The sequence below is a fragment of the Aliarcobacter vitoriensis genome, from assembly GCF_003316695.1.
GTDB lineage: Bacteria > Campylobacterota > Campylobacteria > Campylobacterales > Arcobacteraceae > Aliarcobacter > Aliarcobacter vitoriensis.
In genome coordinates, this window is record NZ_PDKB01000009.1 from 1 (window position 1) to 57,671 (window position 57,671).

63 protein-coding genes (1 of these 63 running past the window's edge) are annotated in these 57,671 nt (G+C 27.4%); 46 read left to right on the forward strand and 17 right to left on the reverse strand.

Translation table 11 applies throughout. The annotated features are described in order from the left end of the window. From CRU91_RS06150 to fmt, 6 genes are all read left to right on the forward strand, one after another. The coding region (locus CRU91_RS06150; protein WP_113894348.1) for a TonB-dependent siderophore receptor at window positions 1-2,171 on the forward strand (2,171 nt) is incomplete at its 5' end. A gap of 407 nt (window positions 2,172-2,578) precedes the next feature. Continuing rightward, window positions 2,579-2,896 carry a 50S ribosomal protein L21 gene (gene rplU, locus CRU91_RS06155; protein WP_026804784.1) on the forward strand — a complete coding sequence of 106 codons (318 nt, stop codon included), beginning with the start codon at window positions 2,579-2,581 and terminating at the stop codon, window positions 2,894-2,896. A gap of 26 nt (window positions 2,897-2,922) precedes the next feature. Next, a complete protein-coding gene (rpmA, locus tag CRU91_RS06160; protein ID WP_026804783.1) occupies window positions 2,923-3,180 on the forward strand; it encodes a 50S ribosomal protein L27 in 258 nt (85 codons plus the stop codon). Between the two features lie 127 nt (window positions 3,181-3,307). Next, window positions 3,308-4,393 carry a GTPase ObgE gene (gene obgE / locus CRU91_RS06165; RefSeq protein WP_113894349.1) on the forward strand — a complete coding sequence of 362 codons (1,086 nt, stop codon included), beginning with the start codon at window positions 3,308-3,310 and terminating at the stop codon, window positions 4,391-4,393. Window positions 4,394-4,395: 2 nt separating this feature from the next. Next, entirely contained in the window at window positions 4,396-5,160 is a 765-nt protein-coding gene (proB, locus tag CRU91_RS06170) for a glutamate 5-kinase (RefSeq protein ID WP_113894350.1), read from the forward strand. 9 nt (window positions 5,161-5,169) lie between these two features. After that, window positions 5,170-6,087, forward strand: coding sequence for a methionyl-tRNA formyltransferase (fmt, locus tag CRU91_RS06175; RefSeq protein WP_222718411.1), 918 nt, complete (start codon window positions 5,170-5,172; stop codon window positions 6,085-6,087). Between the two features lie 3 nt (window positions 6,088-6,090). Here fmt and CRU91_RS06180 read toward each other — a convergent pair whose 3' ends face one another. From CRU91_RS06180 to CRU91_RS06205, 6 genes are all read right to left on the reverse strand, one after another. Further along, window positions 6,091-6,984, reverse strand: a complete 894-nt coding sequence (locus CRU91_RS06180) for an AEC family transporter (protein ID WP_113894351.1) — start codon at window positions 6,982-6,984, stop codon at window positions 6,091-6,093. 74 nt (window positions 6,985-7,058) lie between these two features. Beyond that, window positions 7,059-8,186 (reverse strand): cytochrome-c peroxidase, encoded by a 1,128-nt coding sequence (locus tag CRU91_RS06185; protein ID WP_113894352.1) that lies wholly within the window; start codon window positions 8,184-8,186, stop codon window positions 7,059-7,061. Continuing rightward, window positions 8,134-9,087 carry a sterol desaturase family protein gene (locus CRU91_RS06190; protein ID WP_113894353.1) on the reverse strand — a complete coding sequence of 318 codons (954 nt, stop codon included), beginning with the start codon at window positions 9,085-9,087 and terminating at the stop codon, window positions 8,134-8,136. The genes CRU91_RS06185 and CRU91_RS06190 overlap by 53 nt, the downstream gene beginning before the upstream one ends. Window positions 9,088-9,090: 3 nt before the next feature. Continuing rightward, window positions 9,091-10,041 carry an imelysin family protein gene (locus CRU91_RS06195; RefSeq protein ID WP_113894354.1) on the reverse strand — a complete coding sequence of 317 codons (951 nt, stop codon included), beginning with the start codon at window positions 10,039-10,041 and terminating at the stop codon, window positions 9,091-9,093. Continuing rightward, complete coding sequence (locus CRU91_RS06200; protein ID WP_235826964.1) at window positions 10,041-11,396, reverse strand: di-heme oxidoreductase family protein; 1,356 nt, start codon at window positions 11,394-11,396, stop codon at window positions 10,041-10,043. Before CRU91_RS06200 ends, CRU91_RS06195 begins: the two co-directional genes overlap by 1 nt. Window positions 11,397-11,406: 10 nt before the next feature. After that, window positions 11,407-12,756, reverse strand: coding sequence for an imelysin family protein (locus tag CRU91_RS06205; RefSeq protein WP_113894356.1), 1,350 nt, complete (start codon window positions 12,754-12,756; stop codon window positions 11,407-11,409). A 291-nt stretch (window positions 12,757-13,047) separates the two neighbouring features. Here CRU91_RS06205 and CRU91_RS06210 point away from each other — a divergent pair, with 291 nt between their 5' ends. From CRU91_RS06210 to CRU91_RS06360, 31 genes are all read left to right on the forward strand, one after another. After that, on the forward strand, window positions 13,048-13,359 hold the full coding sequence (locus CRU91_RS06210) for a F0F1 ATP synthase subunit C (RefSeq protein ID WP_113894357.1): 312 nt from the start codon (window positions 13,048-13,050) through the stop codon (window positions 13,357-13,359). Window positions 13,360-13,477: 118 nt separating this feature from the next. After that, window positions 13,478-14,113, forward strand: coding sequence for a biotin--[acetyl-CoA-carboxylase] ligase (locus CRU91_RS06215; RefSeq protein WP_113894358.1), 636 nt, complete (start codon window positions 13,478-13,480; stop codon window positions 14,111-14,113). After that, a complete protein-coding gene (locus tag CRU91_RS06220) occupies window positions 14,110-14,886 on the forward strand; it encodes a ParA family protein (RefSeq protein ID WP_113894359.1) in 777 nt (258 codons plus the stop codon). Before CRU91_RS06215 ends, CRU91_RS06220 begins: the two co-directional genes overlap by 4 nt. Before the next feature lie 20 nt (window positions 14,887-14,906). After that, window positions 14,907-15,761 (forward strand): ParB/RepB/Spo0J family partition protein, encoded by an 855-nt coding sequence (locus CRU91_RS06225; protein ID WP_113894360.1) that lies wholly within the window; start codon window positions 14,907-14,909, stop codon window positions 15,759-15,761. A gap of 106 nt (window positions 15,762-15,867) precedes the next feature. Further along, the gene (locus CRU91_RS06230) at window positions 15,868-16,290 is read left to right on the forward strand and encodes a F0F1 ATP synthase subunit B family protein (RefSeq protein ID WP_113894361.1); all 423 of its coding nucleotides are present in this window, start codon (window positions 15,868-15,870) and stop codon (window positions 16,288-16,290) included. Window positions 16,291-16,301: 11 nt separating this feature from the next. Further along, the gene (locus tag CRU91_RS06235) at window positions 16,302-16,817 is read left to right on the forward strand and encodes a F0F1 ATP synthase subunit B (RefSeq protein ID WP_113894362.1); all 516 of its coding nucleotides are present in this window, start codon (window positions 16,302-16,304) and stop codon (window positions 16,815-16,817) included. Next, window positions 16,817-17,347, forward strand: a complete 531-nt coding sequence (locus CRU91_RS06240) for a F0F1 ATP synthase subunit delta (protein WP_113894363.1) — start codon at window positions 16,817-16,819, stop codon at window positions 17,345-17,347. Before CRU91_RS06235 ends, CRU91_RS06240 begins: the two co-directional genes overlap by 1 nt. Window positions 17,348-17,368: 21 nt before the next feature. Beyond that, entirely contained in the window at window positions 17,369-18,886 is a 1,518-nt protein-coding gene (gene atpA / locus CRU91_RS06245) for a F0F1 ATP synthase subunit alpha (protein ID WP_113894364.1), read from the forward strand. 10 nt (window positions 18,887-18,896) lie between these two features. After that, window positions 18,897-19,781 (forward strand): ATP synthase F1 subunit gamma, encoded by an 885-nt coding sequence (gene atpG / locus CRU91_RS06250; protein ID WP_113894365.1) that lies wholly within the window; start codon window positions 18,897-18,899, stop codon window positions 19,779-19,781. Window positions 19,782-19,801: 20 nt separating this feature from the next. Continuing rightward, on the forward strand, window positions 19,802-21,196 hold the full coding sequence (atpD, locus tag CRU91_RS06255) for a F0F1 ATP synthase subunit beta (protein ID WP_113894366.1): 1,395 nt from the start codon (window positions 19,802-19,804) through the stop codon (window positions 21,194-21,196). A gap of 24 nt (window positions 21,197-21,220) precedes the next feature. Then, window positions 21,221-21,598 carry an ATP synthase F1 subunit epsilon gene (atpC, locus tag CRU91_RS06260; RefSeq protein ID WP_113894367.1) on the forward strand — a complete coding sequence of 126 codons (378 nt, stop codon included), beginning with the start codon at window positions 21,221-21,223 and terminating at the stop codon, window positions 21,596-21,598. A 5-nt stretch (window positions 21,599-21,603) separates the two neighbouring features. Further along, a complete protein-coding gene (locus CRU91_RS06265) occupies window positions 21,604-22,164 on the forward strand; it encodes a MotA/TolQ/ExbB proton channel family protein (protein WP_113894368.1) in 561 nt (186 codons plus the stop codon). A gap of 3 nt (window positions 22,165-22,167) precedes the next feature. After that, complete coding sequence (locus tag CRU91_RS06270; RefSeq protein WP_113894369.1) at window positions 22,168-22,557, forward strand: biopolymer transporter ExbD; 390 nt, start codon at window positions 22,168-22,170, stop codon at window positions 22,555-22,557. Window positions 22,558-22,559: 2 nt separating this feature from the next. After that, complete coding sequence (locus CRU91_RS06275) at window positions 22,560-23,291, forward strand: TonB C-terminal domain-containing protein (protein ID WP_113894370.1); 732 nt, start codon at window positions 22,560-22,562, stop codon at window positions 23,289-23,291. A 4-nt stretch (window positions 23,292-23,295) separates the two neighbouring features. Beyond that, window positions 23,296-24,561 carry a Tol-Pal system protein TolB gene (gene tolB / locus CRU91_RS06280; protein ID WP_113894371.1) on the forward strand — a complete coding sequence of 422 codons (1,266 nt, stop codon included), beginning with the start codon at window positions 23,296-23,298 and terminating at the stop codon, window positions 24,559-24,561. Between the two features lie 136 nt (window positions 24,562-24,697). Further along, window positions 24,698-25,222, forward strand: a complete 525-nt coding sequence (locus tag CRU91_RS06285; protein WP_113894372.1) for an OmpA family protein — start codon at window positions 24,698-24,700, stop codon at window positions 25,220-25,222. A gap of 4 nt (window positions 25,223-25,226) precedes the next feature. Continuing rightward, a complete protein-coding gene (locus CRU91_RS06290) occupies window positions 25,227-26,165 on the forward strand; it encodes a tetratricopeptide repeat protein (RefSeq protein ID WP_113894441.1) in 939 nt (312 codons plus the stop codon). A 12-nt stretch (window positions 26,166-26,177) separates the two neighbouring features. Then, on the forward strand, window positions 26,178-26,762 hold the full coding sequence (locus tag CRU91_RS06295) for an FKBP-type peptidyl-prolyl cis-trans isomerase (protein ID WP_113894373.1): 585 nt from the start codon (window positions 26,178-26,180) through the stop codon (window positions 26,760-26,762). Between the two features lie 127 nt (window positions 26,763-26,889). Beyond that, window positions 26,890-27,819, forward strand: a complete 930-nt coding sequence (gene fabD, locus CRU91_RS06300; RefSeq protein WP_113894374.1) for an ACP S-malonyltransferase — start codon at window positions 26,890-26,892, stop codon at window positions 27,817-27,819. Continuing rightward, complete coding sequence (locus CRU91_RS06305) at window positions 27,812-28,510, forward strand: 5'-methylthioadenosine/adenosylhomocysteine nucleosidase (RefSeq protein ID WP_113894375.1); 699 nt, start codon at window positions 27,812-27,814, stop codon at window positions 28,508-28,510. Before fabD ends, CRU91_RS06305 begins: the two co-directional genes overlap by 8 nt. 67 nt (window positions 28,511-28,577) lie before the next feature. Next, window positions 28,578-29,984 (forward strand): aspartate ammonia-lyase, encoded by a 1,407-nt coding sequence (gene aspA, locus CRU91_RS06310; protein WP_113894376.1) that lies wholly within the window; start codon window positions 28,578-28,580, stop codon window positions 29,982-29,984. Then, a complete protein-coding gene (locus CRU91_RS06315; RefSeq protein ID WP_113894377.1) occupies window positions 29,971-30,471 on the forward strand; it encodes an asparaginase domain-containing protein in 501 nt (166 codons plus the stop codon). Before aspA ends, CRU91_RS06315 begins: the two co-directional genes overlap by 14 nt. Window positions 30,472-30,546: 75 nt before the next feature. After that, window positions 30,547-31,164 carry a DJ-1/PfpI family protein gene (locus tag CRU91_RS06320; RefSeq protein ID WP_113894378.1) on the forward strand — a complete coding sequence of 206 codons (618 nt, stop codon included), beginning with the start codon at window positions 30,547-30,549 and terminating at the stop codon, window positions 31,162-31,164. 169 nt (window positions 31,165-31,333) lie between these two features. After that, window positions 31,334-32,254, forward strand: a complete 921-nt coding sequence (locus CRU91_RS06325) for a manganese-dependent inorganic pyrophosphatase (RefSeq protein WP_113894379.1) — start codon at window positions 31,334-31,336, stop codon at window positions 32,252-32,254. A gap of 53 nt (window positions 32,255-32,307) precedes the next feature. Continuing rightward, entirely contained in the window at window positions 32,308-33,513 is a 1,206-nt protein-coding gene (locus CRU91_RS06330; protein WP_113894380.1) for a mechanosensitive ion channel family protein, read from the forward strand. 46 nt (window positions 33,514-33,559) lie between these two features. After that, window positions 33,560-34,345 (forward strand): helix-turn-helix domain-containing protein, encoded by a 786-nt coding sequence (locus CRU91_RS06335; RefSeq protein WP_113894381.1) that lies wholly within the window; start codon window positions 33,560-33,562, stop codon window positions 34,343-34,345. Window positions 34,346-34,524: 179 nt separating this feature from the next. Next, entirely contained in the window at window positions 34,525-35,835 is a 1,311-nt protein-coding gene (locus CRU91_RS06340) for a 2-isopropylmalate synthase (RefSeq protein ID WP_113894382.1), read from the forward strand. An 89-nt stretch (window positions 35,836-35,924) separates the two neighbouring features. After that, window positions 35,925-36,494 carry a superoxide dismutase gene (locus CRU91_RS06345; RefSeq protein ID WP_113894383.1) on the forward strand — a complete coding sequence of 190 codons (570 nt, stop codon included), beginning with the start codon at window positions 35,925-35,927 and terminating at the stop codon, window positions 36,492-36,494. A 176-nt stretch (window positions 36,495-36,670) separates the two neighbouring features. Beyond that, window positions 36,671-37,138, forward strand: coding sequence for an RNA polymerase sigma factor (locus CRU91_RS06350; protein ID WP_113894384.1), 468 nt, complete (start codon window positions 36,671-36,673; stop codon window positions 37,136-37,138). Further along, window positions 37,138-38,103, forward strand: a complete 966-nt coding sequence (locus tag CRU91_RS06355) for a FecR family protein (protein WP_113894385.1) — start codon at window positions 37,138-37,140, stop codon at window positions 38,101-38,103. The genes CRU91_RS06350 and CRU91_RS06355 overlap by 1 nt, the downstream gene beginning before the upstream one ends. A gap of 161 nt (window positions 38,104-38,264) precedes the next feature. Next, window positions 38,265-40,595, forward strand: a complete 2,331-nt coding sequence (locus tag CRU91_RS06360; protein ID WP_113894386.1) for a TonB-dependent siderophore receptor — start codon at window positions 38,265-38,267, stop codon at window positions 40,593-40,595. A gap of 203 nt (window positions 40,596-40,798) precedes the next feature. Here CRU91_RS06360 and CRU91_RS06365 read toward each other — a convergent pair whose 3' ends face one another. Next, a complete protein-coding gene (locus CRU91_RS06365) occupies window positions 40,799-41,641 on the reverse strand; it encodes a hypothetical protein (RefSeq protein WP_113894387.1) in 843 nt (280 codons plus the stop codon). Between the two features lie 135 nt (window positions 41,642-41,776). Between CRU91_RS06365 and CRU91_RS06370 the strand changes: the two genes are divergently transcribed. Continuing rightward, entirely contained in the window at window positions 41,777-43,147 is a 1,371-nt protein-coding gene (locus tag CRU91_RS06370) for a type II toxin-antitoxin system HipA family toxin (protein WP_113894388.1), read from the forward strand. Window positions 43,148-43,212: 65 nt separating this feature from the next. Here the strand turns inward: CRU91_RS06370 and CRU91_RS06375 are convergent, their stop codons facing one another. The 7 genes from CRU91_RS06375 to CRU91_RS06405 all read right to left on the reverse strand — a co-directional run bounded on the left by CRU91_RS06375 (window position 43,213) and on the right by CRU91_RS06405 (window position 48,152). After that, window positions 43,213-43,512: a type II toxin-antitoxin system RelE/ParE family toxin gene (locus tag CRU91_RS06375; RefSeq protein ID WP_113894389.1), complete on the reverse strand. Its 300-nt coding sequence runs from the start codon at window positions 43,510-43,512 to the stop codon at window positions 43,213-43,215. Continuing rightward, window positions 43,512-43,760: a hypothetical protein gene (locus tag CRU91_RS06380; protein ID WP_113894390.1), complete on the reverse strand. Its 249-nt coding sequence runs from the start codon at window positions 43,758-43,760 to the stop codon at window positions 43,512-43,514. Before CRU91_RS06380 ends, CRU91_RS06375 begins: the two co-directional genes overlap by 1 nt. Before the next feature lie 65 nt (window positions 43,761-43,825). Beyond that, on the reverse strand, window positions 43,826-44,887 hold the full coding sequence (locus CRU91_RS06385) for an agmatinase family protein (RefSeq protein WP_113894391.1): 1,062 nt from the start codon (window positions 44,885-44,887) through the stop codon (window positions 43,826-43,828). A gap of 68 nt (window positions 44,888-44,955) precedes the next feature. Continuing rightward, a complete protein-coding gene (locus CRU91_RS06390; protein ID WP_113894392.1) occupies window positions 44,956-45,636 on the reverse strand; it encodes a phosphate ABC transporter ATP-binding protein in 681 nt (226 codons plus the stop codon). Next, window positions 45,629-46,498 carry a PstA family ABC transporter permease gene (locus CRU91_RS06395; RefSeq protein ID WP_113894393.1) on the reverse strand — a complete coding sequence of 290 codons (870 nt, stop codon included), beginning with the start codon at window positions 46,496-46,498 and terminating at the stop codon, window positions 45,629-45,631. Before CRU91_RS06395 ends, CRU91_RS06390 begins: the two co-directional genes overlap by 8 nt. After that, on the reverse strand, window positions 46,491-47,333 hold the full coding sequence (locus CRU91_RS06400) for a PstC family ABC transporter permease (protein ID WP_113894394.1): 843 nt from the start codon (window positions 47,331-47,333) through the stop codon (window positions 46,491-46,493). Before CRU91_RS06400 ends, CRU91_RS06395 begins: the two co-directional genes overlap by 8 nt. 3 nt (window positions 47,334-47,336) lie before the next feature. Beyond that, window positions 47,337-48,152 carry a phosphate ABC transporter substrate-binding protein gene (locus CRU91_RS06405; protein ID WP_113894395.1) on the reverse strand — a complete coding sequence of 272 codons (816 nt, stop codon included), beginning with the start codon at window positions 48,150-48,152 and terminating at the stop codon, window positions 47,337-47,339. 176 nt (window positions 48,153-48,328) lie between these two features. Here CRU91_RS06405 and CRU91_RS06410 point away from each other — a divergent pair, with 176 nt between their 5' ends. After that, window positions 48,329-49,402 carry a DNA alkylation repair protein gene (locus CRU91_RS06410; RefSeq protein ID WP_113894396.1) on the forward strand — a complete coding sequence of 358 codons (1,074 nt, stop codon included), beginning with the start codon at window positions 48,329-48,331 and terminating at the stop codon, window positions 49,400-49,402. Here the strand turns inward: CRU91_RS06410 and CRU91_RS06415 are convergent, their stop codons facing one another. Next, window positions 49,403-49,990, reverse strand: a complete 588-nt coding sequence (locus CRU91_RS06415; protein ID WP_113894397.1) for a YceI family protein — start codon at window positions 49,988-49,990, stop codon at window positions 49,403-49,405. Window positions 49,991-50,124: 134 nt separating this feature from the next. On the opposite strand from CRU91_RS06415, the gene ybaK reads away from it, so the two are divergent. Both ybaK and CRU91_RS06425 read left to right on the forward strand, forming a co-directional pair. Further along, window positions 50,125-50,592: a Cys-tRNA(Pro) deacylase gene (gene ybaK, locus CRU91_RS06420; RefSeq protein WP_113894398.1), complete on the forward strand. Its 468-nt coding sequence runs from the start codon at window positions 50,125-50,127 to the stop codon at window positions 50,590-50,592. Between the two features lie 18 nt (window positions 50,593-50,610). Beyond that, entirely contained in the window at window positions 50,611-50,808 is a 198-nt protein-coding gene (locus tag CRU91_RS06425) for a hypothetical protein (RefSeq protein ID WP_113894399.1), read from the forward strand. A 23-nt stretch (window positions 50,809-50,831) separates the two neighbouring features. On the opposite strand, the gene CRU91_RS06430 is transcribed toward CRU91_RS06425, so the two are convergent. Next, window positions 50,832-51,728: a DMT family transporter gene (locus CRU91_RS06430; protein WP_113894400.1), complete on the reverse strand. Its 897-nt coding sequence runs from the start codon at window positions 51,726-51,728 to the stop codon at window positions 50,832-50,834. A gap of 55 nt (window positions 51,729-51,783) precedes the next feature. After that, complete coding sequence (locus tag CRU91_RS06435; protein WP_113894401.1) at window positions 51,784-52,218, reverse strand: globin domain-containing protein; 435 nt, start codon at window positions 52,216-52,218, stop codon at window positions 51,784-51,786. Between the two features lie 107 nt (window positions 52,219-52,325). Between CRU91_RS06435 and CRU91_RS06440 the strand changes: the two genes are divergently transcribed. The 5 genes from CRU91_RS06440 to CRU91_RS06460 all read left to right on the forward strand — a co-directional run. Next, window positions 52,326-52,922 (forward strand): paraquat-inducible protein A, encoded by a 597-nt coding sequence (locus CRU91_RS06440; RefSeq protein WP_113894402.1) that lies wholly within the window; start codon window positions 52,326-52,328, stop codon window positions 52,920-52,922. Next, entirely contained in the window at window positions 52,923-53,507 is a 585-nt protein-coding gene (locus tag CRU91_RS06445) for a paraquat-inducible protein A (protein ID WP_113894403.1), read from the forward strand. Then, the gene (locus CRU91_RS06450) at window positions 53,497-56,142 is read left to right on the forward strand and encodes an MlaD family protein (protein WP_113894404.1); all 2,646 of its coding nucleotides are present in this window, start codon (window positions 53,497-53,499) and stop codon (window positions 56,140-56,142) included. The genes CRU91_RS06445 and CRU91_RS06450 overlap by 11 nt, the downstream gene beginning before the upstream one ends. Window positions 56,143-56,236: 94 nt before the next feature. Next, window positions 56,237-57,652 carry a catalase gene (locus CRU91_RS06455; protein ID WP_222718412.1) on the forward strand — a complete coding sequence of 472 codons (1,416 nt, stop codon included), beginning with the start codon at window positions 56,237-56,239 and terminating at the stop codon, window positions 57,650-57,652. Between the two features lie 9 nt (window positions 57,653-57,661). Further along, on the forward strand, window positions 57,662-57,671 hold the beginning of the coding sequence (locus tag CRU91_RS06460; protein ID WP_113894406.1) for an ankyrin repeat domain-containing protein. 482 nt of this gene lie beyond the right edge of the window; only the first 10 of its 492 coding nucleotides appear in the window; the start codon lies at window positions 57,662-57,664; its stop codon lies off the right edge, out of view.

Here is a 57,671-nt window from a genome sequence, read left to right on the forward strand (position 1 = left end):
GGGGGGGTACGGTATTAGATAGTTTAAATAGTGTACTAAATCCAAATGAATTAAAAGCTATTCAAGAAGATGGTGTAATATATATAATAGAAAAACCAAAATATCAAAACTTTGGTAATACTACTGTTTTAGATGAAATTTCTGTCTCTAGTTCTAATTATAAAAATGGAAGTGCTGAATCAGGATACCTTGTAGAAGAAACATCAGCAATTGGTATTTGGAATGAAAGAAAACTACAAGACACTCCATACTCAATGAGTATAATCTCAAAAGACTTAATTGAAAATGTTCAAGCTAAAGATATGAATCAGATTTTTAAGATGAATCCTACTACGCAAGAAACAAAAAATTCACTTGTTGGTTGGGGAGATAATGAATGGGCTACTATGCGTGGTTTTAAAGTTAAGACACCTATTGTAAATGGTATTCCATATTCAAGTAATCATGCTAGTAGTATTATGATGCAAGATATAGAAAGAGTTGAAATCATTAGTGGGGCAACTGGGTTTTTATATGGTGGTGGAAGAGTTGGCGGAGCAGTTAATTATATAACTAAAAAATCAACAACAGAAGACTTAAAAAATATCTCAATAGGTACTTATGGTAATAAATCATACTATGGAACTATAGATTTAGGTGGACAATTTGATGAAGATAATACTTTTGGATATAGAATAAATGCTTTATATCAAAATGGAGAGTTACCTGATACTTCTGAAAAAGAGCAAAAAGCTATAAGTTTAGTATTTGATTGGAAACCAACAGATAATTTCTATACTGATTTAAAATATGCGTATAGAGATGTATTTACTAAAGGTACTGGATTTTATGTTGATTCTAGTTCAGATAGAAAAAGTATTAAAAATAATAAAAAATATAGCCCAGATTGGATAGATGGAGAAACAAAATCAAATAAAATTGAAAATAATATAAATTGGAATATCAATGATATTTTTACTTTAAGAACAAATCTATTTTATGAAAAGATGGAAGCTAGACAAGATTGGGCATTAGTTACATATCAAAATAATATTGTTATATCTAATCCTCGAACTTTTTTTTCTAAACAATCTTGGTACGAAACAAAAAATTATGGTGCAAATATTTACTTAGATGCTAGTTTTGATACTGGAAGTATTAGCCATACATTAACAACTGGATACTCTTTAAGTTCAAGTAAAAATTCTAGACCATCTGATGCTTGGGCTGATTATATACCGAGTAATAATATGAGTCTAAATGACTTCAAAAATTTATCAGAACCTGATGATTCCCTTTGGACTAATCCAACTGTTGGAACACAACCACTTAAACCGTTTTCAAAAGAACAATATAAGAATATTTTAATCGGTGATGATATAGTTTTCAATGAGCAATGGAGTTCATTAGTAGGAGTAAACTATGCAACAGCTATAAATAAAAGCTATACTGCAAATACAAAATATGATGAGTCTGTATTAACTCCTACTTTATCACTTATTTATAAACCATTTGAAAATTTAACAACTTATATAACATATATAGAAAGCTTGGAAGCTGGAGAGATTGTTGGAAGTTGGTATCAAAATGAAGGAGATATTTTAGATCCATATAAAAGTAAACAGTATGAAGTTGGAGCAAAATATAGTATATTAGATGATAAAGCTTTACTTACAGCTTCACTTTTTAGGATAGAAAAAGTAAATAGTTATGAAGATAATACAACACCAAAACGAACTTTAACTCAAGATGGAGAAGCTATTCATCAAGGTTTTGAGCTTGGAATCACTGGAAAAGTAACTGATAATCTGACACTTATTGCTGGTGGAACTTTAATGGATCTAAGTGTAGAAAAACATAGTAATAAAACTATTGAAGGTAAAAAACCAACAGAAGTTGCTACAAAAATGGCAAAAATATTTGCAGAGTATCAAATACCATATATAGATGGTTTAGCAATAAGTGGCGGAGCTTACTATACTGGAAAGAGATATTATGATAGTGCAAATACAGCTATTATGCCATCATATACACTTTATGATGCAGGTTTAAGATATAAAACAAAATTTGGACAATATCCAACAACTTTTAACCTAAATATACAAAATTTAACTGATGAAGCTTATTGGGCAGAGGGAACTATGCTTGGAGATCCAAGAAGTATTGCATTCTCTATGAAAATGGAGTTTTAAGAATATTTAAAAATAAAGAGAGTTTTTTACTCTCTTTGTGCTTTTAAGCATGGGTTTCAAAGTATTTTTATTTAGTTTTTGATTAAAATTTCGATACAAAAAATATACTTTCCTTTTGTACTTTGGAACTCATACTTAAGGGTATAAATAAAATCTTACAAAATATAAATATTTATTTATATAAGCTCAAATTTCTTACTGATATTTACTTCTCTTGTAATATTCACAATTTCAAAAAGGGAACTACTGACATTTTGTTTATTTAATTTTTATATATCTATAGAACTCTTATACCATTTTAAAGAAAGTTTAATAAAATCTTAGATATTATTCCCGTTCGAAAAATAGCAAATAGTATGAAAATTATCCCAACTTTGTGCTTATAGAATAAATTAGAGGAAGAAAAGATGTACGCAATTATCAAATGTGGTGGAAAACAGTATAAAGTATCAGAAGGTGATATCTTAGATATTGATTATACTGGTAAAGCTGCACAAGAAACGTTAGAAATCACTGATGTAATCGCTGTAAATAATGGTGAATTAAAAACTGGTGATGCAGTTGCAAAAGCAAAAGTAGAAGCAGTTGTAGTTTTAGATGGAACAGGTGTAAATAGAGCTAAAAAAGTTGTAATTTACAAAAAAAGAAGAAGAAAAGATTCTAAATTAAAAAGAGGTTTTAGAAAAAGCTTCACAAAAATTAGAATTACAAAAATAGCTGCGTAAGCTAAAATAGATTAAGGAGAAACAAAATGGCTCACAAAAAAGGTCAGGGAAGTACTCAGAATAATAGAGATTCAGCTGGAAGAAGACTTGGTGTTAAAAAATTTGGTGGTGAAGTTGTAAAAGCTGGAAATATCATCATTAGACAAAGAGGAACAAGAGTTCACTTAGGTAGCAATGTTGGTATGGGAAAAGATCATACAATATACTCTTTAATTGATGGTGTAGTTAAATTTGAAATTAAAGATAAAAATAGAAAAAAAGTTTCAGTTTACGCTGCTTCGTAATTCTGAAATTTAATCTGTTTATTAAAGGGTGTATGCTTTTTGCATCACCCTTTTTTTATTTGTAAAATATAATAACTATTGAAAAGTTAAAATATTTTAGTTTTTTAATATTTATTTAGGAAAATGTATGTTTATAGATAGTGCAAAATTTAGTGTAAGTTCTGGAAAAGGTGGGCAAGGATGTGCATCTTTTAGAAGAGAAAAATTTATTGTCCAAGGTGGACCAGATGGTGGAGATGGTGGAAAAGGTGGAGATGTTTACTTTTTGGTAGATAACAATACAGATACTCTATCTTTCTATAAAGGAAGAAGAGTATTTAAATCTGATAAAGGGAAACCAGGACTTGGTAGACAAAAAACTGGAAAATCTGGAGAACCTTTAGTTTTGATAGTACCTCCAGGAACACAGGTAATTGATGATGATACAGATGAGGTATTATTTGATTTACTTGAGAATGGAGAAAAGATTTTATTCTTAGAAGGTGGAAAAGGTGGGCTTGGAAATGTACACTTTAAAAACTCAAGAAATCAACGACCAACATATTTTCAACCAGGACTTCCAGGAATTACAAAAAATATTAGGTTAGAGCTAAAGCTTATTGCTGATGTTGGGCTTGTTGGTTATCCTAATGTTGGAAAATCTACTTTAATATCAGTAACATCAAATGCAACTCCTGAAATAGCAAACTATGAATTTACAACACTTACTCCAAAATTAGGAGTTGTAAGTGTTGGTGATTATAATTCTTTTGTTATGGCAGATATTCCTGGAATTATTGATGGTGCTAGTGATGGTAAAGGACTTGGATTAGAATTTTTAAGACATATAGAAAGAACAAAAACTTTACTTTTTGTAATTGATGTTGCAAATTATAGAACAATGATTGATCAATATAATGTTTTAAAAGAAGAGCTTGTGAAATTTTCTGATGAGTTATCAAAAAGAAATTTTGCAATTGTTTTAAGTAAAATTGATGGGTACTATGGTGAAGATTTAGCTAAAGATGTTGAAGATTTTATGAAAGCTATAAATTTAGAAAAATCTGATAAAAATGAGTTTAAATTTGATGATAATCTACCATATTTTGTACAAGATTTAGTTTATTCAAAATTTGATGATAGTAAACCATATTTTGTATTACCAATTTCATCATTAAACAAAACAAATATAAGCTCACTTAAATATGCACTTTATGGTATGCTAGGAAAATAGAAATGAAGAGATTAGTTATTAAAGTTGGGACTGCTGTTTTAACTCAAGATGGTGAACTAGCTTATGATAGAATGAAAAATCTTGTAAAGTTAATAGCAAAGCTTAAAAACGAAAAAAAATTAGAAGTTATTTTGGTTTCTTCTGGGGCTGTTGGCGCTGGATATACTTCTTTAAAATTAGAAAAAACTATTTTGAATAAGCAAGTACTGGCATCTATTGGGCAACCAAAGTTGATGAAAACTTACCAAGAAATGTTTGAAGAATATGATATTACAATTGCTCAAATGCTTTTTGTTGCAAATGATTTTGATTCAAGAAAAAGTTCAAAAAATTTAAAAATAGTTGCAAGTACACTTTTAGAGAATGATATTTTACCAATAGTAAATGAAAATGATATTTTATCTCCAGAAATTTTAATAGGGGATAATGACCAAATGGCTGCTTATGTAGCATATTATTTTAAAGCTGATATGTTAGCTATTTTAACAGATATTGATGGATATTATGATAAAAATCCAAGAGAATTTAGTGATGCAAAACTTCAAAAAGTGGTTACTGAAATTTCTATAGCTGAATTAGAAAAAACTCCTAGTGCAAACTCAAAATTTGCAACAGGTGGGATTGTTACGAAACTAAAAGCTGCTGATTTTTTAATGCAAAAAAATATTCCTATGTATTTAACTAGTGGTTTTGATTTGACAAATGCTTATGATTTTTTAGTTGATGGAAATCATAAAAGTGGAACAATTTTTAAAAACAAAAATTAAGGATTTTCAGTGAAAAAGATTTTATTTATGGGAACGCCAGAATACGCAACGACAATTTTGAAAGAACTTTTAGATAGTTCTTATGAAGTTGTAGGACTTTTCACTCAACCTGATAAACCAGTAGGTAGAAAACAACTCTTAACACCACCACATATAAAACAATTTTGTATTGAAAATAGTATAAATATTCCTATTTTTCAACCAAATAAATTAAAAGATAATCTTGCAGCTTATATTGCTATAAAGGAGTTAAATCCTGATTTTATAGTAGTTGCTGCATATGGTCAAATATTACCTAAAGAGATTTTAAATTTAGCTCCTTGTATAAATTTACATGCTTCACTTTTACCAAAATATAGAGGTGCAAGTCCTATTCAAGAATCACTTTTAAATGATGATTATTTTACAGGTGTTACCTCTATGCTTATGGAAGAGGGACTTGATAGTGGAGATATCTTAGCTTTACAATATCTAAAAATTACTCCTACTATGGAAGTAACTGAAGCTTTTGATAAATTATCTTTAATAGCAGCAAAACTTACAATTACAACTTTAGATAATTTTGAAAAGATTAAACCAATAAAACAAAATGAAAGTGAAGTGAGTTTTTGTAGAAAAATCAAAAAAGATGATGGCTTAGTTGATTTTAGCGATGCAAAAAAACTATTTTTTAAATATAAAGCTTATTCTTTTTGGCCTGGTATTTTTTTAGAATCTGAATTAAAATTAAAAGATATTGAACTTATTGAAGAAAATTCACAAAATCAATCAGGAAAAATTTTAGAAATTTCAAAAGACTTTATTGTTATAGCTTGTATAAATGGTAGTTTAAAAATAAAAACTTTACAAGCTCCATCAAAAAAAGCTATATGTTCAGCTGATTTTGTAAGAGGACAAAGACTTGAGATTGGAGATATTTTAGCGTAAATTTTACGCTAAATATTGGACAAATAATGTAATTGTAAATAAGCTTACAATTACTCCTAATACTAAAGAATTAATAGCAATTTTTTCATCTAACCCGCCTTTTATAGCTAAAACAGCAGCCATTGTCATAGGTGGCATGGCAACTTCTATTATTGTAACTTTTACCCAAGTATCATCAACTCCATAAAAATATTTAAAAGTAAAAAGTACTATGATAGGTACAAGTACCATTTTTAAAATAACAGCTGTTGTCACAATATGAAATTTTGAAAATATATATTTTAATTCTAATTTCATTCCAATAGCAATCATAGCAATAGGAACTAACGTTGAACCTAAATTTTCTGCTGTATATATTAAAAATTTTGGAACTTCAAAATTTTTTGAAAATATTGTTAAAAAAAACATTATCATTGGTGGAAATAAAAATATTGATTTTGATATATCTATAACAGAGTTTCTTCTTCCACTTCCCCAAGTAATTATAAATACACCGACAGATACTAATAATAAAAATGAACCAAAAATATCATAAATTAATCCATATATTATGAAATCTTGCCCATAAAAAGCATCAATATATGATAAACCAATAAATGAAGTATTCCCAAATGTTGCCATAATCATAAAAGTAGCAAGATGTATTCTATTTAATCTTAAAAGTTTTCCTATTAAATATGAAAGTAAAAGGTTAAATAAGATAATTCCTATAAACATAAAAATCAAAGCTATAATTTTAGAATCTATATTTAACGGGTATATTTTTGAAAATACTATTGCTGGTAATGAAAAATATATAATAAAGTCTACAAGTTGTTTTGAGTTGTCTTGAAAAATTATTTTGAATAAATAGCCTATTAATAGAAATATTGCTATTGGTAAAACAGGATCTAACATACTTTAAGCCTTTTTTTAATAAAGCTAAGATTATAATTAATATAATCTTAGCTAAAGCTTGAAATTAGTTAAATTTATTTTTCATTCTCTTCTAAAAGATGTTCATATTTTTTATCTGTAAGAAGTTTCATAAATGCAACCAAAGCATCAACTTTTCTATCTGTGAGTTTTATTGCTTTTAGTTCGTTTAAAGATATTGTATCTTTCACTTCTGGTTCATCCCAATTTTTACCTGTTTCTTTATTTATAGTTCTATCTTTATTGTTGTATTTATCATAGAACTCAACAACAGTTTTTAAATCTTTAAAAATACCGTTATGCATATATGGAGCAGTTATTGCTACGTTTCTTAATGTTGGAGTTTTATGTTTACCTTTTTGATTTATATCATCTATTTGTGGATGAGCTAAAAGTCCATCATCTATTGCAGTAACACCATTTTTAGCTCTCAACTCATAATTTATTGGAGTTCCAATATTATGATATTCATAGTTTGTAAAAGTTTCACCTGCTTTATCCTCACCCTTTAAAACATGGCAATTTGCACAAGAGTTATTATTATTTGAGAAGAATATAGATTTTCCTAAATCTTCAAGTGGAGTTAAATCATATTCTCCTTTTAAATATCTATCATATTTTGAATCAAAAGGCGAAAATTCTTCTGTTCTTTCATAACTTGCAATTGCAATTGTCATAGCTTCATAAGCTTTATCATTATCTTTGAAAATTTCATTTCCAAATAAATTTTTGAAAGTATCAATATAAAAACTATTTTCTTTGATTCTATCTACTACTTCTTTTTTGCTAGACATTCCCATTTCTATCGGGTTTAGAGGTGGTCCTCCAGCTTGTCCTTCTAGGTCTGTTTCTCTTCCATCCCAAAATTGTCCACCTGTATAAAAACCTTTTTTCTCATTTAAGTGAAATTTTGGAGAAAATTTAGCATACATAGCTGTTGGTGCTTGTCTATCTCCTAAAGATTTCCCATCATCTCCTAAAGAAGCCATTTTTGAAATACCGTTATCTCTGTTATCTGTAAAAGCATATTCTGGATTATGACAGGTAGCACAACTTTGTGTTCTGTTTTTTGATAAATTTGTATCAAAGAATAGTGCTCTTCCTAATTCATCTTTTGATAAATTAGAAGCACTAAGATTTGTTAATATTAAGCTTATTGGTAAAATTAGTTTTAATATTTTCATAAAATTTCCCTTTTTTTATTAAATTTACAAATGGTCGGAAATATAAATCTTTTATAGTTAAATATTCGCTCATTTGATTTTTCCTTATACCAAATTTTAAGACTTTGACATCTTTTGAAATTTTAAGTGTACCAAATATTCTATCCCAAATTGCTATATATCCACCATAATTTTTATCAAAATGTTTTTTGTCATGGTGAATTTGGTGTTGTTTTGGAGATAAAAACCATTTTTCCACAAAAGAGAAATATGCAAAAGGAACATGAGAATGTCTTAAATTTGATCCAAATATTGAAAATATAAATAGAAATATGTTTACACCAAAAATCATATAAAGATTTATTTTTGCACCAAAAAAATAGATAAAAATACCAGTTATAAAACCAACACTCAGTGAATATCTAAGTCCAAACAAAAAATTTTCAACAAAATGTACTCTATAAAATGTTATTGGAGTTAAAACTCTTGCACTATGATGTACTTTGTGAAATTCCCATAAAAAAGGAATAGTATGTAAGAATCTATGTAACCAATATCTTGTAAAATCACTGAAAACAAAAATAGATATTGTATATAGAAGTACAATATGTGAGTATGAGAATATAGCATTTTCAAAATACCCAAAATTTTGATATAAAAATTTATTAGTACTTAGTGCAACACTTTTTGCACTAAATACTAATGGAACAACAAGTAAAATATTTACAATATTTGCTAATATAAAATAGTAATAATCAAGTCTTGCACTTGGATGTAGCCATAATTTTGAAGATAATATTAGTTTACTACTTTTTTTTGTATAGTAAAAATATACTATTGCTAAAATAATAGAGCTAACAATATACAACCAAAAGACTCTTTTATTTGGATTTATCACAAAATCTAATGCAAGATATTCCAATTTTTAATCTCCATCAGCATCTAAAATATTTGGTTTAAGACCTAGTTTTTCTATAATTGTAACATAGTATAAATCGTGAATTTGTGAGGCTAAATCAAAAAGTTTTTTTGAATTAGAAAAATCATCTGATTTTAAGTTTTTTAACTCTTTTTTTGCTTCATCAATTTTAGAAGAAACAAGTTCTAATTCAGTTGAAGCATTTTTATTTTTTGCTAAATTCACTAAATTTGAATATTTTTGATTGGAAACTAACTCTTTTTGTGCATCAAGTATTGCATCTATTGCATCAAACGAACTTTGACTTAAAAAATATTCTGCTCTATTATTTTTAGGATCATTTTTATATTTTACTGAAAATCCTCCTGAATTTCCTATTCTCCACTCTTTTAATCTATAAGTCGAAGCAATTAAAGTATTTATTAATTTTGCATTGTATTCAATTTGATCTTCTTCTCCATCACTATTATTTAGGTAGTTTTCATAAACTTTTTTTATCTCTTCAAGTTTTGAAATAATAGAAGTTAAAATCTCTTTTGAAATATCTATTTGTCTATCATTTAATTTCTGTGAAGAGTATAAAACATACTCTAAAGCATTTACTGTTTTAAATGAATTTTTAAATAAAGCGGTCTTAACATCTGATTTGCTTTCTATTACCCTTTGCATTTGAGAGTTTAAATCTTCTTTTAAATTGTTAAAAACGTCAATATATCTTGGGGTATCTAAATAATCACTATCTATTTCTCCTGCTAAATATATAGCTTCTACTTTTTTCCATGATTTTATAAACTCTTTAAAGTTACTATCAGTAAATTTATTTTGTAATTTCTTAGCATCATCTATTGCTTTTTGTGTATCTGGAATAGATACATTTTTTATAACACTATTAAAAACTGATTCACTTGCAAAAACATATGAAACTAAAACTAAAAATATTAAAAATATTTTTTTCATTATAACTCCTCTAAAAATTTAATTAATTTTTCTCTTTGTTCTTTTGGAAGATTCATATATGCTTTTTTTGCATTTTCTGCCTCTCCACCATGCCATAAAATTGCTTCTTGAAAACTTCTTGCTCTTCCATCATGAAGTAGCCTTGGTTTTTCTTTATTTATTTTTTCATGTAAAGCTAAACCCCAAAGTGGAGCCGTTCTCCATTCTCTTTCATTTGCCAAAAACTCAACTCTACCATCTGATAGTTCTTCTCCCATATCATGTAGTAAAAAATCAGAAAATGGATATATTTCAAATCCTAAATTAGTTTTAAAACTACTTATATGACATTTTGAACATGAAATACTTTCAAATAAAGTAAAACCATCTTTATACTCTTTAGTTTTTACTGGACTATAACTTTTTATATTTTTTAAATAATATGTTATTGCATCCAATCTATTATCTGGTAAATCTATATCTTTTGCTTTAGGAGCTTCATTACATGTTTTTTGGAATTTTGTACAATTCTCATCTTGAAAAATAGTTGTAGTTAGACCAATATCATTTGATGCTGCAAATGCAACTTGTTCTTTTAGAAATGCAACACTAGCTTTCCATGTATATTTACCTAATTCTATTTTCTTTGTAATATTTGAATACACCCAATTTGCTTTTCCACTGATTCCATCACCGTTTTTGTCATCTATATCTTCATTAGCTATAATATCTTCATCTGAAATTAAATCTATTAATCCCATTCCATTCAAAGTTTGGGCTATTCTGTATGATACGATTCCATTTTTATGAAAGTCTCCATAATTCAACTCTTTTAAACTATATTTTGGTTTTAGTAATATTTGTTTTTCACCATCAGGAAATAGTATCTCTTTCTCTTCAAAATCAATGTTTACTTTTCCTTCAAAATCAACTCCAAATATACTATTTATTGCTAATTGATTTCCATAAACAGGTTCTGGTATATAGCCTTTTTTATTTAAAACTTCTTTATGCTCCAAGCTATTATCTGATGTTATTGATAATCTAGCAACAATTGCTCTCGAAGCTATATTTTCAGAAGAAAAAAGTAATCCTCTTCCATTGTTTGGATGACAACTTATACAGGAATTGGCATTAAATAGTGGTCCTAGACCATCTCTTGCTGTTGTGATACTAGGAGCTTTTACCCAAGGAACTGTAAAAAAACTTCTTCCTAGCATAAATTTATCATATTCTTCATCATTTAAATCATTAATAGGTTTTAACAAAAGTTTACTATTTTTTGTATTTGAGATATATTTATCTTGAACGTTAAATGCAAAAAGCCCTGTGCAAAATATTGCAACAAGGCTATTTAATAAAATAATTCTTTTCAAAGTATTATTTTTATAATTTAGTTTCTTCTGGATCTGTAACATCATCTTCAGTTAATTTAATATTGTTTGCTTTTGCAACAGATATCATTTCATCTCCAAGTTTTCTTAACTCATTTTTTAGCTTCACTAAAACTTTTGATTGTGGATGTTCTGGACGTATTTGATAATCGAAGTGTGCTTCAGTTTTTGCAATTCTATCAACACTTTCAATTTTATCTTCAATATCAGACATAAGCTTTAAAATTCTATCTTTATCGTCTTTGTTCAAAGAGTCAAGTAAAGCACTACCATATCTCTTTCCATTATATGTAGAAGTTAAAATGTTTTTGAATCCTTCATAATTTTTTACTAAATCTCTATGAGTGTTATCTGAGAAACAAGAGTGTTCATCTTCTTCACTTGGAGTTAAAACTGCAACAGCAATCCTTTCATTTGCTAATTCAGATTTTATAAATACACCCATTCCTGATATGATTTGTTGTAAAGCTTCTTTTTTAGAAATATTTCTATCTTTGTTTTTACCTTTGATTTTTCCTAAAAGTGCTGCTCTGTAAAGTCCAGAATCACCTTTAATATCTTTTTCCCAAGCACTTTTAACTGTTTCTAAATCTTGTACCAATTTTTCTGTCACAACACTTAAATATTCTAATCTTCTTTTTGAATTTTTATCAGTTGTAAAATCAGAAAGTGGTCTAAGACCAGCAACCATAGCACCTTTTGTAATATTATCTTCCATAAAATTTGCATAATCTTGATCTTGCCCCCATAGTAAAAACTCAATAGCATGGTATCCAGTTGAAACATTTGCTTCTCCACCATTTTCGTTAAGTTCTGTTAAAGCTTCCACTGTAATTTTTGTTACATCTACTTCAGTTGAATCTTCTCCTCCAGGATTAAATTTTCCAATAGTATCAATTATATTTCCAGAAGTTAGTTTTCCATCTGCATCAATTGTGTAATCAATCATATTTTCATCAAGTGGCCAAGCATTTATTTGCCCTTCTAAAGCTCCATAAGCTTTCTCAATCCACCCATCTTCTGCATCAATTGGACCATTTGAAAGCCTAAAAATTTCAGTTGAACCATAAGATTCTCTTGATTCTAGCCAAGCTTTTTTAGAATTATCAAAATTCTCTTGTGTAGGGTTTGCTACAAATTTATCAATAGCAACTTTTAAATCTTTTGCATCTTTTACAGCATCATTATAATTGTCAAGTGCTATATTAGCATAAGCTTCTAAGATAGGAGCATTTGCTGAAATAAAAGTTTTTGTTGTGTCTTTTTGTGAATTTGCACTTACGCTTATAGCTAAAGCAGCTGTTACAGATAAACTCAGTAAAAATTTTTTCCCAATTTTCATTTTGATTTCCTTTTTTATAGATATTGAGGTAAAATTAAAGCAGAATAAAGCTTTAATTTTGCTTTATTAATAATTATTATTAAAATACCGTTCTTGATTGAATTAATATACTTTTTATTGTTGAATTATAAAAAGAAAAAATGATTATGAAATATTGATTTAACTTTCAACTTCGTTAATTTTATCTTATTTTTAGTTTATTTAAAATAGAATTTCAACCGCTAAAGTTTTAAGTAGGGATACGCAAGCCGAACTAACTTTGCAAATAATATTTTATAAAAGGAAAATAGAATGAAAAAAATCGTTCTTTTAATGCTAGCATTCGCTGGTTTTGCATTTGCTGCTGATGCTGCTGTTGCAAATGAGACTTTAAAAGCTTACTCTGTAGTTGCTGCAGGTATTGGATTAGGTTTAGCTGCTCTTGGTGGAGCTATTGGTATGGGTAACACTGCTGCTGCAACTATTGCTGGAACAGCTAGAAATCCAGGTCTTGGTGGAAAATTAATGACAACAATGTTCATTGCTTTAGCTATGATTGAAGCTCAAGTTATTTATGCACTTGTTATCGCTATGATTGCACTATACGCAAATCCATTCCTATAAGAAATACAGATTTATAATTAAAAGCTAAGAAGTTTTCTTCTTAGCTTTTTTTATTTTTATTCTTTACAAAACTCATATTAATTTCAAGTTTTAATATAATATTATATATAATTTTCAAATGGAAATTATCAAATTAAAAGAAGTTGATTCAACACAAAATTATATTAAAGAGTACATAAAAGTAAATGGATACAAAAATCCTTTGTGTGTAGTTACAACTATACAGACAAATGGAATTGGAAGCCGTGGAAATTCTTGGACTGGTAGTCAAGGAAATCTTTTTTTTTCTTTTGTTATAAAAAAATCAGATTTATCAAATGATTTACCATTGCAAAGTTCTTCTATATATTTTACATATATTTTAAAAACTATTTTAAATGATCTTGGTTCAACTGTTTATATAAAATGGCCAAATGATTTTTATATTGATGATAGAAAAATTGGTGGTGCTATTACTACAACTACAAATGAATTATTATATTGTGGAATAGGATTAAATTTAGTTGAAGTTTCGAGTGATTATGGAAGTTTAGATATAAACGTTGATATAGATGAACTTTTAAAAATATATTTTGATAAATTGGATAAAAAAATTTTATGGAAGCAAATTTTTAGTCAATTTAAGTTAGAATTTACAAAATCTAAAAAATTTCAAGCAACTATTGATGATAAAAAGATATCGCTTGAGAAAGCTATTTTAAATAGCGATGGATCTATACAAATTGAAGATAAAAAGGTATTTAGTTTAAGATGACTGAGATTATTTCAATAGCAAATCAAAAAGGTGGAGTAGGTAAAACTACAACAGCCGTTAATTTAAGTGCAGCTTTAGCACTTGATGGTAAAAAAGTTTTATTAATAGATGCAGATCCACAAGCAAATGCTACAACATCATTAGGATTTCATAGAGATACTTACGAGTACAATATTTATCATGTAATGCTTGGAACAAAAGAGTTATCAGAGATTATTTTAGACTCTGAAATTGATAATTTAAAAGTTGCTCCATCAAATATTGGACTTGTTGGAATAGAAAAAGAGTTCTATAAAAATACAAAAGAGAGAGAACTTGTATTAAAAAGGAAAATTGATACAGTGAAAGCTGATTATGATTATATAATTATAGATTCTCCACCAGCACTTGGACCAATTACTATTAACACTTTGGGTGCTTCAACTTCTGTTTTGATACCAATTCAGTGTGAGTTTTTTGCACTTGAAGGGCTTGCTCAATTGTTAAATACAATAAAACTTGTAAAACAAACAATAAATAAAAGTTTACAAATAAAAGGATTTTTACCAACTATGTATAGCTCTCAAAATAACTTATCTAAACAAGTTTTTGCAGACTTAGCACAACATTTTGAAAATAAGCTTTTCAAAATTGATGATGACTCATATGTTGTTATTCCAAGAAATATTAAACTTGCAGAAAGTCCAAGTTTTGGAAAGCCAATTATGCTTTATGATACTACTTCTATTGGTACAAAAGCATATACTAACTTAGCAAAAGCAATTATAGGTTAAATTTTTAAATAGGAATATATATGGCACTAGGACGAGGATTAGGTGAATTATTAGGTGAAGTTGAAACAGCTTATGGAAATTCAAGTGGAAATTTGAATACAGGAATTATAAAAATAGATGTTTCTTTAATAAAACCAAATCCACATCAGCCAAGAAAAATATTTGATGAAGAAAAACTTCAAGAGTTAAGTGATTCTATAAAAGAGCATGGATTACTTCAACCAGTGGTTGTTGTTGAAGATGGCGATGGGAGTTATACTTTAATAGCTGGTGAAAGAAGACTAAGAGCTCATAAACTTGCACAACTTGAAGAGATTAAGGCTATTGTAGTAAATGAAGATGAATTAAAATTAAGAGAATTAGCTTTAATAGAAAATATTCAAAGAGATGACTTGAATATAATAGAGTTAGCTTTTTGCTATGCACAACTTTTAAATGAACATAATATTACACATGAAGAATTATCAAAGAAAGTTTTTAAAAGTAGAACTTCCATTACTAATACTTTAAGATTATTACAATTAAGTTCTTATGTACAGCAATTTTTGGCAACAGATAAACTAACAGCAGGTCATGCTAAAATCATGTTAGGTTTAAGTAATGATGAGCAAAAAGTAGTTTGCGATACAATTATTGGTCAAAAATTATCAGTTAGAGAAACCGAAAAATTAATTAAAGATTTAAAAGAAAAAAATGATCCGAAACCTAAAAAAGATATTAAAATAAATGTTTATAATACAGAATTATTAAAATCTTTTACAAATATACTCAAAAACGATAAAATAAAAGCTAAAGTAGATAAAAATTATATCAAGATTGAATTTAACTCTCAAGAAGATATAGATAGATTAGCTCGTTACTTTAATCTACAATAAAATTAAAAAAATATTTTATTTTTTCATTTTAATATTTTTTTATAGATATTTTTGCTAAAATTTATACGTTTTAGTTAAACTAAACTGTAAAAATATGGAGGAATGAATGTTAGACATAAGTCCTGTACTATTGCTTAGCTCTGGTATCATCTTTCTTTTAGTTGTTGCTAGACTAAACAGTTGCTTGTTTAAACCATTATTAAAGCATATGGATGATAGAGCTACTTCTATAAAAAAAGATTTAGAAGATGCAAAGTCAAATAGTGCTGATGTTGATGGACTTTTGGTTGAAGCAAATGATTTAATTGCCAAAGCTAAAAGAGAAGCTGCTGCTATTAGAGAGCAAGCCTATAAGGAAGCAAAAGATAGTGCTGATGTTAAACTTGCAAGTGCTAAATTAAATTTAGAAGCAAAATCTGCTGAATTTGCTAAAAGCTTACAAGAAGAAACAAGTGCACTTAAAGCCTCTTTATTATCATCAATGCCTCAATTTAACGAAAGCTTAAAAGCTAAGCTTAGTTCAATTTAGGAGAGAATGAAATGAAAAGAGTATTATTACTATTAGCTATGGCTATGGTTCCTGTTGCATTGTTTGCAAGTAATGGTGAGGTTGAAACAGATATTGTTCAAAGAACCTTTAACTTCGTAATATTTGCTGCAATTTTATGGTATTTACTTGCCGATAAAATTAAAGCATATTTCGCTAATAGAACTTTGGGAATTCAAGCTGAACTTGATAAGGTTCAGGAGAGTTTAAAAGCCTCTAAAGATAGAGTTACTGAAGCTCAAAAAAAATTAGATGATGCAAAAAAAATTGCTACTGAAATTATTGAAAGTGCAAAAGCTGATGTAGATTCTATTAAACAAAAAGTTACAACAGCTATTGATTCTGATATTGCCAATCTAAACAAAAATTTAGATGAGATGATAAAAGTTGAAATTTCTAAAGCTAAAAAAGAAGTTGTTGCTGAAATACTTGATGAGTTATTAAAATCAGATAATATTAAACTTTCTCAAGATGAGTTAGTAAATATTGTTCTTAAAAAGGTAGCATAATGAAAGATTTGGTAGCAAAAAGATACGTAAAAGCTTTAATAGAAGGAAGAGACCTTAAAGCTATTACAGATATTAGTGATAAATTAAATGAAATCTCTTCAGCGTTTAATAGCGATAAATTCAAATCAATTATCACTTCGCCAGAAGTTAATGAAAATGATAAAATAAGTTTAATCATATCTTTAGTTAACGGTGCTGATAATTCTTTGAATAATTTTATTAAACTACTTGGTGAAAAAAGAAGATTAGAATTATTACCTTTAATTTCAAGTGATTTAAAAATTGAAATTGCAAAAATGAATAATAGTTATATCGGAATAGTATATACTAATGAAGAATTACCAAGTAATTATATATCTTCAATAGAAGAACAATTTAGCAAAAAATTTAATGTAAAACTTTCATTATCACAAAATGTAGGTGATTATGATGGTATTAAAGTTGATATTGATGGACTTGGTGTTGAAATATCTTTTTCTAAAGATAGATTAAAATCACAGTTGATCGATCATATTTTAAAAGCAGTTTAGAACTTATAAAGGAGAAATTGAATGGGTGCAAAAATTCAAGCTGATGAAATCAGTTCTATTATTAAAGAGAGAATTGATAATTTTGAATTAAATGTAGATGTAAATGAAACTGGTAAAATTATCTCTTATGCAGATGGTATTGCTCAAGTTTATGGTCTTAAAAATGTTATGGCTGGTGAGCTTGTAGAGTTTGAAAATGGTGAAAAAGGTCTTGCTTCTAACTTAGAAGAATCTTCTGCTGGTATTGTTATCCTTGGAAAAGGAACTGGATTAAGAGAAGGTACATCTTGTAAAAGACTTGGAAAATTATTAGAAGTTCCAGTTGGAGAGGCTTTAGTTGGAAGAGTTGTAAATGCTTTAGGTGAACCACTTGATGGTAAAGGTGCTATTGCAGCAACTGAAACAAGATTTGTTGAAGAAAAAGCTCCTGGAATTATGTCAAGAAAATCAGTTCATGAGCCATTACAAACTGGTATTAAAGCTATTGATGCTTTAGTTCCAATTGGAAGAGGACAAAGAGAGTTAATTATTGGTGATAGACAAACTGGTAAAACAACAGTTGCTATTGATACAATTCTTAATCAAAAAGGTGAAAATGTAGTTTGTATTTATGTTGCTATTGGTCAAAAAGCATCTTCTGTTGCTTCTGTTGTTAGAACATTGGAAGATGCGGGTGCTATGGATTATACAATTGTTGTAAATGCATCAGCAGCTGATTCTGCTACACTTCAGTTTTTAGCACCATATACAGGTGTTACAATGGGTGAATACTTTAGAGATAATGGAAAACACGCATTAATTATTTATGATGATTTATCAAAACATGCAGTTGCATATAGAGAAATGTCATTAATTTTAAGAAGACCTCCAGGAAGAGAAGCATATCCAGGAGATGTATTCTATTTACACTCAAGATTACTTGAAAGAGCTGCAAAAATGAGTGATGAAAAAGGTGCTGGTTCAATGACAGCTCTACCTATTATTGAGACTCAAGCAGGTGATGTTGCTGCTTATATTCCAACAAACGTGATTTCTATTACAGATGGACAAATTTTCTTAGAAACAAATCTATTTAACTCAGGAATTAGACCTGCAATTAATGTTGGTTTATCGGTATCAAGAGTTGGTGGAGCTGCACAAATTAAAGCTACAAAACAAGTTGCTGGTACTTTAAAATTATCACTTGCTCAATATAGAGAACTTGAAGCGTTTGCACAATTTGCATCTGATTTAGATGAAGCAACAAGAAGAGAGTTAGAACTTGGACAAAGAATGGTTGAAGTACTAAAACAAGGTGTTAATAAACCACTTGTGATTGAAAAACAAATTGTAATTATTTATGCTGGTACAAAAGGTTACTTAAATGATATTGCAGTTAAAGATGTTGTTAGATTTGAAACTGAATTACATGCATTTATTGAACAAAAATATTCAAATATCTTAGATGCAATTAAATCAAGTCAAAAAATAGATGATAATACGGAAGCACAATTAAAAGCTGCATTAGAAGAGTTTAAAACTGTATTTAATGCAAATTAAGGATTAGTCTATGGCTAACTTAAAAGAGATAAAATTAAAAATTAATAGTGTTAAAAATACTCAGAAGACTACAAAAGCTATGAAGCTTGTATCTTCAGCTAAACTTACTAGAACAAGACAGTTATCTGAACAATCTAGAAGTTATGCTGCTAAGATAAATGAAGTTCTTTCTGATATTGCAACACGGGTTAGCAAAGTTCAAGATGAAGGAAATATTGGTAGAGCATTTGTACAAAATGAAAATCCAAAAACAGTTGATATTGTTTTTGTAACTGCTGATAAAGGACTTTGCGGTGGTTTTAATATGTCTACAATTAAGACTGTTAGTAAATTGATTTCAGAGTACGAATCAAAAGGTGTAAAAGTTAGATTAAGAGCTGCTGGAAGAAAAGGAGTTGATTTCTTCTCTTTCCAAGGTCAAGCTATAGAGCAAAAAGCTATTGAACTATCTTCTGCTCCAGATTATGATAAGGCTGCAAGTTTTATTCATGATGTTGTTGAAGACTTTAAAAATGAAGTTACTGATAAAGTGATAATTGTTTATAATGGTTTCTTAAATATGTTATCTCAAGAGATAAGAGTAAAAGAACTATTGCCAATTGGTTTAGAAAAAGTTGAAATTTCTGAAACTACTTCTATGCTAAATATTGAGCCAGACGATGATGATGAAGTATTAAAAGAATTAACTGATAAATATATTGATTTCAATATGTATTATGCATTAATTGATTCTTTAGCTGCTGAGCATAGTGCTAGAATGCAAGCTATGGAATCTGCAAGTAAAAATGCAAAAGAAAAAGTTAATAGTTTAACAGTTGAATACAATAAAGCAAGACAAGCTGCAATTACAACAGAGCTGATAGAAATTATCAGTGGTGTTGAAGCATTAAAATAATTTAATAAGGAGTTGCCCGTATGAAAGGTAAAATTATTCAGGTAATGGGTCCAGTTGTAGACGTAGAGTTTGATGGATACTTACCAGAAATTAACGAAGCTATTGATGTTACATTAGCTGATGCTACTAAAGATAGATTAGTATTAGAAGTTGCTGCACACATTGGTGATAGTAGAGTTAGAACTATTGCTATGGATATGACAGAAGGATTAGTTAGAGGTCAAGAGTGTATTGCTACAGGAGGACCTATTAAAGTTCCAGTTGGTGAGGCAGTTTTAGGAAGAATTTTCAATGTTATTGGTGATCCAGTTGATGAAGGTTCTGCTATCCCTGCTGATACAGAAAGATGGTCAATTCATAGATCAGCTCCAACGTTTGAAGAGCAATCAACAAAAACAGAAATGTTTGAAACAGGTATCAAAGTTGTTGACCTTTTAGCGCCTTATTCAAAAGGTGGAAAAGTTGGACTATTTGGTGGTGCTGGAGTTGGAAAAACGGTTATTATTATGGAATTAATCCATAATGTTGCTTTTAAACACTCTGGATATTCAGTATTTGCTGGTGTTGGTGAAAGAACAAGAGAAGGAAATGACCTTTATCATGAAATGAAAGATTCAAATGTTCTTGATAAAGTTGCACTGTGCTATGGTCAAATGAGTGAACCACCAGGTGCGAGAAATAGAATTGCATTAACAGGTCTTACAATGGCTGAATATTTTAGAGATGAAAAAGGACTAGATGTTCTTATGTTTATCGATAATATATTTAGATTTGCACAATCTGGTTCTGAAATGTCAGCACTTTTAGGAAGAATTCCTTCAGCTGTTGGATACCAACCAACACTTGCTTCAGAAATGGGTAAATTACAAGAAAGAATTACTTCTACATCTAAAGGTTCTATTACTTCAGTTCAAGCTGTTTATGTACCAGCAGATGACTTAACTGACCCTGCACCAGCTTCTGTTTTTGCTCACTTAGATGCAACTACAGTACTAAATAGAAAAATTGCTGAAAAAGGTATCTATCCTGCGGTTGATCCACTAGATTCTACTTCAAGAATTTTAAGTGCTGATATTATCGGACAAGAGCACTATAATACAGCAAGAGGTGTTCAATCTGTATTACAAAAATACAAAGATTTACAAGATATTATCGCAATTCTTGGTATGGATGAGTTATCAGAATCTGATAAACTTGTTGTTGCAAGAGCTAGAAAAATTGAAAGATTCCTATCTCAACCATTTTTCGTTGCAGAAGTATTTACAGGAAGCCCAGGTAAATATGTTGAATTAAAAGATACTATCGCAGGATTCCAAGGAATTTTAGATGGTAAATATGACAACATCCCTGAAATGGCATTCTATATGGTTGGTGGAATCGACGAGGTTCTAGCAAAAGCTGAGAAAATGAAATAATAAAAACCATTAAGGAAAAAACTTATGGATACAATTAAATTATCAATCATTACTCCGACAGGAATGATTTTTAATGATAGTGTTAAAAGTGTAACTCTCCCTGGAAAAGAGGGAGAGTTTGGAGTTCTTCCAGGACACTCATCATTAGTATCAACTTTAAATGTTGGTGTGATTGTTATTGAAAAGATTGATTCTATTGAAGCTGTTGCCATCAATTGGGGACATGTTAAGGTAGATGAAAAATCAGTTGATGTATTAGTTGATGGAGCTATTGCATTAACTTCTGGAAAAGATTCAGAAATAGCAAAAAATATTGAAGCAGCAAAAGAATTAGTTAATTCTGTAAAAGATTCTAATATATCTTTAGCTGCAGTTGAAGCAAAAATCAACTCATTTGCATAAAAAATATGATTTCTACATTACTAAATTATTTGGCAAATAGTAGCGCTATAACTTATATAGTTTTAGCGCTATTGTCAGCGTATACAGTAGCTGTTTTTTGGATATTTTTGTATAGAAATAGTGCAATAAATAGATTATTGTCAAATGAGAAGAGATCTTTAGAAATGCTAACATCAGGACAAGGAAGATTTTCTCCATTATCACTACTTAACCAGTGTTCAAATGGCTCTACATCTAAAGAAATTTTGCATGCATGTGAGATTAGTATTATCAAAGATGCAAGTGTTGGTTTATCTTGGCTTGCTATAATATCTTCGACATCTCCATTTATTGGTCTTTTTGGAACGGTTGTTGGAATATTGGAATCATTTGCTGTGTTTGCAAATGAATCTAAAGTTTCATTTTCTGTTATAGCTCCTGCTATTAGTGAAGCTTTAGTTGCAACTGCTGCAGGTATTTTTGTTGCAATTTTTGCTTATACATTCCATCAAATTCTTTCAAGAAAAATTTATGAATTAAATATTTTTTTAAAAGCACAATCAGAAATTTTAGTGGCTAAAGGGTAAATAGTGTTTGATTTTAATCAAAAACCAGATTTAAATATCACTCCTTTAGTTGATATAATGCTAGTTTTATTAGCAATATTAATGGTTACAGCTCCTGTTATTGAGTTTGAAGAACCTATTAACCTTCCAACGGGAAGTAGATCACAACAAGTTCAAGATGTTCAAAAAATAGATATTATTATTACAAAAGATAGAATAGTTACATTAAATAAAAATAAAGTTGAAATATCTAATTTTGCAGATAGTTTTTTACTATTTTCAAGAGGAAAAGATCAAAATACACCTATTCATATTAGGGCTGATAAAGGTTTGAAGTATGATGATATTATTTATGTATTAAAATCAGTTAAAGAAGCAGGTTTTTTTAAAGTTGCTTTAGTTACAGATGGGTAAAGATGCAAAATAATTCTTATTTTATTTTTTCTGGTATTATTGCTTTTACAATATATTTTTTAATATGTTTTCTTGTAATGTTTTATATATTTACTCCAAATAAAGATGCTATAAATATTACTCCTAGTTCTACTACTATTGAATTGGATATGATTGAAGAAATAGCAGAAAAGAAAATGGTAGAAAGAAAAGTAGAAAAAATTATTAAGCAAGAAGAGGTAGTTGAAAAATCTACTTCAGCTTCAAATGAAAAAAAACCAGATTTAAAATCTTTATTTGCAAATGTTAAGGAAACAGCTCCAAAAGTTGTAAAAGAAGAGGTTAATAATGTTGAAAAATCTATTGATCCAAAAAGATTTAAGTCTAAGTTTGAAAAAGAGAAAAAATCATCAAATATTAAAATAGACAAATTATTGGAAGATGAGAAAACTGCAACAGATTCTAAAGTTAAAAGTTCTGCTAAAGGTGATGCAAATGATGATTATGGTAGTAAACTTTATGAAATACTACAAGCAGGAGCTCCAATTTCACAAGATACAAAAATTGTGGTAAGAGTAATTGTAATGGTTGATGAAAATGGAAAGTTTGATTATAAGTTCCAAAAAAAATCAACAGATGAAGCTTATAATGAAGCTTTAAGAACGTATTTAGATACTCAAACAGGAGTAATGTATCCTATTCCACCTAATGGAAAAGGTGTAAGATATTCAGTTGATTTTAAATTTGAAGGATAAAATTATGTTAAAAATATTTTTAGTTATATCTTTAATGCTAAGTTCACTTTTTGCAGAGGTTGATGGGCATTTAGATATTGTAAAAAAAGGTATGACTTTACCAAAAGTTGTGGTTTCAATTGCACCTGATTCGCTAGAAAAAAATACTTTAAGTAAAATTAAAAAAGCTTTATCAGATGATTTCAATGTTAGTGGGCATTTTGAAGTATCAAATGTTTCTAGTATAACAGCATATGATAGTTTACCAGATATATTAGGCTTATCTAATCAAGGAGTAAACCTATATGTTAATTTATCTGCTAAAAAAGAGACAAATGGAAATTATACTTTAATGACGAAGCTTTATGATATAAATTCAAGAGCTTTAATTTTAGAGAAAAATTATACAACATCGTTAGAAGAAAGATTTGTATTTTTAGCACATAAAACAGCAATTTCAATAAATGACCATTTTAAAGCTCCTAGTATTGCTTGGATGGATAAATTTGTAGTTTTTTCAGTTTATGATGGAGCTAATAAAGCTGATATTATGATTGGAGATTATACTTTAACTTATAAAAAAAGAGTTGTAACTGGTGGTTTGAATATATTCCCTAAATGGGCTGATAAAGAGCAAAAAACAATTTATTATACTTCTTACAATTATAAAAAACCAACTTTAGTTAAGTTAAATATTTATAATAGAAGTAAAGAAGTTATTATGGATTCTGATGGGATGCTTGCTTGTTCAGATGTAAATGCTGATGGTTCTAAACTTTTAGTAACTGCATCTCCAAATGGACAACCAGATATTTTCTTATACAATACAAAAACAAAATCAAAAACTCAAATCACAAAATATAGTGGAATTGATGTTGGAGGACAATTTGTTGAAAATGACTCAAAAATTGTTTTTGTTTCTGATAGATTAGGAAACCCAAATATTTTTGCACAATCTATTGGTTCTAATGCTGTTGAAAGAATGGTTTTCCATAGTAATAATAACTCTTCTGTTACATCTCATGGGAATAATGTTATTTTTAGTAGTAGAGATGCTAATAATGAATTAGGTAAAAGTTTTAATTTATATTTGATATCTACAAGATCGGATAGTTTAAAAAGATTAACTTCTAGTGGAGTAAATCAATTCCCAAAATTTTCTGCTGATGGAGAAAGTGTATTGTTCATAAAAACAGAAGGAACAAGTTCTATTGGAATTATTAGATTAGAACACAATAAATCGTTTTTATTTCCCCTTTCTGGAAAAAGAATTCAATCTATAGACTGGTAAAAAATTAGGAAGATTAATACTTAATCTTCCTTTCCCCTCTAAACCCTCATTATTATTTAAAAATATAAAAAAACTAAACAATAATTAAGTTTTACTTTAGTAATATTTCTTGAAAATTTTATTTTAAGGAAAAATAATGAAAAAGTTAGGTCTTTATTCAGTTTTAGTTTCAGCTCTATTATTTACTACTGGTTGTAGTGAAAAAAATGCTGATGTAAATGATGTAGTTGCTCCATCTGAGTCTGTAGCTACTGAGGCACCAATTCAAGATGGTACTTTGTTAGAGAGAGCAGGAAATGGTAACTATTATATGATTAATGGTCAAAAAGTTTTAATTGAGCATGTTTATTTTGATTTTGATAAATATAATTTAACTTCATCAAATAAAGAAAAAGCTGTAAACAACGCTTCTAAATTATCTCAAGTTTCTTCAGATACTACAATTAAAGTATTTGGAAACACAGATGAGTGGGGAAGTGATGAATATAACTATGCTTTAGGTTTAAAAAGAGCTAATGCTGTAAAAGATGTTTTAGTATCAAATGGTGTTTCAACTAACATTACTATGGTTTCTTTAGGTGAGAGTAATCCAGTTTGTACTGAAAAAACTAAAGAGTGTTGGGCAGAAAACAGAAGAGTTGAGCACGAATTAGAAAAATAATTTGATGAAAAAAATTCTACCATTACTATTAGTAATATCTTCATTAACCGTAGCCGAAGAGGTTTCGGTTTATGGAGGAGCAAAGTCAAACAGTTCTTATGGACTAACATCTACTGAGAAACATATCTTAAAAAATCAATCAAATATAAGTGATTTATCTTCTAAACTTGACGAAGTTAATGGATTAGTTAGATCTATTAATCTAAGATTAGAGGGCTTAGAGTCTACATATGAAGGTGATTCCAAAAAATTAAATGATTTATCTTTAAAATTAAATCAATCTTCAGATTTAGCTTCTAACGAGTCAGCTTCAAATTTAAATCAATCAGATTTAGACAATTTGAAAACTGCTATTACAAAATTGACAACATTAGTTAATAAAATAAATGCAGAATATGTTTCATCTAATGAATTAGAGAAAAATATGCAGCAATTTGTTACTCGTGAAGAGTTTGAGGCCGTAAAAAAAGCTATGGGGATTAAAACACCGCAAACTACACCTACAAATGTTAAAGAAACTAAAAATAGCAATGTTACAACAGATACAACATCTTCAGGATTTGGTGACTTAAAAACTGCTGAATCTAGAGCAAGCCTTATGGCAGAAGCTAAAAAAGAATATGATTCTAAATTATACACAAATGCTATACCTAAGTTTGAAAAACTTGTAGAGTTAAATTATAAACCAGCTGAGAATAACTATTATTTAGGTGAAATGTGGTTTAAAAGAAAAAAATATGATCAAGCGATAACATATTATAAGAAATCAGCTATGTTAAATGATAAAGCTTCTTATATGCCATCGCTATTATTAAATAGTGGAATATCATTTGAAAATGCAAAAGATAAAGAAAATGCTAAAAATTTTTATAGTACATTAATAGAACTTTATCCAAACAGTTCAGAAGCTAAAACTGCGAAAACAAATTTATCAAAATTATAAAAGGATTAAAATATGTCAAATAAAGTAATAGGTATAGAATATACATTAAAAGATGCAAAAACTGGTGAACAATTAGATACTAACGTAGGTCAAGCACCTTTAGAATTTATTTCTGGAAAAGGTCAAATTATCCCTGGATTAGAAAATAAGTTAGTTGATATGTCAGCAAATGAAGAAGCAGATGTTTTAGTTGAAGCAAAAGATGCTTATGGAGAGTATAACGAAGAGGCTGTGCAAACTTTACCAAAAGAACAATTTGCTGGAATAGAATTAGTTGAAGGAATGAGCTTATATGGAACAGGTGAACATGGAGAAACTGTTCAAGTTGTAGTTAAATCATTTGATGATAACGAAGTTACTATTGATTACAATCACCCAATGGCTGGAAGAACTTTAATGTTTAGTGTTGCTATATTAAGTTTAAGAGATGCAACAGATGAAGAGATTCAAACTGGTGTTGTAGGTGGAATGGCTGCAATGGCAGGTGGTTGTTGTGGAGGAGGAAGTTGTGGAACTGGAGATGACCATGGACACTCACACGGTGGTGGTTGTGGAACTGGTCATGGACACTCTCATGGTGGATGTGGTTGCCACTAATTTTTAGATAAAAATAGTTTAGAATTTGCCCAAGTGTAGTTTTACATTTGGGCAAAACTATTTTTAAGGGCTTAATTTCGAGTCTTTAAAGATGGTTTTTAATCAAAATTAAAAAAAAGGTTTTATTATGAAAAAAGTTGCTTTTATTTTCCCTGGACAAGGTAGTCAAACTATTGGAATGGGTAAAGATTTTTTTGAAAATAGTGAAATTGCAAAAGAGATGATAAAAAAAGCAAGTCAAAGATTGAATATTGATTTTGAAAAACTTTTATTTGAAGAAAATAATAATTTAGGAAAAACTGAATTTACTCAACCAGCTATTTTACTTGTAAGTGCTATTGCATTAGCAGTTTTTAAAGAAAAGTGTGAGATTGAACCAGAATTTGTTTTAGGGCATTCATTAGGAGAATTTACTGCACTAGTTGCTGCTGGAGGGATCGATTATTTAGATGCAATTGAGCTTGTAAATAAAAGAGGAACTTTTATGAATGAAGCTTGTAGTGGTGGTGGTGCTGGTATGATGGCTTTAGTTGGAATTGATGATGAGATAGTTGAAAACATATGTAAAGAGCAAAGAGAGAATGGAAAAAAAGTTTGGCCAGCAAACTATAATATGGATGGGCAATTGGTTCTTGCAGGAGTTAAAGCTGATTTAGAAAGTTTAGTTGATACTTTTAAAGCTGCAGGAGCTAAAAGAGCATTGGTTCTTGATATGAGCGTTGCATCACATTGCGAACTTTTACAAAGTGCAGTTGAAAACTTAAAACCATATTTACAAGAGTATTTACAAGATGAATTTTCTCCTGTTATTGCAAATGTAAGTGCTGAATCTTATACAACAAAAGATGAAGCTATAGAACTTTTATCTTCTCAACTTGTAAGTCCAGTAAAATATAAGCAATCAATAAAAGCTAATAGTGATAAAGTTGATTTATTTATTGAATTTGGAAATGGAGCAGTTTTAAAAGGTTTAAATAGAAAAATTACGGATAAACCAACTTTAAATGTTTCTGATATGGCAACGCTTGAAGCAGTAATAGGTGAATTAAATGACTAAATTAGCAATTATGGGAGCTATGGAAGAAGAAATAGAACCTCTTTTAGCTTATTTTAATAAAGTAAATATTGTAGAGTTTGCAAATAATAAATATTATGAAGTAAATTATAAAGGTCTTAATATTGTAATAGCTTATTCAAAAATTGGAAAAGTACATGCAAGTTTAACTGCTTTAACTATGATAGAAAAATTCTCTTGTGATACTTTACTTTTTTCAGGAGTTGCAGGAGCTGTTAATCCAAATTTGAAAGTTGGTGATCTAATAATTGCTGATAGACTTTGCCAACATGATTTGGATATTACTGCTTTTGGGCATCCTAATGGTTATGTTCCAGGTGGAAAAGTTTTTGTTGAAACTACAAAAAATTTAAGAGAAGTTGCAAAAAAAGTAGCAGTTCAAAATAATCTAAAAGTAATTGAGGGTACTATTGCAACTGGTGACCAGTTTGTTCACTCAATTGAACGAAAAGATTTTATACAAAACACTTTTAAAGCTGATGCGTTAGAGATGGAAGGTGCAAGTGTTGCTGTTGTTTGTGATGCTTTAAATGTCCCTTTTTTTATTTTAAGAGCAATCTCTGATAGTGCTGATATGGATGCTGGATTTGATTTTGATGAGTTTTTAAAATCAAGTGCAAAAAATTCTGCTGATTATCTAATCAAAATTGTAGAAGAACTTATTAGAAAATAATTCTCAATAAAGCTTTTTTTGTGTAGGTTTATTCTATACTTTGTTTAAAATATTTTAAAGGCAAAGTATGGAAAATTTACATAGAATAGAAAAAGATTTCTTAGGTGAAAAAGAGATTGAAATTGATAAATATTATGGTGTTCAAACTTTAAGAGCAAAAGAAAATTTTGATATAACTACTCTTGGGATATCAATATTTCCAAATTTTATCATATCTTTAGCAAAGGTAAAAAAAGCTTGTGCTTTAACAAATCATGAATTAGGTGATTTAACTGATACTCAAAAAAATGCTATTGTTCAAGCTTGTGATAGAATTATTGCAGGAGAATTTCATGATCAGTTTATAGTTGATCCAATTCAAGGTGGAGCTGGAACTTCTACAAATATGAATGCAAATGAAGTAATAGCAAATATTGCTTTAGAAATTTTAGGGCATCCAAAAAGTTCTTATGACATCATTCATCCAAATAACCACATAAATATGAGCCAATCAACAAATGATGTATATCCAACAGCTATAAAAATCACTCTATATGAATTGATTTTTAAACTTCAAGATAGTCTTAAATTTTTAAGAGATTGTTTTCACGATAAAGCAGTAGAATTTAAAGATATATTAAAAATGGGAAGAACACAGCTTCAAGATGCAGTTCCTATGACTTTAGGACAAGAGTTTAAAACTTATTCAACAATGATAGATGATGATATTTTTAGACTTACAACGGCTCAAAATACTCTAAAAGCAGTAAACTTAGGAGCAACAGCAATAGGTACAGGGATAAATACAAAGCCTGAATATCAAGAATTGGTGATAAAACATTTAAGAATGGTTACTGGAACAGAGTATTATAAAGCAAATGATATGATAGAGGCTACACAAGATACTGGTTCTTTTGTACAAATTTCTGGAAGATTTAAATCTATTGCCATAAAAGTTTCAAAAATTTGTAATGACTTAAGACTTTTGAGTTCAGGTCCACGTGCTGGGCTAAATGAGATAAATCTTCCACCACTTCAACCCGGAAGTTCTATCATGCCAGGTAAAGTAAATCCAGTAATGCCAGAAGTTGTAAATCAAGTTGCTTTTGATGTAATAGGTGCTGATGTTACTATTTCTCTTGCAAGTGAGCATGGTCAATTGCAATTAAATGTGTTTGAACCAATTATTGCTTTTAGATTATTTATCTCTATAAATATGATGAGAAGAGCTTTTGAAAGTTTAGGTGAAAAATGTATAAAAGGAATTACTGCAAATCCTGAAGTTTGTATGAATAATGTTTTAAATTCAGCAACACTTGTAACTTGTTTAAATCCAATTTTAGGATATGAAAAAAGTTCAGCTATTGCAAAAGAAGCTTTAAAAACGGGAAAAAGAGTTTATGATATTTTATTGGAGCAAAAACTATTTACACAAGAAGAGCTAGAAGAGTTACTACAACCAAGAAATATGGTTCACAATTATGACAAAATCTAAAATCGTAGTTATAAACACTGGAGGAACTTTCAATAAAATATACAATCCTCTAACTGGTGAACTTGAAGTGTCAAAAGAGAGTTTGGCACTTCAAGAAATAATACAGTATTCATATAATATCGATTTTGAAGTTTTAAATATAATCTCAAAAGATAGTTTGGATATGGATGATTTTGACAGAGAAAAGATTGTAACAACAATAAAAGAGTCTAAAAATGACCATTTTATTGTTATTCATGGAACTGATACTATGCACTTAAGTGCAAAATATGTAGATGAAAAAGTAAAAGATAAAACTATAATTTTTACTGGTGCTATGCTACCTATGTCTATAAATAAAGTTGAAGCAACACTAAACTTTGCACAAGCTATTGGATTTTTAAATTCAACAATAAAAAATGGTGTTTATGTATCTATGCACGGAAGTGTAAAAAACTATAAAAATCTTATAAAAAATAGAGAACTTGGGCAGTTTTTAAACTCTTAAATTTTTTTATATTAAATATTATTAAAATATCAAAGCTATGATAAAATAAATTGATATTTTTCTAAAGGAAAACTTATGCAAAAGATTGTTGGTATTTTTATTTTTGATAACATAGAAGTTTTAGATTTTTCTGGTCCATTTGAGGTTTTAAGTGTAACTAGACTAGATGAAGATAGGAGATTAGAAACTCTTTCTCCTTTTGATGTTAAGTTGATATCTATTACAAAAGAAGTTGTTTTTACAAAAGGAAATATGAAGATAATACCAGATTTTGATTTTGAAACTTGTCCAAATCTTGATATTTTGATAGTTCCAGGTGGAATGGGTACAAGAAAACTTATGTATGATGAAAAAGTGTTAAATTTTATAAAACAAAAAGCAAAAGAGGCAGAACTTCTAAGTTCTGTTTGTACAGGTTCTCTTATTTTGGCAAGTGCAAAATTACTCGATGGAGTTAATGCTACAACTCATTGGAAAAGCTTAGATAGAATGGAAGAAGAGTTTAAAAATGTAAAAGTTTGTAGAGATAAACATTTTGTTGAAGATGGAAATATTATATCTAGTGCAGGAATTTCAGCTGGTATTGATATGGCACTTTATATTGTGAAGAAATATTTCGGTGAAGAAGTTTCACGATCAACAGCAAAACATATGGAATATCCATATTTAGAGAAAAATGTAAGAAGAATTTAGAATAATATTATTTTAAATTTTTCTAAATATCAATAAATCAAAAACTGATAAATAAAAAAACATATTTTATTTAAAATATTTAGCTCTTACAACATATTCAAAAATACTTTAAAAGAAAAATTACCAACTTTTAGCTAAAATCCATAAAATTTTAAATTAGGACTTAATAATGGCATTATATACATGTGGGCATATTATCCCAGATTCAGATTCGATTTGTTCGGCTATTGCACTATCTCATTTACTAAATGAGATAGGAAGACCAGCAATTCCTGCACGTCAAGGAGAAGCGAATCCAGAAACAAAATTTATCTTAGAAAAATTTGGTTTTGAACTTCCAGAAATAAAAACTTCTTTTGCTGGTCATGAACTTTTTATAACTGATTATTCAGATATTGCACAAGCTCCACAAGAACTTGATAAAACAACTATTGTAGGAATTGTAGATCATCACAAATTAGGAGATATTACAACTTCAGCTCCACTAGAGTGTTGGATAAGACCAGTTGGTTGTACAAATACAATAGTAAAAGAGATGTATGATTATCATAAAGTTGAAATACCAAAAAATATTGCAGGTATTATGATGTGTGCTATATTATCTGATACGGTTGTTTTCAAATCTCCTACATGTACACCGATTGATATTCAAGTAGTTCGTGAACTATCAAAAATTTGTGGAATTGAAGATTTTGGTGCTTTAGGTATGGAGATGTTTAAAGTAAAATCTCAAGTTGAAGGAACTCCAGTTCGAGAGCTTGTTATGAGAGATTATAAAAACTTTGATATGCATGGAAATAAAGTTGGAGTAGGGCAACTTGAAGTTGTAGATGGAAGTGTATTTGACTCTATAAAAGATGAGCTTATGGCTGATATTAAAAAAGTTAAAGAGGAGCAAAACTTACATACAGTTGCACTACTTTTAACAGATATTATGAAAGAGGGAAGTGAAGTACTTGTAACAAGTGAAGATACTTCTATTTTTGAAAAAGCATTTAACTGTAAACTTGTAGATAATAAAGTTTGGTTAGATGGATGTTTGAGTAGAAAAAAACAGATTATTCCTTTTTTAGAACCTGCATTCGCATAAAATACAAAGCCTAGAGGCTTTGTATTTTACTGAAATTACCTTTAGGAGATTATATGAAAAAATATTTAATTGAATTCTTGCATAGTATAGGCATAGAGCCATCATTTTTAGCCATGAGTATATCTATTTTACTAATTATCATTTTAACAGCAGTTACTATTCATATTGTACTACATAAAGTTATTTTAAAAAGCATAAAAAAGATTGATGAAAAAAAGAAAAACTTGATAACTTCAGCTTTATTGGAAGAAAATCTTTTTGAAAGACTTGCTTTAGTTTTTCAAGGTTTAGTCGTATATTGGCAAACAAATATTTGGATAGAAAAGGGTTATATATATGAAACTTTACTTACTATTTCTCTTGTTTGGATAGTTATTTTTGGACTTTTAGCTACATATTCATTGATTGATAAGATATTTAAAACTCTTTACAATAAAACAAAAATACCATTTTTTGATATGCAAACTGTTATTCAAAGTATAAAATTAATCTTTGGAATAATTTGCTTTATATATATTATTTCTATTTTGATGGATAAATCACCAGTTGCTATTTTAAGTGGACTTGGAGCGATGTCAGCAGTTTTGATGTTGGTTTTTAAAGATACTATTTTAGGTTTCACTGCTGGACTTCAATTAAGCACAAATAAAATGGTTCAAGTTGGAGATTGGATAGAAATGCCAAAATATGGAGCAGATGGAGATATTATAGATATTGGATTAAATGTTGTAAAGGTGAGAAACTTCGATAAAACTATCACAACAATTCCTACTTATGCACTTGTATCAGACTCTTTTAAAAACTGGCAAGGTATGAGAGAAAGTGGTGGAAGAAGAATAAAAAGAGCAATAAAAATAGATATAAATAGTATAAAATTTTTAAATGAAGAAGATATACAAAAACTTAAAAAAGCAAATCTTTTAGCTCCATATCTACAAAAAAAAGAAGATGAAATTAAAGATTACAATGAAAAAAATCACTTTGATTTAAGCGTTAGTGTAAATGGAAGAAGACTTACAAATATTGGAACTTTAAGAGCATATATTGAAACATATTTAAAAAATCATCCAAATATAAATAAAAATATGACAATTATGGTTCGACAATTAGCTCCTAATGAATATGGAATTCCAATAGAAATATATTGTTTTACAGCAACAACAGTTTGGATAGATTATGAGAATATTCAATCAGATATTTTTGACCATATTTACTCTGTTTTAGGTGATTTTGGAATAAAGGCTTATCAATATAATTAAAGTAGAATTGGAACTATATTTCCAATTCTACTTAAAAGCTAAAAATATGAAAAATGCAATATTTAAAAACTCAAAACTAAACTTTATAGAGTTGCGATATGTAAAAGATATTGAAAACTGTATAAAGATGCATTTACACGAAGAACTTACAATCACTGCAATAAAAAAAGGTTCACTAAACCTTATCTTCAACGATACTTCTTGTGAACTAAAATCAAATGAAATAGCCATTATAAATAGTCAAATTCCTCATTGTGCAACATTAAACCAAGAATCGAAAGATGGATATGTTTTATATTTGGATAAAGAGTATTTAAAAAAAATAGATTTTGATTTTTCTTCTACTTTTGAGTTAATCAAACAAAAAAACATCTATAAAAGTTTTATAAAATTATGTGATTGTTTACTTGATAGTAAAATATCTTTGATAGAAAAAGAAGAAAAATTTTATCTATTTTGTTTATTGTTTTTTTCTTTTGAACAGAAAGAAAATATTTACAAAGAAGAGTCTGTTTTGGCTTTAAATATCAAAAAATATTTAGATGAAAATTATCTTGAAGAGTTTATTTTAGATGACTTAGCTTTTAGCTTTAATTTAACGGTTGTTCATCTAATACGAGTATTTAAAAAAGAGTTTGGACTTCCAATTCATTCATATATTTTAAATAAAAAAGTGCATCTTGCAAAAGAGTTATTGTCTTCAAATATCTCTATTTCTCAAGTATCACAAAATAGTGGTTTTTTTGACCAAAGCCACCTAAATAGAAGTTTTAAAAGAATCTTCCAAATTACACCAAAAGAGTATCAAAAAAATATATTTTCTAAATGTTAATTTTGTACAAGATTTAATTTTTTTTTAAAGTTATAATTTACAAAATTAAAAATAGGAGTTTATTATGAGTGTAAATAATATAAAACAAATTATCTCTTTTCCTTTCCTCTTCCTCAAAACTTTTTAATAATCAAATCATATAAATAAATCAAAAAACAAAAATCATATCGGAGTAAATAATGAATTTTAAAAAATATCAACAATACCCAACTATTCAAAATTTTAAAAGAGAATGGGCAGATAAAACTATTACAAAAGCACCAATTTATTGTAGTGTAGATTTAAGAGATGGAAATCAAGCTTTAGAAAATCCTTTGACAATTGAACAAAAATTGGAATATTTCAAAAGTTTAGTAAGATTAGGATTTAAACAAATAGAGGTGAGTTATCCAAGTGCAAGTGATACGGATTTTAACTTTACTAGAAAATTAATCGAAGAAGATTTAATTCCAGATGATGTTGCAATTCAGATTTTAATTCCTGCAAAAAAAGAGTGGATTAAAAAAAGTGTTGAAGCTATGAAAGATGTTAAAAATGGGATTTTTCATCTATACAATCCAACAAATGAGTTTCAAAGAAGAGTTGTTTTTCAAAAAAGTGATGATGAAATAGTTCAAATGGCAGTTGAAAGTATGCAATATTTGGTAGAACTTACAAAAGATTTTAAAGGAAATGTAATTTATCAATATTCACCAGAAAGTTTTTCTCAAACAAATTTAGATTTTGCTATAAAAATATGTAACGAAGTTATAAATATAGTAAAACCAACGGTTGAAAATAAGATGATTATCAATTTACCAAATACTTTAGAATCTTGTACACCAAATATTTATGCAGATAGAATAGAGTATATGTGCAAGAATTTACATCATCGTGAAGCTTTAATCATAAGTGTTCATCCACACAATGACAGAGGAACTTCGGTTGCTTCTTCTGAATTGGCAGTTCTTGCAGGAGCAGACAAAGTAGAAGGAACTTTATTTGGAAATGGTGAAAGAGCAGGGAATTTAGACATAATAAATTTCGCTTTTAATATATATTCAAGTGGAATTGACCCAAAACTTGATTTATCAATAATAGATGAAGTAAAAAATATGTATGAAGAAAAAACGCAACTTTTTGTGCATCCAAGACATCCATTTGTCGGAAATATGATCTTTACAGCTTTTAGTGGTGGACATCAAGATGCTATAAAAAAAGGAATAGATTTTTATAGACAAAGTGAAAGCAAGATTTGGAATGTGCCATATTTGCCAATTGACCCAAAAGATATAAATAGAGGTTATGAAAATGTTATACGAGTAAATTCTCAATCAGGAAAAGGTGGAGCAAGTTTTATAATAAGTGAATTTTTTGGAGTAAATCTAAGTAAAGATGAAGCTATAAAATTTGGAGATATTATAAAAAAAGAATCAGATAAATTGCAAAGAGAGTTGAAAAAAGAAGAGATAATAAATCTTTATGAGAAGTATATAAAAAAGGGAATTTGAACTTTTTAGAAGCGATATTCTTAAGTCAAAGCAAATTAAAAAAATTGTATTCTATATAGTTTTAAAATTTTTATAAAAAAGGATAATATATGAAACACGAATTAATGAAATTACCATATACAAGCTTGGCACCACTTATGTCTGATGAAACTTTAGAGTATCACCATGGGAAACACCACAATACTTATGTTACAAATTTAAACAATCTTATTGCTGGTACAAAATATGAAGATATGAGTTTAGAAGAGATTGTAAAAAGTTCTGAAGGTGGATTATTTAATAACTCTGCACAAGTATTTAATCATGACTTTTTCTTCAATGGTTTAACTCCTACTCAAGGTGATATTCCAGCTTCTGTTGAAAAAGCTTTAACTGATACTTTTGGAAGTGTTGATAAATTTAAAGAAGAGTTTACAGCTAAAGCTATTGGACAATTTGGTTCAGGTTGGGCTTGGTTAGTAAAAGATAGTGCCTGTAAACTTCAAATTGTTACAACTTCAAATGCAGGTTGTCCAATAACTGATGGTTTAACACCAGTTTTAACATGTGATGTATGGGAACATGCTTACTATATCGATACAAGAAATGCAAGACCAAAATTCTTAGAAAACTTCTGGAAACTTGTAAATTGGGATGTTGTAGCTAGTAAATTAGCATAATATCTTTATAATAAAATATAAACTCTTATTTAAATCTTTTAAGATTTAATAAGAGTTCCTCTTCTAAACTTTTAATATAAATTTAAAAAATCAAAAATTCTAATAAAAAGTAATATATTTATAAAGAAAGATAGAGTATAGTTATCAAAATTAAACTTTAGGGCTAGATATTTGAAATGCTTGAACACTACAAAGAGATAAATCTTTATATATATAGACTTACTGGAGATAAAAACTTAGCACAAGATTTGACACAAGAAACTTATGCAAAATTTTTAGAAACAAATAAAGATTCAGATACTGTTGCAAAATCTTATCTTTATCAAATTGCAAAACATTTGGTTATAGATAAGGTAAGAAAAGACAATCTGGTTTTGCAAACTACTTATAATGAAGAAGAACATTCTATCGAAATAGAAAAATATACAGAAGAGATATTATTTGAAGAGATAAGAAAACGAGAACTAAAAGAGTCTATAAAAAATCTTCCACCACAACAAAAGAGAGTTTTTATAATGTTTTATTATAAGAATTTAACTAGAAAAGAGATAGCTAAAACTTTAAATATAACTACAAATGCTGTTGAAAAAAACATAACTAGAGCTATTGCTAAGATAAAAGAAGATATTACGAAAGATGATTAATGAAATTAAGTGAAATAGAACAACAAGCAAACTTTTATCTTATAAGACAAAAAGAAGGATTGTCTGTAAAAGAACAAAAAGAGTTTGAAACTTGGATGAAAGATGAAAACAATAAAAAAATTTATGATGATAATAAAATATTGATAGATGATATTTTGTCTTTGGATGAAGAATTTATAAAAGAGTTGGAAGATGAAATATCTCAAGATATAAAAACAAAATATACTTTTAATTTTAAATATCTTGCAGCTTCTGTTGTTTTTGTCTGTATTATCGCCTTTGGCGGATATCAAGTAAATAGAAATTTTATACCAAATTTTTCTCAAAATTTTGTAAGTGTTGATGAAAAGATTTTAAATGTATCACTTCCAGATAGTTCTATGATAGATTTAGATAAAAATTCGCAAATAAAAATAAGTTACTATGATACAAAAAGAGTTATAACTTTAGAAGATGGAAATGCTATGTTTTCAGTATCAAAAGATGAAAATAGACCATTTATAATAAAAACAAAAGATACTTTGATCGAAGTTTTAGGTACAAAATTTGAAGTTATAAATTATGATGATAATACAATGATAAATGTTTTAGAAGGAGTTGTTCAAGTAAGTTATATATCAAATTTTTTTACAACTCAAACTTTGGCAAAATTGAAAAAATCACAATCCCTTACTTTGAATAATCACGAAAAGAGATTTACACAAAATGAAGTAAATATAAAAGAGATAGCTTCTTGGAAAAATGATGAGATATATTTTAATAAAACAAGTTTAAAAGATGCAAGTTTGATGTTTGGAAGGTATTCAAACAATAAAATGCTATTTGATGATGAAAAATCAGCAAATCTAAAAATATCTGGAAAATTCTCAACTTTGCACTATGATAATTTTTTAAAATCAATACAGATGATATATCCTGTTAAAATAAAAAAAGACGGAAATATTGTAAAAGTTGGTAAGAAGTAAAACTAAATAATCATATACTCTAAACCTAACTAAAACTATTAAAATCAGCAAATTTCAAAATTTCTTTAAATTTGATGTCCGTTTTTTCATTTTCATTCGTTTAATATACAGAGATACCAATTCTCACAACTTAAATTATGTAAAAGGAAAGGAAAAGAGAGATGAATTTTTCAAAACATTCATTAGTTGCCTCAAGTTTATTGTTACTTTTGGGTATGAACTCATTTGCCGATGAAGTATATACTATCCAAAATAAAACTTTGAAAGAGGCATTGGAGATTATATCTAAAAAATCAAACTTATCATATATTGCAAATGATGAGGTACTAGATAGAAAAAGTACAAATAATATAGAAGATATTGAAGGTACTCAACAAGCTTTAGATAAACTTTTAGAAGGTTCAGGACTAAAAGCTATAATTGATGATAAATCAATAGTTATAGTAAAAGAACAAGGTGTTGTAAAAGTTATAAATGGAACTTATGTATTGGATGATGTTTCTGTAAAAAGTGGAAATTATCTAGGAAGTACAACAGAGAACTCAAACTCGTATACAACTGGAAGTATGAGTACAGCTACAAAACTTGATTTATCTATAAGAGAAACTCCACAATCAGTTAAAGTTATAACACAAGAATATCTCCAAGATGCAAATATTGATTCTTCTCACAAATTGTTTGATAATATCACAGGTTTATCTCCTTATAGAACACATGAAACATATACTGTTTATGGAAGAGGATTTGTAGTTGATTATTACCTTTTTGATGGTTTACCAACTACAGATTTAGTTAGTGATTATGATTTAAGTATTTATGATAGGGTAGAGATTGTAAAAGGTGCAAATGGACTTATGACAGGTGCGGGAGATCCTTCAATGGGAATGAACTTTATACGAAAATTTGCAAATTCAAAAGAATTTAAAGGTAATATTGATTTATCTGCTGGTTCTTGGGATGATTATAAAGTATCAACAGATATTCAAACACCATTAAATACTGATGGAACTATAAGAGCTAGATTGGTAGCAAAACATCAAGATAAAAAATCTTTTATGGATGGATATAAAGAAAAAAGAGATACATTTTATGGTGTAGTTGATATGGATTTAACAGATACTTCATATCTATCTTTAGGTGCTAGTTATGAAAAAAAAGATATTGATGGTGCAAGAGCAGGTGGTTTGCCAGCTTTTTATAATGGACAAAGAGTAAATCTTGATAGGTCAAAAATTATAAATGCTGATTGGACATATGATAATAATGAGATTAAAACAATCTATGCAAAAGCAACGCAATATTTATATGAAGATATATCTTTAAATTTGAATTATTCACATAAAATAGTAAATAATGAGCAAGCTCTTTATCAAATATGGGGAGCAAGTCCAACATATAATGGATACTATTGGAGTTATGCAGGTGATAGTGAACATAAAGAAGACAATTTTGATATTTATGCTTCTATTCCTTTTAAGTTAGGTGGATTAGAGCATGAAATCGTTACTGGTTTTATGTATAACAAAAATGAATTAACTAAAAGTAATAATAAATATGGATTAGATTTAGATACATCTATGTATGATATAGACTTAGATAAAAAAGTTTCTCTTATTTCACCATATAAATTAACTAAAGGTAATTTAGAACAAACGACACAAACAGGAACTTATCTTGCTGGAAAATTCTCTTTAATGGAAGATTTAAAACTTATTACTGGACTTAGAGTTTCAAATTGGGAGTATAAAAATAAAACAACTGGTTCAGGAAATAGAGAGTTTGAAAATGAACTAACACCTTATGCAGGAGTAATCTATGATATAGATGAGAATCACTCAGTTTATGCAAGTTATACAGATATTTTTAAACCACAAAATGCTAAAGATAAAAATGATAATTATCTTGACCCAATAGTTGGAAAAAACTATGAAACTGGTATCAAAGGAGAGTATTTTGATAAAAGGCTAAATACAGCAATTTCTATTTTTAGAATAGAACAAGATGGGGTATCCGAAATTGATAAAAGTGGTAAAAATATAATAACAGGTGGAACAGCATATAAAGCAGTAAAAGGAGTTGTAAGTAAAGGAGTAGAGTTTGAAGTTGATGGAGAAATAACTGATAATTGGAACTTATCTTTTGGTATAGCAAACTTTGAAGCAAAAAATGCTCAAGGTGAAAAATTCACTACAACTTCATCAAGAACAACAGCAAATTTATTTACAAAATATAAAATCAATAAAGATTTTGCTATTGGTGGAGGATTAAACTATAAAAGTAAATTTTATGATATGGATAGTGGAGAAAAAATCCAACAAGATGCTTATATCATAGCAAATGTTATGGCTTCTTATGATGTAACAAAAGATTTAAAACTTCAATTAAATATTAATAATTTATTTGATGAAAAATATTATGAAGGAATAGCTTTCTATGGTATGCATTATGGGGAACCTAGAAGTTTTGCTTTAAATATGAGATATTCATTTTAATATAAAGAGAGTTTTGCTCTCTTTGTACTTTTAGGCATGAGTTTCAAAGTATTTATTTAATTTTGAGATTAAAATTTCGATTATAAAATATACTTTCCTTGTATGCTTTGAAACTCATACTTAATGGTATAAATCTACATTATGATATTATATATATGTGTAGGAGTTAGTTATTTTAATTTATAGATTTATATATAAAAATTTTAATATTTAATACTCCAATATTCATCTAAAGTATATTTTTCTTTATTCTTTACTGTATAAAAAATCAAATCTGTTTTTTTGTTAAAAAACTTATATAATTCATCTTTTAAAAACCCTATTTTTTCAAGATAATACCCTGCAAGTTGATAGTAAGGATATACAAAATCAAATTTTTCAATTATGTTAAATATTTCGTTGATATCTAAGTTATCTTTTAAGTTCTTAAATTCATAGATAACATCATCAGGAGTTTTTGAATATTGTATATTACTTATAATTTCAATAAATGCTCTATTTATTGATGAAATCTTGTACCCATTATAATTAATTATTCCTATTTCTTGAGTGTTATTTGACTCTAACATCACTATATTGTAATTGTATATAGTATTATGAGCTTTAGTTCTTCTTGGCTTATTTTTAAAAGCTTTATCGATAGCTTCTTGTGTGATATCTTTTGAATTAAAATTTACTCTTTTCATTCTCTCTTTTGAAATAAAAATAAAATTATCTCTAAAGTTTGTTAAACCTTGAATATTAAGAGATGTAAACATAGGAAAAAAACCATTTTTTTCAAGAGAATATACAAAATCATAAATATTAAACTCTTTGTTTAGAGTATATCTTATTTTTTCTATATCTCTTATGCTTATTGTGTGTGCTACTAGTCCATCATTTAAAAGTTTTAAATAAAAATCATTTTGAGTTAAGCTATTTGATACTAGATTCTCTTCTTTTAATTCATCTAGAATGATTGATATATCATCAATTGATAAAAAGCCTTTACTTTTTACAATGCTAATAATTTTTTCTCTATTTAGAGTATAATAATCTTTCTTCAAAACCTTACCTTAATTAAGTAAATTTACTTAATTATATATAAAATACAGTATTTTGTCAAATTAATATTTGACTTGACAAATTTAAAACAAATATGTATAATAAAATTAAGTAAATTTACTTAATTAGGAAGATGTATGATATACGTTGTAAAGAATAATAAACTTTTTGGAATATTAACTCAAGCAGATAATGGTAATATCACTTTTGAATATGATGATTCTATCAAAAAAGAGCATTATTTACGAGGATTACAAGAGAAAATTAATAGTTCAAGAGTTTTATTTCCTGTATTTGAGAATATGCTTCCTGAACATGAACAAAAGAATCTTTTATTAGAAAAATATAATATTACTAATGACATTGATATTCTTGCTTATTTGGACAATATACATGGTACATTTGAGTTTTATACTAAAGATAGCTATAAAACATTTATAGCAAAAGAGTATGAAGAGTTCATTTTTAATGAAAAAATTGATGAAATTTTAAGTAATGATTATATATTTCCAAATATATTAAGTGATTATTCTTTAGATATAAATACAAATATTTTATATCCAACTAAATTAGTAAATAGCAAAGTAATAGGATTATCTGGGTTTCAATATAAGTTTTCAGTAATAATTGATGAAACTACTAAAACAATCACCCATGATTCTTCAAAATCTAGTAATTATTTTATGAAACCTTATAGTAAGTATCAATCAACTTATAATTTTAAAGATAAAGATAAAAACTATATTCCATATCTTTTGATAAATGAACATTTGTTTATGACTCTTGCAAGAGATTTTGGTTTTAAAGTTCCTTATAATGCTATTATAAAACACGATACAGATTACCACTATATCATCAAAAGATATGATAGATACAATGATAATAAGATTGACCATACAGAAATATTGACACTTATGGAAAAAGTAAGCACTGAAAAATATAATGTTACTATGCAAGAACTATTTGAAATAACAAAAGAGTATATTGATAAAGAAGAGCAATTAATCCTTTTTAAATTTATCATTTTTTCAATAGTAATATCTCATGGGGATTTACATGCAAAAAATTTGTCATTAATTAATAAAAGTAATAACAGTGAAGAAGAATTTAAACAGCTATCGCCATTTTATGATATATCTACTACAAAAATCTATAAAGATACAAAAGAAAATGATATTGGATTAAAAATCATAAATAAAAAGAAAAATATTAATAGAGCTATTTTACTAAAATTTGCCAAAGTTATTGGAATTGAAAAAAGTTGTGCTGAAACTTATATTGATGAAATTTGTATAAAATTTATAGATACATTCTTAGATTATATAGATAAATTTCCAAATGAGATAAAAGGTTTGCCTTTTAATACTAGCAAACATTATAAAACTACCCTTGAAAATGTATTTAAAAAATATTATGATCAAAGAGTTTCTTATATCAAAGATAAATTAATTAATAATGAAATTGTTACAGAGAAATCTGAAGTTGAAGAAAATTTCTGGGAACAATAAAAATATATGTCCTTTTTTTGATTTAGTTTGTTTAATAAGTAAAAATATATTCATTCATGAAATGTTTATATTTTTATGGGTTGATTAATAGGTTTATTTCTATTAAAAATTGTTAAAATTTCTATTGTATTATTATCTAGGTTTACTTCATAAGTTATAGTATATTTTTTATATGTCATATCTCTGATATTTTTATTATTAAAATAAAATGATTGTCTATATTTAAATGGAAAATTTGGTATTTCTAAAATTGATTTTTCCAACTTTATTGCAAACTCAACCCCAGCACTTGTTTTATCAAGTGCTATATGATTTATTATATTTATAAGTTGATTTTCAAATTCAGGGTTGTAAATTATTTGCATTATTTATTTTCAAGAGTTTGTAAATGTTGTTTTATATTTGACCAAACATCTTTATGAGAAGACATCTTGATTGTACCATTTTTTATATCAGCTCTCATATTATGCAATTCTTTTTGTCTTTCATAAAAGTATGGGTCGTAATCCAAATTCTCATCTTGTTTAATTTGAATTTTATCTTTATAAGGTTCAATAATATTTATAAAATCTTTTACAAAACTATCTTTAATTTGCAATGTCAAAGTTTGCATTATATAGTCCTTTTTATATATTTCTATAATTGTATCAAAAAATAAATAGCTTTATCATAATAAATTTATCTAAATTCTATTTTCCCTTGACTAGCCAATAATGCTCCACAAAGTTGATAAAGTACACGAGAACCAACATTTGCATCCCATCCATTTTCACTATCCCCAACTTCACATAAATCAAAACCTATGATATTTCTTCCACTCTTAACAACCATAAATATCAAGTGTTCTAGTTCACCATATCTTAGTCCACCTGGAACTGGTGTTCCTGTATTTGGACAGTTTAGTGGTTCTAAACCATCTATATCAATAGATAGATAAACGTTTTGTGGAAGTTTTTCAATATATGGTGCAAAAACTTCTTCCAATGATTTTCCACTTGCTAGTTCACTTTGCATAGCTGTATCATACAGACATGCTCCTTTAGTTCCTAAATCTAGCATTCTATTAGCTTCTTCTTTACTATAATCTCTAATACCTATTTGTACAAATTTTGAAACTTTCTCACATTCATTTAAAACGTTGTAAAATATTGAAGCATGAGAGTAAGTAAATCCTTCATAAGCTTCTCTTAAATCGTGATGAGCATCTACATGTAAAATCCCAAAATCTTGATTTGTTGTGTCATTTATAGCTTTTATAAGACCAAGTGGACAAGAGTGATCTCCTCCAACAACAGCTACAAATTTACCTTTATTTAATCTTTTTAAAGATTTTTCATATACTTCATTGTTTATAACTCTTGATAATTCATTTACATATTTTAAATCTTTTTTACAGTTCTCTCCACACTCTAAAGCATCTATAACTTTTAAAGCTTTTTTTCTAGTTTTGTTACTAAGTTTTAATACATATTTATCTGTTTCAAGCATAGCAATTCCTGCTGTATAAGGCTTGATATAGTGATAATTTTCCAAATCCAATTGATGACTAGCAAGTTTGATATTATCAGGTGCTTTTGCTGTTCCCTCTCCAAATGAAACTGTTGCTTCCCATGGAACTGGTATCAAAATCAAACTAGCTTCTTTTGGATCTAATCTTCCACCTAAAAATCCATCAGTCTTTTGTGGTGGAAGTCCAAGTTCCAATATCTTTATCTCTTCTTCTAAACTTCTATATTTCATAATTTTCCCTAATAATTAATATTTTATGTTGTGATTATATGATAAATAAGGAAATAGTCAAATTAAAACTATTTTATCTCTACAACAAAATCTGCAACTTTTAAAACTTGAGATTTGAAATGAGAAATCATCATAATTGAACACTCTTTTTTTAATTCAATTAGTAAATTTTCTATTTTTAAAGCTAATTCTTCATTTAGCGAGGATGTTGGTTCATCAAGAAGTAAAATTTTTGGTTTTAACACCAAAGCACGAGCTAAAATAAGTCTTTGTTGTTGCCCTCCTGAAAGTAAATATGCACTATCATTTAGTCTATCTTTTATCTCATCATATAAAAATACTCTTTTTAAAGCTTCTATAATTTGTTTCTTTGCTTGTTCTTTGTTTATTTTTTGAATTTTTAAAGGAAAGTACATATTTTCAAAAATAGAAAAAGGTAAGATATCAGGATGTTGGCTTACATATACTATTTTTCTTCGTAAAGTTGGTAAATCTTTATTTTGTATATTTAAGATATCTAACTCTTTTCCTTCATCATAAAATATAATATTTCCTGAAAAATTACTATTTTCAAACTCTTTAATTAATTGATTTACTGTAAGAAGTAATGAACTTTTACCAATCCCTGATGGACCTGAAATTGCTAAGATAGAGTTTTTTTCTAAAGTTAAATTAAAATCTTTTAAGATTTGTCTTTTATCATAAAAAAGGTTTAGATTTTCAATTTTTAAAATAGTATTATTAGGCAACTTTTATTCTCCTTTTTAAAGTTATTTTTTGTATCAAAAAAGCTATTATAAATAGGGATAATGAGCTAAAAAGAAGTATCATAGCCGCTACATAACCTTTATTTAGTTCATCTATATCTTGGTAAGCTGATGAAATGTAGTATATAAAAAATGGTATTGCTTCATATTTTTCCAAAATTGAGTTTGGAATACCAGCCATAGCAACAGCTCCTGTCATCATAATAACAGCTGTATCTTCAATAGCCCTTCCAATAGATAAAATAATCCCACTTAAAAGTTCTTTACTGATATAAGGAAGTTGTACAAAAAATAAATTCTGATATTTTGTAGCACCAAGATTTAAAGCACTTAATTTTATATTATTTGGTATTTGATATATTGCATTTTCACTCATTTTGACAATATAAGGAATAACTAAAATAGCCAAACTTAAAGCAGAAATTAATAAACAAGTGTATAAATTTTCAAAATATTTGTGCAAAAATATAGTAATAGATAGACCAAATAGACCAATAACAATAGATGGAGTAAAAGCTAGTAATTCATAAGAGAAGCTAAGAGTATTTTTTAATTCTTTTGAAGCAAAAATAGATATAAAAACACCACTTAAAAAACCTATTGGTAGAGCTATTAAAACTGCTAATAGTGATACTAAAATAGAGCCAATAATAGCAGGGAAAATACCATCAAAAACTCTTTTATTTCCTAAAATTGCATCAATAAAACTCACATTATCAAATATTATATTTAATGAAAAGGCACTAAAACCTTTATAAAAAACAAAAACAAAAAATATTGCTAAAATAATAAGTGAAATAATAGCGATAAAGTAAAATACAGATATTAAAAATTTTTTATTCATATATTTTCTCTTTATTTAAGATTTTTAGGCTACCAACAAGTAAAAATGAAAATAAAAAAAGTAATAAACCACAAATAAATATAGCTTTAAAAGCTATTGACTCATAATCACTTGCATTTATAAGTGCAATATGTGCTGTTAATGTTCTTGCACTATCTAAAATTGAATGAGGTATTTTTAGAGTGTTTCCTGCTATCATCAAAGCTATCATTGTATCTCCAACTGCTCTTGCAAAACCGAATATGATCGCACTTAATATACCTTTTTTTGCATTTTTTAAAACTAAATCAAAAAAAATATCTTCTTTTGTTGCTCCTAAAGATTTTGCAGCTAAAATAGTTTTTTTTGGGATTGAATTAAATGTATTAAATAAAATTATAGTCATAGTTGGAAGTACCACAAAACTAAGCACAAACGAAGCCGTTAAGATACTAAATCCTCTTCCATCTAAAATATCATTCAACCAAGGAACTAACAAAAATATAGCTATAAAAGCGTATAAAACAGTAGGGACTCCTGATAAAAATAGTATAAATTTATTCAATATATTTGTTAAACTTTTTGGTAAAAAAAATGCCATAAGTGAAGCAAAAGAAAAACTCATAATAGCTGCAAAAAATGTAGCTAAAATACTTATATAAATTGTTCCTAATATCATTGGAAGTAATCCATAAAAGTTATTTATTTCATCCCATTTTAAAGAAAAAAATTGTAGAAAATTTCCAGAAATTATTAAAGGAAAAGAGAAATAAATTAAAAATATTAGTATAAAAAGAATTAATGAACTTGTTATAAAAACTGATATAACAAGTCCAAAATTAAATAAAAAATGCATAAATTACTTTTGATAAGGAATTAATCCTAGTTTACTTGTAATTTCTGCTCCACTATTGCTTTTCATATATTCAATAAATGCTTTAGCTAAAGGTTTTGGTTCACCTTTTGTAACCATATATAAACCTCTTGAGATATGATAATCACCATTTAAAATAGTTTCTGTTGAAGGGCATTTGTCATCTATACAAATAGCTTTTACACTATCATCAACTGTTCCAAAAGAGATAAAACCAATACCATTTTTATCAGATAAAACAGCAGTTTTCATAGCAGCATTTGAAGATACAACTTTTGCATCTTGAGAAATTTGTGCTTTTTTGATACCTTCATTTGTAAATACTTCCATCGTTCCACTTGAAGCATCTCTTACATAAAGATTTATTTTACCACCATTTAACCCTAATTCATTAAAAGATTTTACCTTACCAGTAAAAATATCAACTAATTGTTCTGTTGTTAGATTTTTTGTATTTAAATCATTGTTTACAATAACTGCTATTCCATCCATTGCAAAAACAAAACTTTGTAGATTCCCTCTTTCAATTTCATCTTTTTTAGGAGCTCTTCCTGCATTTGCAATATCAACTAAACCTTCAGTAACTTGTTTTATACCAACACCAGTTCCACCACCTGCAATTGTCATATTAATTTGAGGGTATTTTTCCATAATATTTTTCATAGCTTCTTTTTCTGAAGCAATGTGGGCAGTTCCACCAGCAATATTTAAAGTACCTTTTAAATTCTCAAATGGTTTTAAATCATCATTTGCATTTGAAAAACAAAATAGTGTGAATATTGATAAAATCAATTTTTTCATTTCAATTCCTTTTAAATTAGAAATTGGATAAAAAGACAAAGAAGAGATTTTGAAAATATCTTTGTTGCTTAAAACTTAAGCCTGTATCCAAAATAATAATAGAGTATAGCAAAAGTATGATAAAATAATTTGATATATTTTTAAAGAAAAACTTATACAAAGGAATATTATATAAAATGGCAGAACTTCTAAAAGATCTATATTCAAAAGAGTTTATTGAAAAATTGACAGATAAATTTTTAAATGTTTATCCAAAATTTGAAAAAGAAAAATTTATAAATACTATTTTTGATTCTTCTTGGGCAAATTTAGAGTTAAAGGCTAGAATGAGATATATAGCTATAACTTTAGATAAATTTTTACCCTTTTCATATAAAGAGCAAATTGATATTTTAAAAGAGGTTAAAAAAGATTTCTTTGGACTTGAAGCTATGATTTTTCAAGATTTTGTTGAAATTTTTGGGCTTGATGATTTTGAAACTTCTATAAAAGCTTTAGAAGCTTTTACTATAAAATCAAGTAGTGAATTTGCTATAAGGCAATTTATACTTAAATATGAAGATGAAACTATGACTCAAATGAAGCTTTGGGCAAAATCACAAGATGAAGATATACGACGATTGTCAAGTGAAGGATGTCGTCCTAGACTTCCATGGGCTATTGCTTTACCAAAATTTAAAAAAAATCCTAAAAAAGTATTTGAAATAATAGAACTTCTAAAAAATGATTCTTCAAAATATGTTCAAAAAAGTGTAGCAAATAATTTAAATGATATATCAAAAGATAATCCATCTTTAGTTATAGAATTTTTGCAGAAAAATCTTGGAATTTCAAAAGATTTAGATTGGATTTGTAAACATGGAAGTAGAACAATGCTAAAAAATGGTAATAAAGAAGTATTGAAACTTTTTGGTTTTGATAAAGTAAAAAATATAGAAATTTCAAATTTATATTGTGAAGAAAGTGTAAAAATAGGAGATTATCTAAATTTTTCATTTGAACTTATATCAAAAGAGAAATTGGAAAATGTAAGAGTAGAATATATAATAGACTATTTAAAACAAAACAACAAATACAGTAAAAAAATATTTATGATATCTCAAATTAATTTTTCTGATAAATCAAAAAAATTTATAAAAAAGCATAGTTTTAAAGATATGACTACACGAAAACATATAAAAGGAATTCATAGTTTAAGTATAGTCATAAATGGAGAAAAACTTATCGAAAAATCTTTTTTAGTAAATTAATTATTTACAACTAGCTGGAACTTGGAAGTTTACATCAATTTCACTCCAAGATTTACCATGGTGAAAACTTTTTGCAATAGCACTAAGTTGTTTCCAAGCTTTATCAACACCAAAAGCTAAAATATCTAATTTACCAGTAGCTTTGATAGTATCACCTTCAGTTTTATATGAGAAAGGAATAACTTTTGATACGCCATTCATAGTAAATTCAACATCCATAGAAGAAGCTTCTACTTTTACGATTTTAACATCAACTTTCCCTGCATCTTTTTCAAATAGTTTAAAGAAACTATTTTTTATATTGTTATCTCGAACTGTCGCCATAGCTGCTGGCCATTGTGCTTTAAGATTGCTCATATCTGCATGAGTATCAATAGACATAGCATCTATATTTAATGTTGCATTTAGTAATTTCTCACTTGGAAAATTGCTAGTAGCAGTTTTAAAAGTATTTTTAGTAACTACATAAGATTTATCTTCTGCACCATAAAAAGTAAAGTCATATTTAAGTTTGTCAGAGCAAACACCAGCATATAATGAACTTGTCATTAACATAAGACCTAAAGTTGAAACAACTGTTTTTTTCATTTAATATCCTTATTTAAAATAATTTTCAATTTTAGCAAATGAAAAATAATAATAACATTAATCAGTATTGTAGAATTTTATGAATTTATTAAGTTTTTTATATAATTCTATAAATTTAATGATAAAGGGATGTTTTGACACCAGCAATTAATCTTTTAAAAAAACATAAATATGATTTTAAAATACATAAATACGACCATGATCCAGCTTGTACAAATTTTGGTGATGAAGCTGTAGAAAAATTGGGTTTAGATTCAAAACAAGTATATAAAACTTTACTTGTTGAATTAAGCCCAAAAGAGTTAGTTGTTTGTGTATTACCTGTTTGTAATCAATTGAGTCTTAAAGAAGTTGCTACAATATTTGGAGCTAAGAAATCTTCTATGGCTTCAAGAGATGAAGCACAAAAAGTAACTGGATATTTACTAGGAGGTATTTCTCCTTTGGGTCAAAAAAAACTTTTAAGAACAGTTTTAGATGAGACAGTAAAGAATTTTTCAACAATTTTTATAAGTGGTGGAAAAAGAGGACTTGATATAGAAGTTAAACCAAAAGATTTAGAAGTTCTTTTAAAAGCAAAAATAGGTAAAATTACTGCATAACGATAAAAGGAGTATATTATGTCAAAAAACAAAGGTGAACCAACTTTAGAAAAAATAGATGATTATAATGGAAATGAATCAAAACAAAAAAGAAATACTGTAAGATTGATTGTTATATTACTTGTATTATTTGGAGCAGCTTTATATTATTTAAAACAACCAGTTCTTGATCAAGCTGTTGAAATTCAAGAAAAAACACAAATACCATCAAAATAAAAAGCTAGAATTAGCTTTTTATTTTATATTTTTTTTATTTTAAACTTTCTCTCAATTAAATCTTTTGCTATTATTAAAGTAACTCCAAATAAAATTAAAACTATTCCTATACTTAAATATATTGTTAGTTGTTCATTAAATATCGTAACACCTATTACAACAGCAGTTAGTGGTTCTAATGCTCCCAAAATTGAAGCAGGAGTTGAACCTATATAATTTATAGCTTTTATTAAAAAAATCAAAGATATTATAGTTGGAACGATAGCTAAGAATATAGAAAAAAACCACATATTGATTGTTGTTAAACTTTGTATTGAATATTTTTCATCAAAAAATGAATATGCAAGAATTGTCAATGTACAAAATAGCATAGAGTAAAATGTAAGTTTCATAGCAGGAATTTTTAATGCTTTATTTACAATAACTATATAAATTGCATAGCATAAAGATGAAATAGCTACCAAACCAATACCTACAAAATCTAAATTATCTCCGCTTGATTCACATAGCATTACAACTCCTAAAAATGCAATAAATATCGATAAAATAGTAATTATTGAGATTTTTTCTTTAAACATTATACTCATAATAATAGCTACGAAAATAGGGTAAATAAATAAGATAGTTGAAGCAAGCCCAGCATCCATATATAAAAAACTTCCAAATAAACATAGAGCTGAAACACCAAAAAGTGATCCAATAAGAGCTAAAAAATATAACTCCTTTTTTGTAATATAAAATGATTTTTTTTGGAAAATCATCAAAATTCCTAAGATGATAACTGCAAATAAAAATCTATAAAAAACAACAGAACTTACATTTAAGCCCTCTTGATATAAATATAAAGCACCTAAGGGATTCATACCATAAGCAATAGCTGAGATAATCGCGAAAATTACACCTTGAAATTGAATACTCATTTTAAACATCCATAATTTTTCGCGATTGTATCTCAAATTGCCTTATTTTGGCTTGTTAATCCTGAGGAGTATTTATCATCCAAATTGAGAAAACATCTATATAGTTCCAAAAAGATTGTTTCAATTCATCTTCAAGTTCAAGATTTTCTAAAACTTGTTTATAACTATCTAACCAAACAAGTCTAGCTTTTGGTGTTATTTTAAATGGTTGATGTCGTCCAACCATCATTGGGGCACCTCTATTTTGATTAAAATAATCAGGTCCTCCACAGATTTGTATAAAAAAATCAGCAGAGTGTTGTTTTGCTAATGCAAAAGCTTCATCATCTTGAGGAAACATATCTTTTATTTGGCTTGTTCTTAAAATATCATAGTGATTTGATACAAGTTGTCTTAAACCATCTTCTTGTAAAACTTCTAAAAATCTTGGACTTGGTTTTGTAACTGGTGGTCTTACACCAAACTGTGCTTGAGTTATATTGTAATTCATTTTTTAACCTTTATAATATATAAAATTTTGGTTCCTATAATACTTACATTATAGTTAAAAAATGTTTACTATGTTAAAATAATGGCGATTTTTATTTTAGGATTTTTATGGATAAAAGATTGGATAGCATTGAAGAGTGTTATAGTTGTGGCTTATTTATTAAAAAAGAAAACAAAACAAACTTAAATCAAAGATGCCCTAGATGTAATACTAAATTATCAGTAGATAAAGAGATATCTTATGACTCTTTGTATTATGCTATTAGTGCTTTATTGTTATTTATTATTTTAAATATTTATCCGATAATTACTTTGGATATTGCACAAAAAGAACTTGAAACAACTCTGATTGGAGCTGTAATTACTTTGATAGAACAAGAGTTTTTACTTATTGGTTTGGTTGTTTTTTTTACTATTTTATTTGCACCTGTTTTAAACTCTTTTATCATCATTTTTGTATATGTTCAACAAAAATTAAAACTAAATATTGTTTCTAAAACTATACTGTATGATAGTTTTTATTTTTTTAAGCATTGGGGATTTATTGAAGTTTTTATTATAAGTATTATTGTAACTTATATAAAACTAATAGGAATGGTATCAACAACAAAATTTGATATAGGATTTTATGTTATGTTGGTATATATTTTTTGTTTTTATATGTCAAATAAAAAATTTAATGCAAAAAATATTTTTGGAGATTAGATGGTTTTAATTTCATGTAAAAACTGTCATAAAATTTATGAAAAAGAAAATTACAAAGAGTTTACTTGTAATAGATGCAATCATAAAGTTACAAAAAGAGTGCCAAACTCTTTTCAAATATCTTTTGCTTTACTTATTTGTGCAATGCTTTTATATATTCCAGCTATGATTTATCCTATGATGGAAATAACTCAACTAGGAGTTAATGTTCAAAGTACAATTTTAGAAGGGGTTATTAGCTTTTTAGAAATGAAGAGTTATTTTATAGCTATTGTAATATTTACTGCGAGTGTTGTAATACCTTTGATAAAACTTGTTGGATTATTTGTAATTTTTATATCTTTAAAAATAAACATAAAAATGGAAAATAAAACAAAAATTATAATGTATAAGTTTATAGAAGCAATTGGAAAATGGTCAATGATAGATATTTATGTAGTTGCTATTTTATCTTCTATTGTTCAACTTGATGAAATTTTTAATATAAAAGGTGGTTTAGCTGCAACATCTTTTGGATTGATGGTTATTTTAACAATGATAGCAGCAAATAAATTTGATACAAGGATAATTTGGGATGGAAAATGATTTAGAAAAAGTAGTAGTTTATCAGCCAAAATTAGATAAAAAGAATAGGGCTTCATTTATATGGGTTTTACCTTTAATAGTTCTTGGTATTTTAGTTTGGATTGCTTATGAATCTTACTCTAAAAAAGGAACAAATATAGTTGTTTATTTCAAAAGTGCAGAAGGTTTAAAAGAGAATGTTACACCTTTAGAATATAAAGGTTTACAACTTGGAAAAGTTACAAAGATAACTATGCATGATGATTTAAAAAGTGTAAGTGTTAATATATTGGTAAATAGTGATGCTGAAAAATATGTGGCAAATGAAGGTTCAAAATTTTGGATAAAAAAACCAACAGTATCTTTAACAAAAATTTCTGGATTAAGTACACTAATAAGTGGTTATAAAATAGAGTTAGCACCAACATTTACAACTCCTGAAGAGTTATCAAAAGTTAAACCAAAATGGTATTTTGAAGGTTTAGATTTTCAGCCCGATGATGAGTTTGATGAAAATGGTTACTATATAACACTTCTTTCAAATGACAAAGATAATGTAGATATAGGAACACCAATTTTTTATAATAAATACCAAATTGGGGAAATAGTAGCAAAAGAGTTTAAAGATGAACAACTTTTTGTAGTTTCACATATTTATGATAAATATAGATATTTAGTAAATAAAAGCTCAAAATTTGTTATGAATGAAGCTTTAAAAGTAAATTATGGAGCTGGAGGTTTAAATATTGAAGTTGGCTCTTTTTATTCAGCACTAATTGGTGGGATTACAGTTATAACATCACAAAAGCAGGGTGATGAAATATCAAAAGATGAGGTTCAAATTTTATATGCTCAAAAAGACGATTTAAAAGATAAACACTATTTTAATATAGACTTTTATGAAGCAACAATAGACAATCACACTCCTATTTTATTTAAAGGAATTGAGATAGGAAAAATAACTTCTATCAAATTAAATAAAGATATTTTAGAAACGAAGGCTTTTGTTTATGAAAATTATAAATATCTTTTAACTAAAAATAGCAGATTTTTTGTCGAAGAACCTACAATCTCTTTTGGAGGTATAAAAAATCTTGGAAATATTATAAAAGGAAATTTTATATCTTTAGATTATAAAGAGGGAGAATTTAGTGATAAATTTATGGCAGTAAATAAAAAAGAGTTGAACAAAAGTCTTAGTACAATAAAAATTGATTTAATTGTAGATAGTCTTAACTCAATTACTGAAAGATCAAAAATATATTATAAGAGTATTGAAGTTGGAAGAGTGGATAGTTACTCTTTAACAAACGATTATAAAAATGTAAAAATATCTATTTTAATAGATGAAAAATATAAAAACTTGATACATGATAAAACACTATTTTATGATATGAGTTCAAAACTTGTACAGATGAAAAACTTAAATTTAGATATAAATTATAGTGGAATGGAAGGAATATTCAATGGTTCTATTGGGATTTTATCAACAACTAATGATAAAAATAAACTAACAAAAAAAGAGTTCAAACTATATAGTAAATATGAAGATGTTGTAAGATTAAAAAGGATGGAAAATAGTGGTTTTACAGTTTTCACAGAGTTTGATAATAGTTTTAAATTGGCTAAAGATATGGCAGTTATTTATAAAAATCAAGAGATAGGATTTGTAAAAGATATAAAATTTGATGATAGATTATCAAAAGTAGAACTATTTATATATGAAGATTATAGAAAATTTATCATAAATAGCAGTAGATTTTATAAAAAAAGTGCAATTGATGTAAAAGCAAGTTTAAGTGGAGTGGATTTGTCTATTGATACTTTTAGCTCCTTGATAGATGGCTCTATTTATCTTGATAATAGTTCAAAAACTCCTTTAGGAAATCATGAAATTTATGCAAGTGAAGATGATATGAATAGTACTACAAATAGTGTTTTAATAATATTTGATGATGTTGAAGGTATTCAAGAAAATTTTTCAAAACTTACATATAAAGGTGTAAATATTGGAAAAGTTAAAAAAGTATCTTTAAATAAAAACAGACAAGTTGAAGTTGAAGCTATAATCTATAATGATTTTTCAAGTTTTGCTAAAAAAGGAACAATGTTTTATCTTAAAAAACCACGAATTTCATTTCAAGAAATATCAAATGTTGGTGCAACTATAATGGGTGTAAATATTGGAGTTATAAAAGGTGAAGGTGACTTTAAAAGAGTATTTACAGGCTTTGATAAAGAACCATCAATAAGGCATTCTCATCTTGGAACAGTTTTTAAAGTAGAAGATTTAACAGCATCTAGTGTAAGTGTTGATTCTCCAGTTTATTATAAAAATGTACAAATTGGAAAGGTTTTAAAAGTAGATTTAAGTACAGATGGTTCAAGAGTTGTAATAGATTGTTTAATAGACAATAAATATACAAAATTAATAAGAAAGAACTCACAATTTTATGACATAAGTGGTTTTGAAATGGAGTTTTCTATATTTAGTGGTGCAAAAGTAGAATCAAATACTTTTACAAGTATTATAAAAGGTGGTTTAGTTGTTGTAACTCCTTATGAATATAACGAAATTGCACAAGAAAATGATATATTTATTTTAAATAAAACTTTAAGAGAAGATTGGAAAACTATAAGTCCAAGTATAAAATAATTTTAAGCAAAAATTAATATTTAAACATATACAATACTTTTATCAAAGGATAATTTTTATCCTTTAAATAAAGGAGGATAGATTGAAAAAAATAATGACAACAACAGCTGGAAATCCAATTTCGGATAATCAAAACTCACTAACAGCAGGTGAAAGAGGACCAGTTTTATTACAAGATTATCAACTAATTCAGAAATTAGCTCATCAAAATAGAGAGAGAATTCCTGAAAGAGTTGTTCATGCAAAGGGAAGTGGAGCTTTTGGAGAGCTTGAAATAACTGAAGATATATCAAAATATACAAAAGCAAAAGTTTTACAAAAAGGTGAAAAAACAAAACTTCTTTTAAGATTTTCAACAGTTGCAGGAGAAAAAGGTGCTGCTGATGCTGAAAGAGATGTAAGAGGATTTGCACTTAAGTTTTATACAAGAGAAGGAAATTGGGATTTAGTTGGAAATAATACACCAGTATTTTTTGTAAGAGATGCTTATAAATTTCCTGATTTTATCCATACACAAAAAAGAGATCCACAAACAAACTTAAGAAGTAATACCGCAATGTGGGATTTTTGGAGTTTAAGTCCTGAAAGTTTACATCAAGTAACGATTTTGATGTCAGATAGAGGACTACCAAAATCATATAGAAATGTAAATGGATATGGTTCACACACATATAGTTTAATAAATTCTAGGAATGAGAGATTCTGGGTTAAATTCCACTTTAAAACTCTTCAAGGAATAGAAACTATTACAAATAAAGAAGCAGCACAAATTGTTGGTCAAGATAGAGAGTCAAATCAGAGAGATTTATTTGAAAATATCGAAAAAGGAAATTTCCCAAAATGGAGTTTTGAAATTCAAATAATGAGTGAAGAACAAGCAAAAGCCTGTAATTTTAATCCATTTGATTTAACAAAAGTTTGGCCACATGCTGATTATCCGATGATAAAAGTTGGAACTATGACTTTAAATGAAAATCCACAAAACTATTTTGCACAAGTTGAACAAGCTTCATTTAGCCCATCAAATATAGTTCCAGGAATTGGTTTTTCTCCTGATAAAATGTTACAAGCTAGGATTTTCTCATATCCAGATGCACAAAGATATAGAGTTGGGACACATTATGAAATGTTGCCTGTAAATAGACCAATAGTTGAAGTAAATACATATAATCTTGATGGAAGTATGAATTTTCAAGTAAAAGAGCCAACAAAAGCATTTTATGAACCAAATAGTTTTGATGGAGCAGTTGAAGATAGTAGCTTCTTAGAGCCTGATTTAGAAGTTGGAGATATAGCTAAAAGATATAATCATAGAGATGGAAATGATGATTTTTCACAACCAAGAGCTCTGTTTTTGCTTATGAGTGATAATCAAAAAGAACAACTATTTAGCAATATTAAAGATGCAATGGATGGAGTTCCTAGAAATATTGTTGATAGACAAATTGCACTTTTTGAACAAATTCATAGCGATTATGCAAGCGGTGTTAAAAAAGCTTTAGGAATATAAGGAAAAATAATGGAAGTTT

Excerpts from the sequence above, each read along its gene's own strand:
- rplU (WP_026804784.1), top strand. The coding sequence starts at position 2,579 with ATGTACGCAATTATCAAATGTGGTGGAAAACAGTATAAAGTATCAGAA.
- rpmA (WP_026804783.1), top strand. The coding sequence starts at position 2,923 with ATGGCTCACAAAAAAGGTCAGGGAAGTACTCAGAATAATAGAGATTCA.
- obgE (WP_113894349.1), top strand. The coding sequence starts at position 3,308 with ATGTTTATAGATAGTGCAAAATTTAGTGTAAGTTCTGGAAAAGGTGGG.
- proB (WP_113894350.1), top strand. The coding sequence starts at position 4,396 with ATGAAGAGATTAGTTATTAAAGTTGGGACTGCTGTTTTAACTCAAGAT.
- CRU91_RS06180 (WP_113894351.1), bottom strand. The coding sequence starts at position 6,984 with ATGTTAGATCCTGTTTTACCAATAGCAATATTTCTATTAATAGGCTAT.
- CRU91_RS06185 (WP_113894352.1), bottom strand. The coding sequence starts at position 8,186 with ATGAAAATATTAAAACTAATTTTACCAATAAGCTTAATATTAACAAAT.
- CRU91_RS06195 (WP_113894354.1), bottom strand. The coding sequence starts at position 10,041 with ATGAAAAAAATATTTTTAATATTTTTAGTTTTAGTTTCATATGTTTTT.
- CRU91_RS06205 (WP_113894356.1), bottom strand. The coding sequence starts at position 12,756 with ATGAAAATTGGGAAAAAATTTTTACTGAGTTTATCTGTAACAGCTGCT.
- CRU91_RS06210 (WP_113894357.1), top strand. The coding sequence starts at position 13,048 with ATGAAAAAAATCGTTCTTTTAATGCTAGCATTCGCTGGTTTTGCATTT.
- CRU91_RS06215 (WP_113894358.1), top strand. The coding sequence starts at position 13,478 with ATGGAAATTATCAAATTAAAAGAAGTTGATTCAACACAAAATTATATT.
- CRU91_RS06220 (WP_113894359.1), top strand. The coding sequence starts at position 14,110 with ATGACTGAGATTATTTCAATAGCAAATCAAAAAGGTGGAGTAGGTAAA.
- CRU91_RS06225 (WP_113894360.1), top strand. The coding sequence starts at position 14,907 with ATGGCACTAGGACGAGGATTAGGTGAATTATTAGGTGAAGTTGAAACA.
- CRU91_RS06230 (WP_113894361.1), top strand. The coding sequence starts at position 15,868 with ATGTTAGACATAAGTCCTGTACTATTGCTTAGCTCTGGTATCATCTTT.
- CRU91_RS06235 (WP_113894362.1), top strand. The coding sequence starts at position 16,302 with ATGAAAAGAGTATTATTACTATTAGCTATGGCTATGGTTCCTGTTGCA.
- CRU91_RS06240 (WP_113894363.1), top strand. The coding sequence starts at position 16,817 with ATGAAAGATTTGGTAGCAAAAAGATACGTAAAAGCTTTAATAGAAGGA.
- atpA (WP_113894364.1), top strand. The coding sequence starts at position 17,369 with ATGGGTGCAAAAATTCAAGCTGATGAAATCAGTTCTATTATTAAAGAG.
- atpG (WP_113894365.1), top strand. The coding sequence starts at position 18,897 with ATGGCTAACTTAAAAGAGATAAAATTAAAAATTAATAGTGTTAAAAAT.
- atpD (WP_113894366.1), top strand. The coding sequence starts at position 19,802 with ATGAAAGGTAAAATTATTCAGGTAATGGGTCCAGTTGTAGACGTAGAG.
- atpC (WP_113894367.1), top strand. The coding sequence starts at position 21,221 with ATGGATACAATTAAATTATCAATCATTACTCCGACAGGAATGATTTTT.
- CRU91_RS06265 (WP_113894368.1), top strand. The coding sequence starts at position 21,604 with ATGATTTCTACATTACTAAATTATTTGGCAAATAGTAGCGCTATAACT.
- CRU91_RS06275 (WP_113894370.1), top strand. The coding sequence starts at position 22,560 with ATGCAAAATAATTCTTATTTTATTTTTTCTGGTATTATTGCTTTTACA.
- tolB (WP_113894371.1), top strand. The coding sequence starts at position 23,296 with ATGTTAAAAATATTTTTAGTTATATCTTTAATGCTAAGTTCACTTTTT.
- CRU91_RS06285 (WP_113894372.1), top strand. The coding sequence starts at position 24,698 with ATGAAAAAGTTAGGTCTTTATTCAGTTTTAGTTTCAGCTCTATTATTT.
- CRU91_RS06290 (WP_113894441.1), top strand. The coding sequence starts at position 25,227 with ATGAAAAAAATTCTACCATTACTATTAGTAATATCTTCATTAACCGTA.
- CRU91_RS06295 (WP_113894373.1), top strand. The coding sequence starts at position 26,178 with ATGTCAAATAAAGTAATAGGTATAGAATATACATTAAAAGATGCAAAA.
- fabD (WP_113894374.1), top strand. The coding sequence starts at position 26,890 with ATGAAAAAAGTTGCTTTTATTTTCCCTGGACAAGGTAGTCAAACTATT.
- CRU91_RS06305 (WP_113894375.1), top strand. The coding sequence starts at position 27,812 with ATGACTAAATTAGCAATTATGGGAGCTATGGAAGAAGAAATAGAACCT.
- aspA (WP_113894376.1), top strand. The coding sequence starts at position 28,578 with ATGGAAAATTTACATAGAATAGAAAAAGATTTCTTAGGTGAAAAAGAG.
- CRU91_RS06315 (WP_113894377.1), top strand. The coding sequence starts at position 29,971 with ATGACAAAATCTAAAATCGTAGTTATAAACACTGGAGGAACTTTCAAT.
- CRU91_RS06320 (WP_113894378.1), top strand. The coding sequence starts at position 30,547 with ATGCAAAAGATTGTTGGTATTTTTATTTTTGATAACATAGAAGTTTTA.
- CRU91_RS06325 (WP_113894379.1), top strand. The coding sequence starts at position 31,334 with ATGGCATTATATACATGTGGGCATATTATCCCAGATTCAGATTCGATT.
- CRU91_RS06330 (WP_113894380.1), top strand. The coding sequence starts at position 32,308 with ATGAAAAAATATTTAATTGAATTCTTGCATAGTATAGGCATAGAGCCA.
- CRU91_RS06335 (WP_113894381.1), top strand. The coding sequence starts at position 33,560 with ATGAAAAATGCAATATTTAAAAACTCAAAACTAAACTTTATAGAGTTG.
- CRU91_RS06340 (WP_113894382.1), top strand. The coding sequence starts at position 34,525 with ATGAATTTTAAAAAATATCAACAATACCCAACTATTCAAAATTTTAAA.
- CRU91_RS06345 (WP_113894383.1), top strand. The coding sequence starts at position 35,925 with ATGAAACACGAATTAATGAAATTACCATATACAAGCTTGGCACCACTT.
- CRU91_RS06350 (WP_113894384.1), top strand. The coding sequence starts at position 36,671 with ATGCTTGAACACTACAAAGAGATAAATCTTTATATATATAGACTTACT.
- CRU91_RS06355 (WP_113894385.1), top strand. The coding sequence starts at position 37,138 with ATGAAATTAAGTGAAATAGAACAACAAGCAAACTTTTATCTTATAAGA.
- CRU91_RS06360 (WP_113894386.1), top strand. The coding sequence starts at position 38,265 with ATGAATTTTTCAAAACATTCATTAGTTGCCTCAAGTTTATTGTTACTT.
- CRU91_RS06370 (WP_113894388.1), top strand. The coding sequence starts at position 41,777 with ATGATATACGTTGTAAAGAATAATAAACTTTTTGGAATATTAACTCAA.
- CRU91_RS06375 (WP_113894389.1), bottom strand. The coding sequence starts at position 43,512 with ATGCAAATAATTTACAACCCTGAATTTGAAAATCAACTTATAAATATA.
- CRU91_RS06380 (WP_113894390.1), bottom strand. The coding sequence starts at position 43,760 with ATGCAAACTTTGACATTGCAAATTAAAGATAGTTTTGTAAAAGATTTT.
- CRU91_RS06385 (WP_113894391.1), bottom strand. The coding sequence starts at position 44,887 with ATGAAATATAGAAGTTTAGAAGAAGAGATAAAGATATTGGAACTTGGA.
- CRU91_RS06395 (WP_113894393.1), bottom strand. The coding sequence starts at position 46,498 with ATGAATAAAAAATTTTTAATATCTGTATTTTACTTTATCGCTATTATT.
- CRU91_RS06400 (WP_113894394.1), bottom strand. The coding sequence starts at position 47,333 with ATGCATTTTTTATTTAATTTTGGACTTGTTATATCAGTTTTTATAACA.
- CRU91_RS06405 (WP_113894395.1), bottom strand. The coding sequence starts at position 48,152 with ATGAAAAAATTGATTTTATCAATATTCACACTATTTTGTTTTTCAAAT.
- CRU91_RS06410 (WP_113894396.1), top strand. The coding sequence starts at position 48,329 with ATGGCAGAACTTCTAAAAGATCTATATTCAAAAGAGTTTATTGAAAAA.
- CRU91_RS06415 (WP_113894397.1), bottom strand. The coding sequence starts at position 49,990 with ATGAAAAAAACAGTTGTTTCAACTTTAGGTCTTATGTTAATGACAAGT.
- CRU91_RS06425 (WP_113894399.1), top strand. The coding sequence starts at position 50,611 with ATGTCAAAAAACAAAGGTGAACCAACTTTAGAAAAAATAGATGATTAT.
- CRU91_RS06430 (WP_113894400.1), bottom strand. The coding sequence starts at position 51,728 with ATGAGTATTCAATTTCAAGGTGTAATTTTCGCGATTATCTCAGCTATT.
- CRU91_RS06435 (WP_113894401.1), bottom strand. The coding sequence starts at position 52,218 with ATGAATTACAATATAACTCAAGCACAGTTTGGTGTAAGACCACCAGTT.
- CRU91_RS06440 (WP_113894402.1), top strand. The coding sequence starts at position 52,326 with ATGGATAAAAGATTGGATAGCATTGAAGAGTGTTATAGTTGTGGCTTA.
- CRU91_RS06445 (WP_113894403.1), top strand. The coding sequence starts at position 52,923 with ATGGTTTTAATTTCATGTAAAAACTGTCATAAAATTTATGAAAAAGAA.
- CRU91_RS06450 (WP_113894404.1), top strand. The coding sequence starts at position 53,497 with ATGGAAAATGATTTAGAAAAAGTAGTAGTTTATCAGCCAAAATTAGAT.
- CRU91_RS06455 (WP_222718412.1), top strand. The coding sequence starts at position 56,237 with ATGACAACAACAGCTGGAAATCCAATTTCGGATAATCAAAACTCACTA.